The following is a 57,671-nucleotide window of genomic DNA, read 5'->3' on the forward strand; positions in this document are numbered from 1 at the left end:
CTCGGCGTTCGCGCTGTGCCGGTTCAAGTCCGGCCCGGGGCACCATAGCACTCTCATTATCCTATCTATTGTTTACTTCCATTTTTTATTCGCGCTTCTTCAGTGTCTGTTTTAATATTTTGAAACCTTTCAATCCAATTCCCTTGTGCTAAACAGGGTTGAATTATGGCGAATTTGTATAGAGTTTAGGGTAAATGTGCTGATCTTCTGGATACTATCCTTCCTTTTACTCAATGATCTCGCCAAAGCACCATATATTATGTCGTTTGTCATTATCCCGTCATGCTTGTCTAATTTGCTGACTAATATTGATGTGTTGGTTAGTAATGATAATAAAAAGGACGGCGTATGCGTTGGCAAACTCTTTCAATCAGAAAGCGAATTTATATTGTTCTTTCGACTATCTTAGTGCTCAGCACTTTGATTGCGATGGTGCAACAAGCGATGTTGTCGGCAAACAAGCAACTCGATGATCTCAAGAATATTATATTACCCAGTCAGCTGAGGGGGCTGGCGTTTGAAATTAGTAATGAGCTACAACCTGCGATCACCGGCTCTAACTTTCTTGCCCATCACACTGGACTGATCGATTGGGTGGATAATGGCGGTGATCTGACCAATCTCGCGCCAATTCATCAAGCGCTGTCGAATGCCAAGACGCGTTTGGGGGCAGACAACGCATTTGCAACGCTCGATAGCAGCCAAGGGAAGTATATTTTTACTTATGATGGCGAGCATCGCAGCGCCTCAATGACCACTTATCCGTTTAAAGATTTTTACCCGAATTTTCTGAGCAAGAATCAGCCCTATGAGCTGAATATGAACAAAGACCCCAATAGCAATCAATATGTGATTTTCATTAATTATCGCAGCGTGCCAGAAAATCCTGCGACGGGTCAGCCGTACGTTGTAGCGGGGGTAGGGTTTAATGTCAGTAGCTTAGTGAATCTGGTACAGGGATTTCGCATTGGTGAGCAGGGAAGAGCCATGCTTGCCGCGCGTGACGGCAGTGTGCAGGTCGCACCGACCGATTCGGCACTGAATAAGGACAATGCGAGCGCATTTCGCCAAGCGGTAACTAAGGGGACGGATAAACCAGTGATCAGCGAAGTCACCATCGGTGATGAAGCGTTTCTGCTGGGGTCTTATTGGCTCGCAGACTTGGACCGTTTCGTGGTGGTTGAAATCCCCAAAGCTCAAATCACAGAGCCCATTCTGAATCAATTCATTCAGTCTTTATTAGTGACCTTAGTGTTTATTGCTATTGCACTCCTTGTCACCCATTGGGTGATCAGTAGTTTGACGCAACCGATAAAAAAGCTTTCCGCCGAGGTCGATGAAATTGCCAGTCGACTCGACTTGAGCCACCAGATAGCAGTGAACGATCAAGCAGAAGTCGGTCGCCTAGCAAATAAAATCAATGGCTTGCTAGCGCGTATTCGAGATGCATTGCAAGCAGTAAACCAGACGGTGGACGAGTCACAGTCTGCATTTGGTGTCCTCAAGCAGCAAGCTCATGAGGTGAATCAAGCCGGTATGGTGCAGCAACAGTCGCTACAAACGATCTCTGCCGCGAGCCAAGATATCACCGAAATCACCACCGAGGTGACGGATTCGGCTAATCACGCTGGCGAGTTGTCTCAAGCTGGGAATGCGGCGCTTAAAGAAGCGTTAAATGGCATGCATACCAGCCTGCGGCATATTGAGCAACTGGGCGAAAATATGGCCTCGAGTCAGAGCAGTTTGGATGAGCTGAATCACCATATCGAGAATATTCTTCGCGTGCTTGAGGTGATCAGCACCATCTCGGAACAAACCAATTTACTCGCACTAAACGCGGCGATTGAGGCAGCGCGAGCGGGCGAACATGGTCGTGGTTTTGCGGTGGTTGCTGATGAAGTGCGCTCCTTGTCGCAGCGCACCGGTGAGTCGACCAGTGAGATCCAAGAAATTATCAATCAGCTGCGCTCGGCATCAGATAATGTGACTGGGCAAATCAACCAAGTCAGTCAGGATAGCCAGCATAGCCTCGACACTCACCAACAAGCGGTAGAAAATATGCGCACCTTGGATAGCCATTTGCAGCAACTGTTTGAACATAATGGGCGGATTGCCGAGGGGGCCAACACGCAAAGCGGCGCGGTGAATGAAATCAATCAGAGCATTGAAGAGCTCGCTCAGCAGGGCACCCGCACTCAAGAGGTGTTTGAGCAAAGTGAACAGGCGGTGAGTGGGTTTGATTTACGCATGAAAGAGCTCACCAAAAAAGTCAGCGCGTTTAAAGGGTTGAATGCGTAATCGCCGCGCGTCCAAGGGCGCTGATAAGCGGTAATAGCGCTTTGTGTCTTTGCCGCGCTCCGGTAGGATAGCGTGAGGAGGGCGGCATGAATCTAACCCAAATTGATGCGTTTTGTGCAGTCGCAGAGACCGGCTCAGTGTCTGAAGCTGCACGTCAGCTGGATGTGAATCGTTCACGATTGAGTATGGCGATTAAGGCGCTCGAGCAATCACTTAACGCCGAATTGTTCTATCGCACCGGTAACCGTCTGACACTGTCGGAAATCGGCAAAGCCGTTTACAAAGATTTCGAGAGTATATCGGTCACCGCGGCCCGCATTCGTCGCACGTGCGAGCAAGCGAACGCGGGCTTTAATGCCGAAGTGTGGATTGCGCGTGATGATGCGATCCCCGATCAACTTTGGCAGGACTGGGCGCACCAGCTAAACAAGCGCTTTACGGCGACGTCCTTCAACCTGGTGTTAGCGTCGAGCGGTGATCTGGCCAATTTGGTTGAAACACAACAAGTCGATTTTGCCTTTGGAGTAGACTACGAGCGGATTGATGATCCGCGCATCAACTATCAGCCGCTGGGTAAAATTCGCATGATGTCGGTGTGCAACAGTGACCACCCGTTGAGCCGTTTGCGCCGAGTCAGTGATGATCAATTGCGTAATGCCATGCAAGCGGTCATGGTCTATCTCAATGAAAAAGACAATCCCGAGCTTCAACCTTTCTCACGCCGCTACATTGGCTTTTCGAGCTTTGAATATATGCTCAATACCATCTTACAAGAAGAAGCCTGGGGCGTGTTGCCTGAGCCGCTGATCCGGCAATACTTACGAGAACAGCGCTTAGCAGTGATCAAACACACCTATGGCTTAACCCAAGAAGACTATTGTCTATTCACCGCCTCAGGGATGGCCGAGCACCCTGGAATCCAATGGCTGAGTGATAGCATTACCAACTACTTGTTTGATTTCTAAGTACGCGGCTTGATAAGTGGTTTTTCAAGACGTTGCGATATAGGTTAAGCAAACCTTAACCTAGGTTAAAAAGTTTAAGATTTTCTGAACACCTACCGAGCGCTACAATGCCGTCACTGATTTTTACTGAGCATCATTATGACCGCATACACGCGTTATCTTCCTTTTTCATTGGCTGTTTTAGCTTGTTTAACCCCTTGGGTAAGCTCGCCGATCGCTCTGGTGCTAGGCTTTTTGTTGACCTCTTTGGGCTGGGTGCCAAGCGCAATTCCCCTCACCAAAATCACCAAAAAATTGCTGGCCTATTCGATTGTGGGTCTAGGGTTTGGTATCTCACTGCAAGAGGCGCTCGCCGTGACAGGCGATGGGATAGGGCTGATTATTGCCACCATTGCAGGCACGTTGGTTTTTGGCACACTGCTGGCCAAACTGATGGGGCTGGATAAAAAGACCGGTCACCTGATTGCCTCAGGCACTGCGATTTGTGGCGGCAGTGCAATCGCAGCTGTCTCGCCCGCTATCAACGCGGATGATAAACAAATTGGTCTGGCGTTAGGCACGGTGTTTGTGTTGAATTCATTGGCGCTGTTTGTGTTTCCCATGGTAGGACATGCGTTGGGGCTAGATCAGCACACGTTTGGAACCTGGGCGGCAATCGCGATTCATGATACGTCATCGGTGGTGGGCGCGGCGTCTGCTTATGGTGAGCAAGCACTAACCACCGCGACCACCCTCAAACTTGCGCGTGCATTATGGATTGTGCCTGTGGCGTTTGTCAGTGCACTCATGTTTCGCAGCCACGCTAAAAAAATCACGATTCCGTACTTTATCGTTTTCTATTGTCTGGCGATTGGTATCAGTGATGTCTTTGTCCAAGCGCAACCTATCTATGAGGTAATTTTCGCCATCTCAAAGCAAGTATTAGTGGTGTGCTTGTTCTTGATAGGCTGCAGTATTTCTGTCACCCAGCTGCGCACGGCAGGCCCTAAGCCTTTACTGTTTGGTGTTGCGCTGTGGGTGATTATCTCCTGTACATCGCTTGCTTGGCTGCTGCTCGCTGCCTAGTCTCCATCGTTGCCTCAGGTTCATTCATGCGGCGTGTCCTGAGGTAAACGTAATACCGCGACCAACAGAAACGCGCTGAGTGCTGCACCGAACTGCCACCATCCTGTGCTGGTTATCGCGAGGAAAAGCTGCAAGCTAATTGCCGCGAGTAACACGCCTTTTCTCATCTTCTTAGTCCATAAAGAATCTAAATTTAGATTGAGTATGCGTAAAAGTTATATACAAGCAAAATGCGATTTAGCGCTATCTCATAACTAAAATTTGTTTAGAACACTCACTGTCAGAAATATTGACAGTTATTTTTGCTTGTAAGTAATTGAAATGATATGACTTTTATTGAACTCTTTACAGAGTGATGAAAATATCAGCAAGTTCGTGTTTGTAAAGCGGCGCAGTAGCACCAAGAATATGTGCGTGTTTTCTACTTTTGGTGTTTTATGTCTCCTCAAAACGTGATCAATGAAAAGTCAGTATTAGTGTTTTCGGCCCTTCTCGCATTTGGGTTTGCCATCGCCGGCCTTGCCGTTGGATGGATTGCTGGCTCTTTAGTGATTATGTTCGACGGTATCTACTCGTTGATTAGTCTAGTGTTAACTTTGTTGTCACTGGGAGCGTCATGGTATATCCACTCGCGTTACGCACGGCCGATCACACGTGCGCTGCTTACTCCGCTTGTTGTCGCCATCAAAGGCGCTGTGATTATGTTGTTGGTGAGTTATTCTCTGTATGAAGCGGTCTCCTCCTTGGTCGAAGGCGGACGTGCGGTTAACCCGTCATTGGCGGTGCTATTTGGTATTGTCAACGTTGTGGGTTGTGGCTACGGATGGTGGATGATTGCACGTAAAAACCAAGCAGGGCAAAGCCAGTTAGTAGAGGCGGAATCGCGCCAGTGGCAAATGGACACCTTATTAAGTCTGGCGGTCACCTTGGGCTTTCTAGGTGCTTGGTTAGTGGCGCATTCACCTTGGTCGGATTATGCGGTTTATGCAGATCCTATGATGATGGTATTGATGTCGTTCTACTTCATCAAAGTGCCATTTGTCATGGTGCGTAACGCGTTAAAAGAGCTCGCGCCTGTTACAGTAAAGTGGTATCGCACCCGCTCAATGGCGTAATCGGAACATGACGCAATACGGACCTACCCAAACGATCCTATACCCGTGCAGGGGTCGATAGATGCTGAGGCGGCGTTTAGCCGCCTTATTTATTTCATGTTATGCACTATAACTTTTTTGATTGGCTTTCATATCAACCTAGATACTGTGAGCGATTTCAACGTAGTGTGACGGTATACATTTGGTCCTTTATGCTCGTCTGTTGAGGTGTTGACAGCAGAACGTCGCGACGGCGCTTACACTGAAAAGTAACCATGGCGCTGTAGTAGAGAGAGAATGTTGCATATAGTAAAAGCGGAGTTAAATGATCTAGAAGCCCTCATGGTGTTATTTGACCAGTACCAGCGCTGGCTCGCGATTCGTCCGCCGCTCAGCCAAACAAGGGCGTTTACTGAGCAACGGTTGCGCGAGCAAGATACGTGTATATTGACCGCTTCTTACCAATCCTCCATGGTGGGATTTGTCCACCTAACGCCTTTGTATTCATTGGCGAGGGCGCGCCGTGGCTTAATTATTAACGATTTGTACGTGCAGCCGGATTCACGGCGACAAGGTGTCGCGCGGGCGTTAATCTCGCACGCTCACAAGGAGGCTCGTGCCCGCCAAGCCGCTTGCTTATTGCTACAAACCCATCAAAGCAACCATGCCGCTCATCATCTTTTTGAATCTTTTGGTTTTATTTGCGACGTTAGCCAGTATTATTTTCTGGACGTGACCGATTAACGGGTGACGAAAGGCGTAGCGAATGGCGTACGATTTTGTGGTCGTTGGGGGCGGTATCGTCAGCGTTGCCACCGCTTGGCAGTTGCAACAGTGGTATCCAAAAAAATGTCAGACTATCAGTACGCCACACAGCGATTAATCGGCGGAGTATTGTGAGTGTCTCGTCCAGATGATTTAATGGTGAGAGGTAAAATATCAAGGACGACAATATGTTACTGCCACCATCTCTTAAAAAAGGCGAGACGATTGGCTTTTTCTCGCCATCATCTCCTGCCACCGTATTTGCGCCCCAACGATTTGAACGCGCGATGGACTATGTCAAAGCACAAGGCTTTGATCTGAAGGCGGGGGCATTGACAGGGCAATCGGATCACTATCGCTCAGGCTCGATCAAGGCGCGTGCGGAAGAGCTCAACCAGCTGATCCGTGATCCGAATGTGCGCTGCATCATGTCGACGATTGGTGGAATGAACAGCAATGCTTTGCTTCCCTATATCGATTATGCCGCTTTGGCTGATGATCCTAAGATCATTGTGGGTTATTCGGACCTCACTGCCTTATTGCTCGGTATCTATGCCAAAACGGGATTAATCACGTTTTATGGACCAGCCTTAGTGGCGTCTTTAGGGGAGTTCCCGCCATTGGTTGATGAAACTTTTGACGCGTTTCGAGCGCTAACAACTGAGAATGTGACGCTGCCGATGACCTACAAGATGCCTGCTCAATGGACGGATGTCATGATTGATTGGGGCGAACAGAAAGAGGCAAAACCGACCTATGAGAATGCATGGCAATTTATGGGTAAAGGTCAGGTAAATGGCCGAATTATCGGTGGCAATCTCAATACGCTGAATGGGATCTGGGGAACGCCTTATATGCCAGCGATTGAAACAGGCGATATTCTGCTGATTGAGGACTCTTTGTTGGATATTGCCACGATTGAGCGCTCACTCGCACACCTAAAACTGGCCGGAGTATTTGATACGGTAGATGCGGTGTTACTTGGTAAACACGAGCTGTTTGATGACAAAGGAACGGGACGTTCAACCTATGACGTTCTTGAAGAAATACTCGATGGCCAGCCGCTCGCTGTGGTTGATGGTTTTGACAGTTGCCATACGCATCCGATGTTAACCACCCCTTTGGGGGCCCAAGCCTGTATTGACTTTGATGCCCAGACGGTCTCACTCACGCAACCTTGGTTAGCGGGTGAGCACGCTGGGCAATGAGCTTGGATCAGTAAGCCACACCGATACGTTGGCGACGGTGGGTGCCACTTTCCAGTTCGTCGATCATCGCGATAGCATAGTCAGCAACGCTGATTTTGCTGTCACCATGGTCATCGGTAAGCAAGGTATCCGCGCCAACGCGATAGCGGCCTATTTTGTCGCCCGGGAAAATCTCTGCGGCAGGGCTGACGAACGTCCAATCTAGGGTATGGGCGTGTTCACGGAATACCTTCAAAGCGTCGCCTTGAGCGAGCGCTTCTGCTTTATAAGCGTCAGGGAAGTCGGGCAGGCTGACCAGCTCGACTCTCGGTGCAACTTCTAGTGAGCCAGCACCGCCGACCCAGAGTAAACGGTTGACGTTAGCGGCGGGTAACTCGTCAATTAAGCGCTTGGCGCTGTTTGCCACCATCTCATGGTTGCCTGCAGCGCGCCCGCCCACGGCGGCAATGACTGCATCAGCGTCAGCAACGGCCTGTTGTACAGAGTGATGGTTATTCAGCAAGTCGAATTGACGCACCTCGACATCGTCGCGGGTCACTTTTTCTGGCTGACGGACAAGAGCGATAACCTCATGCCCACGATGACGCGCTTCTTCGACGATTTGGCTACCGATCCAACCTGTTGCACCAATAATTGCGATTTTCATATTGTCTTCCTCATGCTGTGATTGCTTGGATGGATGTAGCTTATTGGTTTTCATTTATTGAATAAATAATCATAATAGATACAGCTTGTATCAATTAAAGAGACAATATGGATAGGCTTACGGCAATACGTAGTTTTGTAGAAGTGGCCAATTGCAAAAGCTTTACGCGGGCGGCCGAACAACTTGGGCTAACGCGTTTGCAGGTTTCAAGGCATGTGCAAGAGGTCGAGCAATGGCTTGCACAGCGTCTGTTACATCGGACAACGCGTAAAGTCAGCTTAACGTATGCCGGTGAGCAAGCCTATGGTCATTGCCAGCGTATTTTGGACGAAGCGGCGGCGTTAACGTTGACGACTGGACGATTACACGGCGCCTTAACCGGTCGTATTCGAGTCGCTGCGCCAATCGGGTTAGCGCAAGGGATCCTTGTTGCGCCAGTAACGCAATTTACCGATGCGCATCCAGAGGTCGTGATTGAAGTGATTGCCTCCGACCAATTTACGCCCTTAGTGGATGAGCGGGTCGATATTGCGCTGCGCTTTACACCTCAGCCGGATGAACATTTAATTGCCCGCAAACTCATGGCCATCGATTCTATAGTGTGTGCATCACCGGCATATATAGCCAGCGCGTCGCAGCCTAATCACCCGAGCGATCTCAGTGATCACCCGTGCTTAATTCATGTCAGCGGTGATCATTGGCAGTTTATTAAAGACAATCGCCGAGAAGAGGTAAGAGTGAGTGGGCCGATTCACGCCAACGACTTAGGCACCTTGGTCAATGCGGCGCGAATGGGAAAAGGGATTGTCCGTGTGCCATGTGATTTAGCCAATCCCTATGTGGAGCAGGGGGAGTTAATACCTTTGCTGACCGATTATCGCTTACCGCCCAGTGCACTGTGGGCGGTCTATTTATCGCGTAGTTATCAACAGCCTGTCGTACGCCACTTTATCGATCACTTAGCAAGCTGCTGGCAGCATGATATTCAAGCGCCCATTGATGGGTCAGATACTTGAAAAGCATGACAACTACAACGCGAGTTTAGTGAGGTAGTGATGGCTTAACGTCAGTGAGCGTGCCAGCGGCTTGGGTAGGGTATCGATTTCGAGGCTATCAAGCAGGTTTTTCACATGCAGCCCGAGTTCGGTATCACCACTGATACTGAGTTGGCGCTGGAAAAACAGCGTATCTGGATCGCAATAGTGAGTCGCCATTTTTAAAAACGCTAACCAATCTCCCTCGATACTGGCGTCTTCTTCCCCAGACAAGCGGACCAATAATTGGTTGTCTTCGTTCAGTGACACGAACCAATTGGCGTTGAGATCGCGCAATCCAATGCGAATGGTACGGCCAGCAAGAAAGTCGAACTCGTCCTCTGCTAGAGGCACCACAAAAGCGGTATTCATGACTTTGGTCAGCACCTGAGCTTGCAGCCCATGTGGTAACTGAGTGATGGCTTTTAGGCCTGGTGTAATCAGGTTGGGCTGAGGCAGTGGCAGGGCAGGGGGTTGTTGGGTGATTGGGTTAACGAGCATTTGGCTTTCCTTTGGTGCCAATGGTTGAATGCCACTAGAGTAGCGAGATTGAATGCTCCGCCATTGGATCCGAGTCAAAAATAAGAGGAGTTTTTGTGCCAACAGCGTCATTTATCGCGATTTTTATCCTCACGGAGAAGTGAGCTTGATACACATCAACCCCCCACATTGGCAACGCCCTTATCTTAGCCGGACAATCATAAAATGGAATGCAATGTTATGGAGCTCCTTTGTCCGGCGGGCAATATTCCGGCGGTTAAAAAAGCGATCGAACATGGCGCCGATGCGGTGTATGTTGGCTTAAAAGACGATACCAATGCGCGCCATTTTGCGGGGCTGAACTTCACCGACAGCAAATTGCAGCGTGCCAGTCAGTATGTGCATGACCACGGTAAAGACTTGCACGTTGCCATTAACACCTTTGCTCATCCCGATGGTTGGCGCCGTTGGCAATATGCGATTGATAGCGCCGCCGGAAATGGCGCTGATGCGCTGATCCTCGCTGACATGGCTTGCTTAGACTACGCCGCCAACACCTATCCCGATTTGGATATACACCTTTCTGTTCAAGCATCCGCCACTAACGCTGGGGCGATCCGTTTCTATCAGCAGCAATATGGCGTTAAACGGGTGGTATTGCCGCGAGTGCTATCTACTCATCAAGTTAAACAACTGGCACGCGATACCGATGTCGATTTAGAGGTATTTGCCTTCGGCAGCCTGTGCATTATGGCCGAAGGGCGCTGCTATTTATCGTCTTATCTTACCGGCCAATCTCCCAATACCGTGGGCGCATGCTCACCGGCGGCATTCGTGCGTTGGCAAGATACCGATCAAGGGCTGGAGTCGCGCTTAAACGGCGTCTTGATTGATCGGTACCAAGCCGATGAAAAAGCGGGGTATCCCACCCTCTGCAAAGGTCGTTTCTGTGTTGACGGCAACCGCTATCACGCACTGGAAGAGCCCACCAGTTTGAACACCTTAAGTGTCCTGCCTGAGCTTTATCGCGCCGGGATCAAATCGGTCAAAATCGAAGGTCGTCAGCGCAGCCCTGCGTATGTGGAGCAAGTTGCTCGGGTATGGCGTCAAGCGATTGATCGCTGTGTCGCAAACCCCGAGGCGTTTGATATTGCACCGGATTGGGCGCATTCGCTCGATAGCCTTTCTGAAGGGGTGCAAACCAGTTTGGGTGCTTACCATCGCAAGTGGCAATAAGGAATTATGATGCAATTTTCTCTCGGGCCAATCCTGTATTACTGGCCTAAGGCTGAGGTTGAAGCCTTTTATCAAGCGGCGGCAGACAGCCAAGCCGATGTGATTTATCTCGGTGAAACCGTCTGTGCCAAGCGGCGAGAGCTGAAAACCAAAGACTGGATCGGGCTCGCGCGTGAGCTGGCTGAGTCTGGTAAACAAGTGGTGCTTTCGACCATGGCGCTGATTGAAGCGCCCTCAGAGCTGACCATGCTGAAACGCTACTGTGACAATGATGATATTCGCATTGAAGCGAATGACGTGAGCGCAGTGCAGTTTTTAAGTGAGCGTCGGCAGCCCTTTGTGGTGGGGGCCGCCATCAATTGCTATAACCCGCAAACATTAAAACAATTTGTCGACCTGGGCATGACGCGCTGGGTGATGCCGGTGGAGCTGTCGCGCGACTGGTTGGTGAATATGTTAAACGGCTGCGATGCACTGGGTATTCGCGACCAGTTTGAGGTAGAGGTCACTGGTTATGGCTACTTACCGTTGGCTTACTCGGCACGCTGTTTTACCGCGCGCTCAGAAAACCGTGCCAAAGATGACTGCGAGCTGTGCTGCCTCAACTACCCCAATGGACGGTTAACGGAATCCCAAGAGGGTCAAGCGGTATTTGTGCTGAACGGCATTCAAACCCAGTCCGGGCAATGCTCCAATCTCGTTAACGATTTACCGTCGATGCAAGGGCTGGTGGACGTGGTGCGGTTAAGCCCACTGTCGCTTGACACCTTGCAATGGGTAGACAAATTCCGTGTTAACCAAGCAGGCAATAACCCGCAACCGCTCAACCACGATTGCAACGGCTATTGGCACCACTTGGCAGGCATGACACAAATCATCGAGTAGTTGACGTTTCCTTTCAAGGGTGTGGGTAGAGTCACTGCATCAGTCTGATTTATCGGCCATTATCTAATGTTGTAGTTTGACTAAACAATTGCATCAGGCGGTTGAGAGCCAGAACACCCCAACACTTGAAAAGGAACACAAGGATGCAAGTGAGACGTGCCTCGGTTGAGGACTTGGATGCCATCTTCGCCCTGAATGTACAAATTGGTGACATGCACCATCAACATGCGCCGCATTTGTTTGCAACGCCTGGCCCAAGCGGTCGGGCGTTTTTGCAGCAAGCACTGCAAGAAGAGGATAAGTATTTCTGGGTGGCCGAGCATCAAAACAAAGTGATTGGCTTTTTGTCGGCAAGGCTGGAGTCGTTTGAACATATTCCTCATCTGGTCGACGATCCCATGTGTCATGTGAATACCATCGTGGTTGATCGTGATGCGCGTGGAACCGGGGCGGGCAAAGCGTTAATGGCTGCGTGCACCCAATGGGCGAAAGACAATCATGCCACTGTGATAAAACTAGAAGTGATGACGTTTAATCAGGATGCACAGGCGTTTTATCAAGCGCTGGGGTTTACCCCAGACTCTATCACCATGATGCAAAGATTGAATTGCGAGCCGGAGGAGCCAGCACAATGATTGATAAAAATACCGTGATGCGGGTGGCACGACCCACTGACAATTTAGCCGATATTACCAACATGTATTGTGATGGGCTGGGGTTTGAGCTATTGGCGACGTTTTCTGGCCATAATGATTTTGATGGTGCCATTATTGGTCACCCACACCACAACTATCATCTTGAATTTACCCATCATCGCGGCACGCATGTCGGTCCAGCGCCCTCACAAGAGAATTTACTGGTTTTTTATTTGCCGGATCACGCCGCATGGCAGGCGGCCTGTCAACAAATTGAAGCCGCTGGGTTTAAACCTGTGCCGAGCTACAATAGCTACTGGGATAAAGACGGGCGTACCTTTGAAGATCTCGATGGTTATCGTGTTGTGCTTCAAAATCGCGAATGGGCATGGTGAATGTGAGTTAGCGCGTCGCTCATAAGTTATTGGCTATTAACATTATTGGCATAACAGATTAGCGCTTTGCGTGACTGTCTATTAACTTTACTCATGTTTAGTTAGCAATAACTAATGATAGCGTCAGTGCGGCCTAGTCTGGTGTTTTAGCGTTCGCACTGATGGATAAAACATAAGGAGAAAGCAATGTCTCAGCAACGCTCAACGTCGGGCGGTCAATGCCCCGTGATGCATGGTGGCGCAACATCGGAAGAGATGGCACACAAAACCTGGTGGCCCAATGCACTTAACCTCGACATTCTTCACCAGCACGACACAAAATCAACACCGTTTGATAACGATTTTGATTATCCGTCAGCTCTAAAAACACTCGATATTGACGCACTTAAAAATGACGTTAAGTCGCTACTTACCGACAGTCAGTCATGGTGGCCTGCCGACTGGGGACATTATGGCGGTTTGATGATCCGCATGGCGTGGCACTCCGCGGGGAGCTATCGTATTGCCGACGGCCGCGGTGGCGGTGCGACAGGAAACCAGCGTTTTGCGCCTTTGAACTCATGGCCGGACAACGCCAACCTTGATAAGGCTCGTCGTCTTCTATGGCCGATTAAGAAAAAATACGGCAACAAAATTAGCTGGGCCGATTTAATGTTACTTGCGGGGACGATGGCTTATGAATCGATGGGCTTAAAAACCTATGGGTTCGCATTTGGCCGCGAGGATATTTGGCACCCTGAGAAAGATACCTACTGGGGCGCAGAAAAAGAATGGTTGGCCCCAAGTGATGCTGAGAACAGTCGCTACTCTGGCGAGCGCGATCTGGAAAACCCATTGGCGGCGGTGATGATGGGGCTGATTTATGTCAACCCAGAAGGGGTAGATGGTCATCCCGATCCGCTTAAAACCGCGCAAGATATGCGTGTCACCTTCGAGCGGATGGCGATGAACGATGAAGAAACTGTCGCGCTAACTGCCGGTGGCCATACCGTGGGTAAATGTCACGGTAATGGCGATGCGAGCGTATTAGGACCTGAGCCTGAAGCGGCCGACGTTGATGAGCAAGGCTTAGGCTGGAACAACCACCAAGCGCGCGGCATTGGACGTGATACGGTCACCAGTGGCATTGAAGGGGCTTGGACTACCCATCCCACGCAATGGGATAACGGCTACTTTTATCTCCTGTTTAACTACGAGTGGGAATTGAAGAAAAGCCCTGCGGGTGCCTGGCAGTGGGAGCCTATCGACATCAAAGAAGAAGATAAACCTGTCGATGTGGAAGACCCCACCAGTCGTCGTAATCCGATGATGACGGATGCCGACATGGCACTCAAAATGGATCCGACTTATCGCAAAATTGCGGAGCGTTTCTATCAAAATCCCGAGCAGTTAGCGGATGCCTTTGCTAAAGCTTGGTTTAAACTCACGCACCGCGATATGGGACCCAAATCGCGCTATATCGGCCCAGATGTGCCGAGTGAGGATTTGATTTGGCAAGATCCTGTGCCGGCAGGGCGTGCCGATTATGACGTCGCGGCGGTAAAAGCAGATATTGCCAACAGTGACCTGACGCTGGCAGAGAAAGTGACCACCGCATGGGATAGCGCACGGACTTATCGCCAATCCGATAAGCGGGGTGGGGCGAACGGCGCGCGGATTCGCCTAGCACCGCAAAAAGATTGGCTCGGGAACGAACCGGAGCGTCTAGCGAAGGTGATTAACGTGCTGAGTAATATTGCCCAGAAGCATCAGGTTAGTCTGGCCGATACCATCGTGCTAGCAGGCAACCAAGGCATCGAAGAAGCGGCAAAAGCGGCTGGCGTCCCCGTCGACGTCCCCTTCGCACCTGGCCGCGGTGATGCGACCATGGAGCAAACCGATATTGCTTCGTTTGAGGTGTTAGAACCGGTTGCAGATGGATTCCGCAACTGGCTGAAAAAAGACTACACCGTTCAGCCTGAAGAGTTACTGCTCGATCGTGCCCAATTGATGGGACTCACGGCCCCTGAAATGACGGTGCTACTGGGAGGAATGCGCGTACTGGGTACCAATTATGGCGGTGCGCCGGAAGGTGTGCTGACTGACCGAGTGGGTCAGCTAAGTCATGACTTTTTTGTCAACCTAACAGACATGGCGTATCAATGGAAACCCGTCGGCCGCAACCGCTATGAAATCATTGCACGCGATTCTGGCGCGGTGAAGTGGACGGCAAGTCGCGTCGATCTCGTGTTTGGCTCAAACTCTATATTGCGCGCTTACGCTGAGTTCTACGCGCAAGATGATAACCAAACCAAGTTTGTGCACGATTTTGTTGCAGCGTGGGTGAAGGTGATGAATGCTGACCGCTTTGATCTTCACCACTAGTCGATAACCGAATCAAGATAAACTGTGATCGCCAAGCCGCCTTTTATTGAGAGGCGGCTTTTTATTTGTCTTAAATCAAGCTCGGGCTTGGTTTGTGTCGTGCTACAGGCAGGGGTTTAGTACAGTGAGCTGAGTAAATTCCATCCCATTCTTTTATTTTTACCATCTGGCGGAGTGAATTATGCTAGAGCTGCTCATTGGGCTAGTTGTAACAGTGGCCGTGGGTTACTTCATTGTCAAAGGTTATCGTCCTGCAAGTACCTTGCTAACCGCAGGGATTTTATTACTGATTATCACAGGGCTAATTGGGCACAGTGTCCTGCCGGCTAAATTGACGTCGACGGGCAACCTGTTTACCGACTCGCTTGAATACGTGAAATACATGCTGCAATACCGGGGTGGTGGTCTCGGGATGCAAATTATGTTGTTGTGCGGCTTTGCGGCCTATATGTCGCACATTGGTGCCAACAACGTCGTGGTGAAACAGTTTTCTAAGCCGCTCTCGGTGATCAAGTCACCCTATGTGCTGCTGGTGGCGGCTTACATCGTGGCCTGTTTGATGTCGCTGGCGGTCAGCTCTGCCACTGGATTGGGGGTCCTTCTGATGGCGACCTTGTTCCCGATGATGACCGCGATGGGCATTTCTCGTCCTGCTGCCACCGCGGTTTGTGCATCTCCCGCTGCGATTATCTTGTCACCCACGTCGGGCGATGTGGTGATTGCAGCGGAAAAAGCAGGCCTACCGCTTCACGTGTTTGCGGTCGAAACCGTATTGCCGGTCTCTATTTGCGCGATCATCGTGATGGCCGCCGCGGCTTACTTTTGGAATAAATATCTGGATAACAAAGAAAACACGCCGATGGAGCGTGTGGATGTTTCTGAGATAGAAACGCATGCGCCTGCTTATTATGCGGTGTTGCCGTTTTTACCCATTATTGGGGTGTTTTTGTTTAACGGTGAAACTATTCCAGGTCTCTATCTCGATATCTACACCATTGTGGTGCTGTCAATATTTTTGGGGGCATTGGTGGACTTTGCGACCAAGAAATTTGATGGTAGAAGAACACTAGAAGATCTCGACGCCTGCTACGAAGGTATGGCGGATGCCTTTAAAGGCGTGGTGATGCTGTTGGTGGCTGCCGGGGTGTTTGCCCAAGGCTTGATGTCGATTGGTGCGATTGACAACCTATTGGGCCTGGCGGAAAGTGCGGGCGCAGGCGGTATCGCGCTGATGTTGTTGCTAACCCTGCTCACTGTAGCGGCTGCGATTGCGACTGGATCGGGCAATGCGCCTTTCTATGCGTTTGTCGAACTCGCGCCATCGTTAGCCGCGAAGATGGGACTTAACCCAGCCTTTTTGATTATCCCCATGTTGCAAGCCTCTAACTTAGGCCGCACGGTTTCGCCGGTATCAGGCGTGATTGTAGCGACCTCAGGGATGGCAAAACTCAGCCCGTTTGAGGTGGTTAAACGCACCTCGGTGCCGGTGCTTTGCGGGTTAATTACTGTGATTATTGGCACCCTTGTATTGGTGCCGATGATGGCGTAACGTCGCAAGGCATGTAAAGCCCGCGTGCAGGTGCTCGCGGGCTTTTTAAATCGTATCGCCCCCTTGACCAACACAGTTTGGAAGCAAACAACATGACTGCCCCGACCAAAATCACCTTCTTCTCCACCTTAACGCCCATGGTGGCCGCTGGTGTTAAAACCATCACCATTCGCGATGAGTCCGAAAGTCACTATCAACCTGGTTCGCGTGTCGCGGTGCATCAGCTAGAAACCGATAATTATGTGTGTGACATTGTGATCGACAGCGTTGCTCCACTAGCGTTCGAGGACATTAATGCTCGCCATGCTGAACAAGAGGGGATGTCACTTTCCGAGTTGAAGGCGCTGATTTTGCAAATCTACCCAGAACGCCCGCCGTTGTTTGTGATTGATTTTCACCTTGCGTAACGGTTCGCGCGTGTTCGCAGCGCGTGGACTGGCAGTGCGTCTGATTACATCGCGTCTGATTACATCGCGTCTTATAGCGTTTCACAAAAAAGCGCCCGATAACACGGACGCATTGGGACGCTTGACGGTTTATTAGACGATTTTAGGTTGACCATCCGAGGCGGTGGCACCCCCGTCGACGGGGAGATTAACACCGGAAATAAATGACGCATCGTCACTGACAAGAAATGCTACCGCAGAAGCAACCTCTTCAGGCTCTGCTGGACGACCTAGTGCGATACGTTCATTGAACTTTTCCCGCACCGATTCAGGCCAGCCATTAGTCATATTGGTTTTGACTAAGCTCGGGCAAACGGCATTAATACGCACCCCTTGAAGGCCGTGATCGAGTGCCATGGCACGTGTTAGATTCGCAACCGCGCCTTTTGCAGCACAGTAAAAAGCCGCGCCCCAATCACCGCCCAGGCCTGATACTGACGCCGTATTTACCATCGAGCCTTTGGTTTTTATTAACTCAGGCATGGCGTATTTAGCGCAAAAAACCACACCATCAATATCGACACCTGATACTTTTTCCCAGTCGTCCAATGTGCCGTCAATCACCGAGCCAGGTGTATGCACCCCAGCGTTATTGATCAGCATATCTAACTGACCAAAGTGAGACACCACTTCTTGAATCATGGCTTCTACCGCTTTTGGATCTGACACATCGACAGAGAGCTTCAAGACGCGATCAGCATCGTATTTTGCAGCTGTGTCATTTAATGCCGCTTGGTTCCAGTCCGCAATGGCCACTTTGGCGCCTTCTTGATAAAGGCGGTCGGTAATCGCGGCGCCAATACCGTTGGCGGCACCGGTAATCAATGCGACTTTTTGGTTAATACCTTTCATTGTGTTCTCCTTTATGTCTGTTTGATCAGGCGAATACCGGATCCATGCTGCCGGCCTCGCGTGGGGCCATTAGCTTAAAGTTGTCGCTGTAGTCCACGGGAATGGCGATAACAGCTGGGCCTTGGGTATCCATGGCTTGTTTCAGTTGAGTGACTAAATCTTCTTGTCGTGTCACCGCAAAGCCTTTAGCACCAAAGGACTCGGCGTAGGCTTTAAAGTCAATCGGGCCAAATTTCACACCAGAAAAGCGCTGATATTTTTTGACTTCTTGCATCTCCACCATGTTGTAGGCGTTGTCGACCCAAATGATGTGTAGCAAGTTGCATTTAAGGCGGACTGCGGTTTCAAGCTCCATGCTTGATTGCATAAATCCACCGTCTCCGGACACGGACACCACTTTGCGATCGGGGTTGAGCAAGCTCGCACCAATCCCCCAAGGAAGGGCGACGCCCATGGTTTGTTGACCGTTCGAGACCAACAATTGACGGGAACGGAAACAGTTGAGGTAACGGGCGATCCAGATATGGAAGCTGCCCATGTCTAGGCACAAGGTGGTATCTGGCGTGATCACATCCTGCATTGCCTTGATCAAATGCAGTGGATGCATGGCGAAATCTTGGTGTGAACGACTGTATGCTCGAATGGCTTGGCGCTGGTGGGCGACTTCTTCCAGCAGATCGACCGTCGAGGCGGGCATTAACCACTGATGGTCGAGCTGCTCGGTAAGCGCATTAAGGGTTGGCTCAATTTGGCCAACAAGCTCGACACTGGGGCGGTAATAGTGCTCAATTTCTGCAGGGGCCACATCAATATGGACAATATCGGTATGTTGGGTGTTCCAAAGCTCTGGGTCATACTCAATCGGGCCAAAACCAATGGTGACGATCAGATCAGCGTTCGCTAACAAAAGATCGCCCGGTTGATTATTAAATAATCCGACCCGACCCGCAAAGCGCTGATAGTAGGTGATGTCGACGGTGCCAGCGGCCTGGTAGGTCCCTATGACCGGAAGCTGGGTACGATTGAGTAGGGCGCGAATGGCTGCCGCATTTTCGGGGCGGCTGGCTTGCAAACCGAGTAAAAATACTGGATTACGCGCCCCTTTGATTTTGTTTGCCGCTTCGCGGATAGAGCGTGTATCGGCCACGCCTAGCGGGGCAGGAAATGAGGGGGCGAGTACGCCACTCTCCACGGGTTGGTTGAGAATATCCATCGGTAGACTGACAAAGGCAGCGCCTGGGCGACCGCTTTCTGCCGCACGAAAAGCGTTGGCAAGAATTTCAGAGGTGGCTGAAGCTGCTTGTACTTCAGCACTGTACTTGGTCACCGAATTGAAAATGCTGACGGTATCTAGGCTTTGGTGGGTTTGTTTTTGTTGATCGGCCCGTTTCACCGCCCCTCCTAAAGCAACCACAGGATCGCCTTCAGAATTGGCGGTCGCCACGCCAGTCACTAGGTTCGTGCAGCCCGGACCGGATGTTGCCATGGTAACGCCCGCTTTACCGGTTAAGCGGCCAATAACACCGGCCATAAAGGCGCCATTCGCCTCATGGCGGACCGGGATCATTTTAATATTGGTATCTTCAATCGCATCAAAGAGGCGATCAATTTTTGCCCCGGGAATACCAAAGATATAATCGACGCCTTGGCGTTCTAGGTGATTTGCGACCAGTTGTGCGCCTGTGTCCCACTGTGTTGTTTTTGTCATCTTGGGCTCCTCGTGAGGTTAGCTCCCTATGGGAGGTGATATTATTTTTCTGCTTGTTCGATAGCGGCGTGTATGTTGTCCGGGGTTAAGTTCGCGCCGAGGAAGCTGGCATTCGTTGGTAGATCAATGACCAATTTTGAGACTCGACCAATTTGCAAGGTGCCACAGGCCAATTCGTAGTCTTGAACATGCCCCCCGCCTTGGCGTGTGTCAGTGATAAAATGCTCGTGATAGCCAGCGACGTTGATCCCTTGGGTATACTGTGGGCTGCGAAAGCCCGCAATCACGCCATTGACATGATCAAAGCGAAACTCTGGCTGGGCGGCGATAGCCTCAAGCATGGGTTTGTACGGCGGAGTTTGTTTGGGCACAGTACGGGTGCGCACATGTTCAAAGGCCCCATCGATACGAACCGCACAAAAAATATTGTCGCTTGGCACCCAGCTATCGATGACATCGTGCAGCTCTTGGCGCGACATGGGATGATCAAAAGACTGGCTGATCTCTGACTTGAAGAAGGTCATGACCGCAAAGGGAGTCTTTTGCTCTGGATCGGCATGACGCGCCGAGCCATCACTGCGCAGTTGGAATAGGGTTTTATCAAAGGCGATGAGTTCACCGTCGAGTTGGTTGAATGTGCCGAGGCCGAAGTCGCCATGTTTAAGGAGATCGGCCATGGTGGTTTCTCCTTCGTAAACGCCATCAATCAAGGCACTCATCAAAGAGGTTTGATAGATTTCGCCCTCTCCAGTGTGTTGGTGATGTTCAACATAGGCGGCCGCAATGTGCTCGGCGCAGTGGCAGGTTTGGGTGCTCATAAAGCGTCCTCGTTAACCGTGTTTAACAACCGTTCTGATAACCAAACGGTTGGTTGCGTGATACCTATGGCTATGATGCGAGCTGGCGTGGATAGCATCCAATACAAAAAAGGTTGGCTTTGATATCGAAAAGATATGGCACATAAAAAACGTGTTAAGATACTGAATACCAGAAAGTTCTCAGAGGTAAGGTCATGGAGCTAAGGTATTTACGGTATTTTGTAACGGTGGCAGAGTGCCAGCACTTTACCCGCGCAGCTGAAAAGTTGGGCATTGCGCAACCACCACTGAGTCAACAAATTAAAAAGCTAGAGCAAGAGGTGGGGGTGCCTTTGTTTGAACGCTTATCGCGCGGGGTGGCGTTAACACCCGCCGGTCAGGTGCTTTATGATGATGCGGTGAAAATCTTGGCGCAGTTAGATCATGCGGTGCAGCGGGTCAAACAAGTCGCGCGAGGCGAGCGAAATCAACTGCGACTTGGTTTTGCCAGCTCGACGGTGGTGAGCCAAGCGGTGTTAGAGCTTGTTCGGCGGTTACAGCAATCCCATCCAGACATTGATTTTCAACCGATAGAGTTACCCATGCCTGCGCTGGTGGAAACCTTGCGCCAGCAGGATGTCGATCTCGCCTTTCTTCGCCTGCCTTGTTATGCCAGTGACCACGTGGCGCACACGCCGCTTTTTTCTGATCCGTTTAAGCTGGTGGTGCCTGCTCATCATGCTTTTGCCAAGCAGCAAAGCGTGACGTTGTCACAACTAGGGCATGATCCGATTATTCTGTTTCCGCGTGATATTGGCCCCGGATTACACGATGCCTTAGTGGATGGGTTAAAAGGGGCAGGACTGACGCCATCGAATGCTTCGTTGGCGCCGCAATTGCATTCGGCAACGGCGATGGTTTCCGCGGGGTTTGGGATTGCCCTAGTGCCTGAATCATTGACGACGCAACTGAGCGACCATGTTGCTGTGGTAAGCGTTGAGGACATGCCCTTGGTGAGTCACGTCGTGTTGGCGTGGCAGCGTACCAATACTGCTCGGGTGGTACGCCAGTGCATCCATACCGCACGTGAACAAATCGAACGCTTGGCGTCAGAGCCTGTCGCGGGCGACTAAGATTGTTGCGCTGCGCGTTGCAGAAACTCCAATTGCATCCGCTCTTGCTCGTTCATTTGATAGGGCTCGTCGGATAATTGTCCGGTATCGAAAGTACCGAGTGAATAATAGTCTTGTGGGCTGATGCCAAATTGTGCCCGTTCACCGGGATAACCGGACATACGCTCAATGACCACGTCTTTCAGTTGCCATTCATCACCATAGCCACGCATTGCGGCTTTGAACGCGCGTAGCGCCAGAGTTTGCTCTCCTTCACTGAGGCGTGTCTTACTGGTTAATGCCGCAACGGGTTGATCGTCAGCAGTAAATAGATTGGCACGCACTCGGTAAATACCGCTTTTGTCGATATCCAAAACCAGTGGTATCACCATATCTGGCCCGCGGCCGAAAACCGGCTTCACCCCTTTCACTTCCGCAATAGGTTGATAAAGACGAAAGTCGGCAGTGAGCACGTCGTCGCCCCCGTCAAAATTGAGAGCCGCTTTGAGGCGAAGCTCAATGGGCCAGTCAGCTTCGGGCTCAATGTTCCACTGTGTCTCTGTCACATTGAGGCGGGTCAATTCCCGATTAGTCTCGACATCAATGACCGACACAGTCGCGTGATTAAAAGAGGCCGGGGTGATCAGTGAGGCTTGAATATTTTCCGGATAAAAGTAGCGGTATTGGTTGAGCTTTAATGCTGCTTTTACCGAGCCATCGAGGATCGGCATCGGCGTCGAGACATATCGATTCCAGTGTAGATAAGGGCTTTGCTTCGATGGAATAGGGATCGAATAGGAGGGGTGCTGGATTTGCTCTGCATAGTCGGCCGCAATGTAGCTCAGTGTCGGTGCCATCGAGGTTTGTACGATATCGGGTTCTTCTGGACGATATTGCTCATTTCGAGGGGTAGACGCTGGCGTCGATGGCTCGTATTCGGCAACGTCGGGCGATGGCTGTTGAATGCTCTGTTCAGCCGTCATTTTGGTGGGCGGCGCGCCGGGAGTATCAAGCCATAGGTAGGCAGTAATGCCAATGGATACGACCAAGGTTACTGCGAGTAGCAGTCGAGTCATAGCAATCCCTAATTAATGTGTTACAGGCACGGTAGCACAGGAAAGAAAAGCGAATCAGTCGTCCTACTGCCCTTGTATCGATGAAAGGGCAGCTTTGTTAATGACGTCACAGTGTATCCGAAATTATTGTGGAAGAGCATGGACCAGCTCTGACAAGGTGTCACGGTCTGAATCAAGGACAAAGCGGTATTTCTTGCCGAACCAGCCATCTTCGTCAACGGTCTCGACGGCGATACGAGACTGATCGCCGAGCACAAGCTCTGGATCGGTTGCCGTCACCTTCCCCTTGTGCCAAGGGTTAAAGATAGTGAGGTGGCTGTATTTGTCGCCCATCAACAGTGGATAGTGCGAGGGCATAAAACGTCTAACCCCTTTGTGGACATAATCTAACTGGCCGTCGAACTCAATCGCGGTCGAACAGCTATCAAATGCATGGGCATCGGCAGCGCCACAGGCGGAGTGGGCGGCAACCACACCATCATCACTACCTGGAATAAAGGGAGATGTCGCCCCCAAGAAGTCAGAACCATTTCCGACAAAACGAATACGCGGTACGCGATTATCAGGCCACATCGCGAGTTGTCGCGCGTTGGCCACTTTCAAGTCGTTCAGTACGCCGATATTGCCCTTGCTGGGGAGTTGTCCCATCCATAGTGACACGGCTTTTTTCATGGCATGATTGAGCCAGCCGCCGCCTTCGGTAACATTCACCGCGATATTGGCCAACTCAACGCCGCCACCCGCACCGGCGAAGTCAAAGGTACCGACAATATTAAGAGGTTCGAGCCCTGCGTTGGTCAGCCAGTTTTCTTGATTATCTAACAGGTAGCGTGCTACCAAGTCGCCGGTAGAGTGGGTGACTAAAAGGCAGCCGGACAGACAGGTTTCTTGCTCTGAAAGCCTTTTTAATGCAGGCCATAGATAATCTGAGGCAATCTTTCCTTCGATGCGTTCGTGGGCGGGCCAATCGATACGGGCATCAGCATGCTGTAACCAGTAGTTTTGCCAGTAGTCTGAGCCATCCACGGCAACTTGATCATGGTCTGGACGGCTTTGTAGCTGATCGGGTTGAAAACCATGAATTAACACCACGCTGTAAGGACCGATGGCTGAAAAGCTTGCCGTAGACAGCAATAACGAGACGATACAGAGTGCTTTATAAATATATTTCATATTTGTTGCCAACCTGTTTTGAGTAAACACTCAATATTATATAGCGTATTATGCAATAAATGCCATAGTGATAAATTGGTCAATAAAACAGCATTTAAACGTAAAAAGAAAAAAACACGCTATCCACGTCGTTGTTTTGTATAGTAAACAACCGTATTTTGTGTAAACAGGCATCAGCCGGAACAAGCATTAACCTTATATTGTTAAGGGGTAATGTTTTTATAAATAAACGGATTAATCACATCATTTGTTGAAATGTGATCTTGTTTCTAAATAAAACGATGCTTATCGCACTAAATAATTGATTGTTTTATTATTAAAAGAAAAACACTATGATTTATTTCGACAATGTCGCAAGGAAACTTCACAACGGTCACAAGTCAACACGAATTGGATGTCGCGAGACACTTATACTCGAATGCCTTTTAAAACACTCACCTCAGGCGGTGAGCAAGAAGACACTGATTTGTTATGGTTGGGGCAATGAATACATTGGCCAGACATCGTTGGCAAAATCGATCAGTGCACTACGGCGTGCATTGCTTGCAGTCGGTGCGGATGCCTCATTGGTGATCACTGTTCCTAAGTATGGTTATCGGTTAACTGAAGGTATGATCTCCTATCCTCCTGCTGATCTGGTGTGCAGCGATGATGCGTCAGGGCAACACTCGGCATCTTCTAAAGAAACACAACCCGCCCAAACTCAAGTGGTCAGTCAAGGACGACGCAACGCGCCGCTCTACCGGCAGTGTTTGTTAATTGCGATGACATTACTGCTGTGCGTGGCGACAAGCGTGTTCGTGGTTGGAAAAATCAATGGGTGGCGGTGGAGTGATTTGGTTCAGCGAGGAGGATTAAATCAAAAGCGTATTGGGACGCTTTACGTGTTTTACCCGCCTGGCAGTGAACTTGGTTTTTCCATAGAGCAATTTTTGACCCACAGCCAGTGTAACTGCCTTGTTTATACTGAAAAAAAATATAAGTACGCCACTCTTCTTTTTGTTTCAAAGAAGACACACCGAAGCACGTTTATTCGATACTCTCCGCTCAATATTATTCATGCGACACAAAAAATAGATAAATTTCTCCAACAGGAAAAATAGCGGCCTTATTTGAATTAGCGTTAGCTAAATTAAATGGCATGTTTGGATTTTTGCTCTTTAATGGCTCTGAAAATAGAGCCTATACTCTATTTTTTGTCGCTATAACCTCCTCCGATCATTGAATAAATATCACATTGAATATCCCGTATACTTTTGAATTAAACTCGATAAGATTATGAAATTTAAGGGTAATTAAATTCAATGCTTTTCATTATTTTTTATTGATTCGTTATGAAAGGGTAAGGGCTGCGACCACCATGACAGTCGCACAATAACTCGTATTAATGCTTGATAAGGAATACGTTAAATGGCGAATAAAACACATGTAACCGCGCTCACGCTGTCCAGCTTATCAATACTGGTTTATGCAGGGCTCGCGCAGGCAAACATATACCCTGATCAAATTGTGCTCGATACCTTAGGCGAGGATCAATGCCGGGCCAACTATCGGCCATTAACGGCAGACGAGGCGAGTACCCTCCGCCACTTTTTGATGGATCGCATGGGGAAATGGCAAATCGCTGGACTCGAAGGCGATTGGGCGATCATGGGTAGCGGCTATAACGGTGAAATCAAACACTACGGCCAAACGAAAGATACATGGTGTTATCCCATCAATGATGAGGGCGAGATCCCGGATTACGCCGCGCAAAGCGTACCAGAAGGGACTGAGCTCGATGTCCAATATTCACTGGTCAATAACCGCAGTGAATTTGTCAAGCCGCTGAGTTACCTCGCGCATTACCTGGGTTATGCATGGGTAGGTGGTAACCACAGCGATTACGTTGGTGAAGACATGAACGTTTGGCGTTCCGGCGATCAATGGTTGATCCGCGGCAACAATGATGGTGGATGTGATGGCTACCGCTGTGACGATAAAACCACCATCAAAGTGGATAACTTTGCTTACACCTTAAATGACAGCGATTTTTGGCATGGTGATGTGGTCGAGTCTGATCGCCAGTTAGTTAAAACGGTTTCAGCGGTAGCACGTAATAATACCGATGTTGATCAACAGGTTGTCGTTGATCTTAAAGTCGATGAAGCCACCAATTGGGAGAAAACCAACACCTATGGGTTTGCGCAAAAAGTACAGACAGAAAACGAATTTAAGTGGCCATTGGTCGGCGACACCAAACTCACTATTTCATTTGAGGCGAATCAAAGTTTTGCCAACAGCAACGGTGGCTCGAGCAGTGAGCAAGTGACGCTACAAGCGCGTCCATTTGTTCCGGCGAATTCAGAGATCCCTATTCGCGTTGAACTTTATCGATCGAGCATTTCTTATCCGTATCGCTTTGGCGCCGATATTAGTTATGACGTGACGTTTGACGGCTTCTTGCGTTGGAACGGCAACGCATGGCATTCGCACCCTGAAAATCGTCCTACTTCACGACATACCTTTACGATGGGACGCAGCAGTAAGCCTGAGCACGATATTGCTTACCAGTGGCACCACCGCTATATCCCGGGTGAAGTCAAATGGTGGGACTGGAGCTGGGCCATTGAAAAATACGGACTGCAAAGTATGCAGTGGGCGACAGGAAAGAGCTTGCGTCCTTTCTACTCGTATGTGTCTGGCGACTTCTATGCAGAATCTCAATATGCGGGCACCATTGAAGTTGGACAAGCCAAATCGTTTACCTCTCACCACGCTACGCGTAGCAAGCGGTCTGCGCCCCTGATGGCAAGCCATGATCGCGTAAATGGGGTGGAGCTTATTTCTAATTTTGATTCGGATGAGTTGGCCGCGCTCGGATTTGACAATGCTGAGTTGACGATTAAGCCTGCTCAGTAAGGCGAAACAGCAAGCTGTTAGCAAACGTGCCGCACCCAAGAGGTGCGGCTTTTCTTTTCAGATGGCTGTTGGGGGCGTTCGACCTCAAGAACTTGTGTGATAGTTGCAAAACAGTGCGTTCATAGACTAATTCATTGGCGCAATATGACGCGTTGAATTTGCTCACGCCTCTTGCTTGCTGCTCAGTGCTTTGAGGTGGCGAGCAGGTGTCCCTCCGTACAGACTGTCAGGCGGCACGTCGTGCTTAACCACCGAGTTGGCGGCGATGACGCTGCGTGCCCCGATCGTGACGCCCTGACAGATAACCACATTGCCGCCAATCCACACATCGTCTTCCACCACGATGGGTTTACACCAAGTCTCCCACGCGCGCCGGCTTTGATAATCGAGAGAGTGGGTAGGGGTGTAAAACTGGGTATTGGGGCCAATCAGCACATGGTGACCAATCGTGATCGGAGCGCCATCGAGCATAGTGACATTCATATTGATTAAGGTATTGCTGCCAACCCGAATGGTTTCACCAAACTCACAATGGAACGGCGGTTGGATCACCGAACCTTCGCCGATAGCACTCAGTAACTCGCGCAGCAGTTGCTGCCTTGTCGTCGCCTCTATTGTTTGATTGAATGCCAGTAAGGTTCGTGTGGCATGGTCTCGCCTGATATCAATAGAGCCATCACTGTCATCGAAGACAAGTCCTTGGCACATCTTTTCCCATTCGGTCATGGTTTCTCCTTATTAATCGTGAACAGTGATACAAGGCCAGCCATCGCGGCATTATCTCAGTTTGTGGGAGCGTGAAAACAGAAATCATTCCTTAAGCGTTTTTCCTCTTTCTATTATTTTCCTCCTCCTATGGAAATCGAACAAAAAAGCGCCACTCGGCGGTGGCGCTTGGTAGCATTTTCTTAGCGCTTAGCGCTTAGCGCTTAGCGATCAGCGAAAGTAAACACGCACATCGGTTTGGCTTCGGCTTCCATCACCGGCGAGTAGCAAATGCAGGCGCTGTCGGTCATTTAAATCGACTTCAATGTACTGGTTGCTGCCCGGCACGTCTGAAACGGCTTGATTTTGCGCTTGCGTTGGCCAGTAATCCTCGGCGGCGAATACGCTCAGGTTTCCGGCGTCACCATCCGCCATGACCCACACTTGCGCTTTGGTTGCGCCTTCTGGCACATCGGCATATAGGTAGCGACGTTGATAAACGCTAATACTGTTGGGGCTGGCGACGTTAAGTTGCATCGGGCGCAAGTCATCGGTGCCAGCTGGCGTTTCAGGCTGTGGTTCTGGCGTTGGCTCGGGTTGTACTTGGCCTTCCGCATTCACTTTGAGGGTGACATCGGTAAAGTCACCGCGCCCGGTGACACTTAAGGTATAGCGGCCTGGCTCTACATCGTTAAGGGTCACGGTTTCATTACTTGTCTGGTTCCACTCGGTGGCATCAAAATCGTAATAGTGCGCTTGACGATCTTTCGCCACGTAGAGATCGGCATTGCCCTGTCCTTCAATGCTAAATGTCAGCGCGCTAGCAGGTTGGGTAAGGTCAATTTGATACAGGTGCTCACTGTAGGCTTGTCCACTAATGGTAACGGTTTGACCTAGAGACAGGGTTGTGACGTCTGGATGTTCTGGTTCTGGTTCTGGTTCCGGCTCTGGCTCGGGATCAGGATCTGGATGAGGCGGCTCGCCGCTATCTGAACTATCCAGCGTGGTCAGCCATTGTGAAAATGCGGGACCATACTGTTCACCATAATCCTTTACCAAGCTCGACCATTTTTCAAAGTGTCCAGCTCGGCCGGCTGCGAGCAACGCATTGACAGCTTCTGGGTGCTTTTCAAACAAGAAGCGTACCGCCAAATATCCCCAGCGATAAACGCGGTTCACATCGTGCTGATAGGTGGTGGCAAATACGTCACTGAGTGAATAGCCGCCTTCTTTGCCCAAGCGTATGGCGTCGGCATAGTCATCGCCATGGGCCATGTATTCAGCAAAGCCTTCTAGCCACCATACGGTGTGGCCGTGGCGAAGTACGTCGTTAAAGTCGCCATACATATTAAAGCGCCCATCGAGATAATGAACGTACTCGTGCTCGAGGTTCCAAATTGAAAGCGATTGGCCATTATCATTGCGGTAAGCGATAAAACGGGCTTGGTTGTCTGGATCGGCAGGATTTCCTTCTAGGTATTGGCCGCCATTATCGGTCGAGTTACCAAACAAAAAGGCTGAATAGGTTTTGTAGTCCGATGGGTTATCAAACACCACGACTTCAACGCTGTCGTTCAGATCGTCGGCGACCGCTTGATAACCTGAGTTCACGGTTTGATGAAAGGCCACTTCTTTATCGTGCAGGCTTTCACATGCCTGCTGCGATTGCGCTTGTGTCATGCTTTGTGAACGAATAATGGCCGGGCCGTCACATTGATGGCGATAAGGCACCACTTTGGCTTCCAGTGTTGCTTTGGCATCAGACAAACCTAATTCCGTCACCTTGTCGGGGGCGTAAGCATCCACCATTTCTGCCATGCCCACCCATACGGCGTCGTTTTTGCCGCCTAGCGGGAAACGCGGTAATAGATCACGATAATGGCTAATCACACGATCTCGCACGCTGGCTTGGGGGGCCATCAATAGCCGTCCCATTTCGCGGACAGTGTTTGATACCAATAACGCCCCATGGTCGCTATTGGATAGCTGAGGATGATTGACAACGAACTGATAAAGGCGGTCAATCAAGGAGAGATCGGCGGCGAGCACATCGTAAAAGGCTTGACGAGACTGGTGACCTGCCATGGCACGGAAAAGGTTGTTGAGCGCATCGGCGTAACGGCGGTCGTCTAGGCGGTCTGGGTTGAGGTTTTCCAGCAGTTGAATTTGTAGGTCCAAAGTTTGCGGCAAGCGCTTGATGCTATCGGCCATCAGCGTTAAGCCATGCAAGGCATCAGTTTGGGCGCGACCTTTTGCCGTGGCGTAAGGCGAGCGTAAAAATGCATTGATGGTATCCGCGAGGCGATCGTCTAGCGCATCAGAAAAATCAGCGTTCGCTTTGTCACCGTAGAAGCGTACATAGTAGGCCGCGCGCACGTACTCGGCTAAATTAGCAATTTGGCGAGCTTGGCTGTCATCACCCTGATAATGGGTAATGGTCTGCGATAAACGCTGTGCCACTTTACTCACAAAGGCTTCTTGGTAGAGATTGTTATATCGAATAGACGCGGTGTCATACCAGCTAGTAAAGCAACCGCGTTCCGCATCCATAATCGCTTGGATCGGCGTGTTGTTGGCCGCCAAATCGGCAATATCACATTGAGCGCTAGCCCATGCACTGGTGCTGCTAAAGGCGGCAAGCGCAATGAGTGCCGATAGCGGTTTGGGTCGGGAAGGAAATAGTGTATACATTTCAAGCTCCTAGATGTTTTTAGGCGGAGCCGTTATAACTATTTTCCCGACACTATGGGCTTAATAAGCCTAAAAATTAGGGCTTGGTTCCGTTTTCTCTTAAAAATTTGCCAGTAATGTATCATTGCGAGTCTTTTTCGCGCAGGTGTAATTTGGCGATACGTTTTGTCACTGTATACACACGTTTCAAAGACTCAGTCCACTCCATCTCAATGCTGAATAGCTGTAGACGGTTGGCATCATGCTCGATCAAGCGCTCGGCTTGGTGAGCCAACACTTTATCTAATAGGGCGTTGAGCGCACGTTTGGTGTGCAGTACTTGTTTCGCGCGGTTATTATCGCCACGCCGAATGGCATTCACACTATCTAGCAGTGCGTGAGTGACTTTATCTTGAATCGTATCAAGGGTCTCCCGCATCTCATCGCTGATATCGATCTCGGCATGCAGTGATTTATCCATGATAGGAACCAAAGTGTCCTCAATCAGGTCAGCAATGCTCTCGAGTTTATCAGTAATGCTAATCAGGGTGATCTGTCGGTCACTCTGTGCTTGTGTGAGTGGCTCTTTACGCAATCGACCGAGATAAAAAAGCACATGTCCGTGCAAAATATCGACTTGATGCTCAAGCTCGTCGATTTTTTCTAATGCATGAGTCGCCGCATCTCGCTCTTGCTGGGAGGCTAATTGAGAAGTGAGAGGGGGGAGCGTATTCATCATATTGCAAACCCGGCGTCCGATGCGGCCAATTTCGAGCTGGGCTTGATCCATGGCGATATCGGGTGTCATCAGCAGCTCTTTAGAGAGATATTTGGGTGAAACACTCGGACGTTCACTTGGGACAGGCTTAGGTTTTTTGGGGATGATTTTCTTGGCGAGCCAAACAAACCCGCCGACAAACGGCAACATGACCAATGTATTGACGACGTTGAATAGGGTGTTGGCATTGGCAATTTGGCGAGGCAATTCTGCGCCTAAGCGCTCAACCCCCGTGAGGTCAGGATGACTTGGCGACAGTGCGACGCTCCAATCACTCAACACACTGATCAATGGAAGCCATACCAACACCCCGATAATGTTAAACAGAATATGTACGCTGGCGGTTTGTTTAGCCTCTCGCGATTTCCCAATCGCGGCGAGGAGAGCGGTCACACAGGTGCCGACGTTGGCACCCATCGCTAATGCGATCCCGCCCTCAAGGGAGATAAAGCCTTGCCCCGCGAGGACGATGACAATCCCGGTTGTGGCAGATGAAGACTGCACTAGCGCGGTAAACAGGGCCGCCAGTAGAATGGCAAAAAAAGGATTGTGCATTTTCGCCATGGTATCAATAAACGGCTGATAATCGCGCAGCGGTGACATTGCCTCACTCATCACGTTCATCCCCGTAAAGATCAATCCCAACCCGAATAGCATTTTACCGTATTGCTTGGTTTTATCGGCCTTGGCGGTAAATTGAATAAAAAAGCCGACGGCAACCATCAGATAGGCGGCTTGAGTGATTTTAAAGGCGACAATTTGGGCGGTAATGGTTGTCCCGATGTTGGCACCCATGATCACGCCTGTTGCTTGCGCGAGCGACATTAACCCCGCAGAAATAAACCCGATGAGCAGCACAGTCGTGACAGAGGAAGACTGAATGGTTGCGGTCACCCCGGCCCCTGTGAAGACACCGGCGACTCGGTTAGTGGTGAGTTTGGCTAACAAGGCTTTAAGTCGGCTTCCAGCGGCGTTTTTTAGTGCTTTGGACATTTTATCCATGCCGTATAAAAACAGCGCCAGGCCACCGAGCAGCCCCATTAACATTGTGAGGGTATGGAGCGAAGACGCGTCCGTGTTCGCTGCCCATGTGAGGGAGGGCAGCAAAAATAAGAGGGTGGCCAAAAAGCGCCACTGCCAAGTATGACTCAACGCGGTTAGTCGCATTTATCGCCTCTACGTTGCTAGATTATGACCAATAATCATTAACATAGATGCAATAAAACTGTAATGCGAGTGGCGCAGTGACGTTAGGTGAGGCATTGACGGGAAGAATCGCTAGGGGATCACACTCTTAGAGTAACGTGAGACGGTGTTAACTCAAATAAAGCGGCCGACAAAAGGTCGGCCGCAGAGCACTTAGCTTTGGCAGCTGCCTTGATACTGCCAAACCCATTGGTTAGTGAAAGGGTCTATGCCCCAGTTGTCTTGCGTGGCCTGGAATAGATGCCCTTGATACTGAACGGTGACGCCTGCTGGATAATAGTTGTATCCACCCCAAGTCGGCATATTGGTACAGCGGTTGGTCTCAACCCCGCGATCGTCAAGGCGTGCTAATACGTTGGTCGCATAGTCACGCGCCCCCACCACCGTGACGTGCAGATCCATGCCCTGAATTTGGCTAAAGCCACAGTACTCTTCGTTGCCTGCATTGGTTGAGGCGCAATCGTTGTCATTGACAGTTGCAGGGCGACCTACCGCGGCATATAAGTCTACTTCGCCGTGACCACGATAGGTTTGTAGCCAAACGGTGCCGCGAGGCGCATTTTTTACCACGAACTGGTAACCAGCGCCCGCACGCCCTTGGATTTGCACCGGCTGATCGAGCGTCAGCGGCAAAATCTCTGGTTCAGGTTGTGGCTCTGGGTCTGGCTTAGGGTTTCCTTCCGTCCCTTGGCAGCCCTGAGTTTGAATGCCCACTTCGGCAAAGGCTTGGCTTACTGCTCCGGCTGGGTAGTTAAGGTCTTTAGCGGCTTCGCAAACCCCATTCGCACCTTGTTGGAAACTGGAATTCGGACGCCAATAAAGCTGATTCGCTGTCGCAAATGCTTTAAAGGCCTTTTTGATATTCCATTGGTCGCTGGTGGCGAGATGGTAAAACGCTTTGTTATAAATCCCCGAGCTTAAGTGGACATCGATGCCAGAGTAATAGCGGTCGACATGACCAATGGAGCGTCCATCTTGGCTTGGGTTGATGAAATAACGCATGGCTTCGCTATGTTTCATCACGTCTTCACCCATTTTCCAGTTAAACTCACCAAACACGTACTGTCCCAGAGCCGCTGCGGCGACATCCGAGAATGATTCATTCATCCCACCGGACATACCACGGTACTCAAGTCCTGAGTTTTGCTCGGTAAAACCATGACTCACCTCGTGAGCAATGACATCCCACGTGGTGAGGGGATACATGCTGCGATTACCGTCACCAAAGGTCATTTGCCGGCCATCCCAAAAGGCATTGCCGTAACCTTGACCGTAGTGGACGCGCATGGTGAGTTTCTGTTGAATCGGACGTACACCGAGCCAGTCTTGGTACATATCAAATACTTTCTGACCAAAAAACTGCGCATCATTCATCGGGGCATAGGCGCCGTTGACTTGGCGATAGGTGTTTTGTGGGCAATTAAACTGATGAACCTCTCCGCCCCATTCACGGTTATTCATATTAATGGTTTTCACGTCGGGGCTGTCCATTTGGCAGCGACTATTCACCTGAAATCCACCGAGTTGCGTGCTCGGGCCAAAGTTAAACCGGCCACTTTTTTGGTTCCCTCCTGGGCCACCCGCCTCTAGGTGCGCGATGCCGTCCCAGCTGTCGAGAATATCGCCAGACTTCGCATCAATAATTTTGATCGGACGCGACGGGTGACCATCGTCGCTGGCGAGGTAGTCGACTTTGTAGACCAGGCGGGCTGTTTGTTGTTTATCCAGCCAGACCAAAAGCTCTGTGTTTGCATCCGCTTGGTGAAAATGCTGACTGCCTTGGTGAGTCTGGCCTTGTGCAATCGCGATAGCCTGCTGTTGATTAATCATGGGGAGTGTGCCACCGATATCTTGTTCGATATCAGTAACAACGTCACCTTTAACGCTGGGCGCAAAGCCGCGTGCGGCGGTATTTTCAACCACCGAATAACCGTAAACAGGCACACCATGATGTAGCTGCTGCTTGCGCACCAAGGCTTTATTACCCACTTGTAGGCGTGACTTTTCACGAAAGCTTAATGCTGGCGATGAGCCCACCATCGCGCGAGGTTGATCATCATTTAATGCCGCGCTCAAATCTAAGCTTGAGGCGTCGACCACATTGGCAGCCTGAGCAGGTATCGCTAATGGAAGGGTTAAAGCGAGTAGCGTTTTACGCATAGTGTCCTCCTGATACTACAACGAGTTAAAAATCCTTGGTTACTATCCATCGAGTGCGTCTCAAGTGGGTTTTTGAGCGGTGATAATGAGGATTTGGTTCAAAAAGTGTCTAGAAAAATGGAACTGATGTTAGATTTTCACGTTATGTGCACAAAATAAAAGACAGCGCTGGCGTGTGTTAAAAAATGATTTAAGCGTCGTAATTTCGTGGCTATGCTAGCTAGGGGATTCGATATTGGGAGTAATGCTGTGAGTCACTCATACTCGCGCCTTTTACTGCGGGCAATATTATTAGGCTTTTGCCTAACCGTGACGCCTGTGATGGCAAACCAACAGCCTTGGCAGTCGCCTGATTATATTGTTGAGGCATTTTATCGTATCGCATTTCAGAGCGAGTATGTGCAAGGTGAACAAGGCGTCCGCAAGTGGGATGGACCGATCCGCTATCATGTGGCGCATCCGATCAGTGCGAGCCAGTTACACGACGATCTTGTCACATATCATATTGCACATCTTGAGACGCTAACCGGGATCGACTTTATTCCAACGCCGACTCCGCAGCGTGCCAATCTAACGATTATGTTCACCAATCATGAACGTTTTTTAGATGATGCGCGCAAACAGTTTAACAATGCCGATGTCTCACCATTAAATGATGCCGTGTGTGCGGCTAACTTTCGAATCAATCAAGATGGCGCGATTCATCATGCAGCGGTCGTTATTCCCGTTGATTTGGCGCGTTCTAAAGGGAAGCTCGTGGCCTGCGTGGTGGAAGAGTTGACACAAATTATGGGGCTGCCCAATGACGATGACCGGGTTTTCCCATCGATTTTTAATGACCGCACGCCACAACAGCTTTTGACTGGGCTAGATGGCTTATTGCTCAGGCTGTTATACCTCGACGAAATAGAAGCCGGGCAAGATTGGCAGACGGCACAGACCATCATTCAGCCAGTCGTTGAACAGTGGGCAAGTGACGGCACCATCGACAATGCACACCGCAGTGTCAAAACCGGTGAGCTTTATCGTTTACTGGGCTGGTAGCCGAGCGATTAACGCCATTCGTTTTCCATTGATTTGCTCAATAACACAAATTGTTTAAAGTGATTTAGACATTTCGCCATCTTCGACAACACTTAAAGGACAGGACAGCAAATTGTCATGACGGTCAAGGGAGGCGACATGGAGTCGATCACTGTTAAAGATTATATGAACAAACGTCCGGTAACCTTTTCACCGGATATGCCGCTTTCTAGTGCACTGGAAAAACTGCTTCGTAGTCAGCAAACGGGTGGGCCTGTGATAGATGCCAACAAGCGGTTGGTCGGGTTTATCTCCGAGCAAGATATGCTGCAGCAGCTGCTACGTGACAGCTATCATTGCCAAGATTCACACGCCGTGGCGGATTGTATGACCAGCAACGCGTTGGCGGTTGAATCCGAGGACAGTATTATCAAGCTTGCGGAAATGATGGCGCCCACCAAGCCTAAACTGTACCCGGTGGTCGACGAGGGCAAATTGGTGGGTATTATCACCCGTCGAGATGTCTTAAAAGCGATCAGTATGCAAATGGGTGAATGTCTGACCCATCCTGTTTGAGGTTTTTCATTACGCGCACCTTACTATTTGGGTAAGGGGCGCTTTTTTGCTATCGCCACCAAGATGGCATCGCCTTTCTTGTTTCCCCTCCCAGACTGACGGCTGTCCTTCCGCGCGTTGTGGCTGATTGCGTACAAAGATTGAACGAATTGTGGTTATTTTGCATTCAGTATTGTGTGCTAGTCAATCAATTTTAATCCTGCTTATTTAAGTAGTTAATTGCCATGGGGTAACATATAGTTCGATTATTAGTGCTTGTTTTGCGTTTTTCTGCTATTGTGTCGCCCGTTGGTAGCGGGCAGTTATCGCGAGGTTGAGGCGTACAAAAGCCCAAGCGCGGCAGCAAAACGATAAGCAGGATGCTGGAGTATCGTGACGTGTGGCTAACCCGTATTGACGTCAATGTGAATGTAAATGAGGTAACACAAAGGTCAAATTAAACAATCAGGGAGGATGAGGTGAGAGAAACAAAGAGGTTATATGTATCAACTCAATTCAATTGGTGCGCTAGAATCATTCCTGATTGCCATCGGTGTCCTTTTTTTAGGCCATTTTGTTAATTCAAAAACGCCCGCATTAAGAAAATTTAATATCCCAGAGCCGATTGTGGGCGGGTTAATTATTGCGTGTGTTATTTCTATATTACACTACAACGGTATTGATTTTAAATTTAGCTTACCGTTAAAAGATACGTTTATGCTGATGTTTTTTGCGACCGTTGGTCTGGCAGCAAATTATAAACAGTTAGTAAAAGGCGGCTTAAAGGTATTTTGGTTTCTTGCCATCGCTTCTGTGTACATCATTATACAAAACGCTATTGGTGTCAGTTTTGCGTCGATGCTTGGTTTAGATCCATTGATGGGGCTGGTCGCTGGATCGATTACCCTGTCTGGCGGGCACGGAACCGGCGCGGCTTGGGCCCAGATCTTGACCGATGAGTATGGTATTCAAAGTACCTTGGAAATTGCAATGGCGTCGGCAACACTCGGTCTGGTGATTGGTGGTATTATTGGTAGCCCAGTTGCCCAGCGTTTGATTAATAAACATCAGCTTGAGTCTGAATATGGGCGTGGCACCACAACACACGAAAAATATCCCGAACTTGTCACGTACAATGAAAATGAAGAAGATAAAGTGACAGCGAAGAAAGTCATTGAAGTCTTATTTATTTTATTGCTGTGTATTACGGGGGCTCGCCATTTATCTGAGTGGGTAAGCGGGTTTAATATTGAATGGCTAATGGTGCCTGACTTTGTTTATGCTCTCTTCTTGGGTGTAATAGTCACCAATACGCTTGAGGTTTTTAAACTCAGAAAGCTAGAGTCAGAAACCGTGGATATGGTAGGGACTGTCTCTTTGTCATTATTTCTAGCGATGGCGCTAATGACGTTGAAGCTATGGAACATTCTCGATTTAGCGGTCCCATTTTTAATTATTCTGGCGATTCAATCGGTGGTTATCGGCTTATTTAGTTACTACGTCACGTTCAAGTTGATGGGGAGTAATTATACAGGGGCCGTGATTGCTGGTGGACATTGTGGTTTTGGCCTCGGCGCCACCCCGACCGCGGTGATGAATATGGGCTCAATCGTGAATCGTTTCGGCCCCGCGCCTCAAGCCTTTATGGTGGTGCCGATTGTGGGGGCTTTCTTTATCGATATCGTCAACCTGCTAATTTTACAGGGCTATATTTTTATTATCCAATAGGATCATTGCGCTCAGCTATCATTGCTGGGCGCACCTTTTTCCCTGCTGTTGTGCAGCGTTTGGCAAATTCAATGAGCGTTGTTTTCATAAGCGCTTGACTCTGGAGTGGGCTCCAACCCTTATACTGACCACAAGATAATGACACAACGACCAAAGAAGGAGTCGATTATGTGTAAGCATTGTGGACATCACCACTGTCATCAACCGCATCACCAAACGGTGTCTCCGTCTACGCAAACGGTAACGAATACCTGCCAAGCGTCGAGCTGCTGTTCCAGTCACCAAGAGGGTGAGGGTAGCGCGGGCGATGATGACCCCGACAGGCGACAAACCTCGTGTCACCATACCTGCCAGAGTTCGCCCTCGGCGTCATCTCCTCAGTTATCCTCCATCACCCATGAGTGGGTGGTTACTGGCATGGATTGCCCAAGCTGTGCCGCTAAACTTGAAAAAGCAATTCATGCCACGCCGGGTGTAGAGAGCGCACAAGTATTATTTGCGACCGAAAAACTACGAGTCGCTTTGACTCACGATGCCTCAACGGAGACGCAATCTGCCATTGAGCAAGCGGCTAAAAAAGCCGGTTTTCCGCTCGTCACCTTGGATCAAACCGCCACTGCGCCTTCTGGCTGGCAAAAATGGCGTGATGACGCCCTGCTGTTTGGTTTAATTGGCATTATGCTGGTCGCTTGGGGGCTGCATTATTGGTCGGCTTCTTTATCCGATTGGCTGTTTACTGCGGCGACTGTCATTGGCCTCGCTCCTATTGTGCTTAAAGCGGGTCGATTGGCGCGCCAAGGATCGCCGTTTTCGATAGAAACCTTAATGAGTATTGCGGCCATCGGTGCGTTATATCTTGGAGAGACCACCGAAGCGGCAATGGTATTGGTGTTGTTTCTGATTGGCGAGCGATTAGAAGGGTATGCGTCCACGCGCGCCCGCGATGGCATTCAGTCGCTGATGGCATTGGTGCCAGAAACTGTGACGCGAATTGATAGCGACGGTTCACGTGAGACCGTGGCGGCCAGTGATCTACAGCCAGGTGACCGGATTGAAATTAGTGCTGGTGAGCGACTCCCCGCGGATGGGCAGCTAATGGACGCTGCGGCGAGCTTTGATCAGAGTGCACTGACAGGCGAACCAATCCCCGTCGATATCGAAGCGGGTGATACCGTGATGGCGGGCAGCCTTGCAACCGATAAAACCGTACAGCTGACCGTGACATCCGCACAGGGCGAAAATGCCATTGACCGTATTTTGCGCCTTATTGAGCAGGCCGAGTCGAAAAAAGCGCCGATAGAACGGTTTATCGATAAATTCAGCCGCTGGTACACGCCAGCAATGATTGGGCTCGCCGCGCTAGTTGTGGTGATTCCACCCCTGTTCTTTGCCGCCAGCTGGCAAGAGTGGTTATATCGAGGCTTAGCACTGTTATTGATCGCCTGTCCATGTGCGCTCGTGATTTCGACACCTGCGGCGATTACCTCTGGGCTCGCCACCGCGGCACGTCGCGGGGCATTGATCAAAGGTGGGGCAGCACTGGAAACACTGGCGAGCGTCAATGCCGTCTCTTTAGATAAAACCGGCACGCTCACTGAGGGTAAACCCATGGTGACCGATGTGCGCGCGTGGCAGGGTGAGGAAACGGCGCTACTGCAAGCGGCGACCGCCATCGAGCGTGGTAGCCATCACCCATTGGCAAAATCCTTGGTCTTGTATAGCGCCGAGCGTGGCACCTCGGTGCCGGATGCCTCGCATATCCAGGCGAATGCCGGTCGCGGTGTGCAAGGCGTGGTTGAGGGACAAGCCGTCCGGCTGGTTGCGTTAGACAAGGTGGGTGAGTCGACGTTAAATCATGCGCAATATCAAGAGGCCAAATCGGTGGCCGAGCGCGGGGTGACGGTTGCGGTTGTGCTGATTGACGAGCAACCACAAGGGATGGTCGGCTGGCGAGATACACTGCGACAGGATGCGCGAGAAGCCATCGAGCAATTGCGTGCGATGGGTATTCAGCCTGTGATGCTGACGGGTGATAACCCGACCTCAGCTGCTGAAATTGCCCGCGAACTAGGTATTGATTACCGCGCGGGACTATTGCCGGAGAATAAGGTTGAGGCGGTAGAAACGCTGGCGGAGCAATACCGCATCGCAATGGTTGGCGATGGCATCAATGATGCACCGGCCATGAAAGCATCGCACGTCGGGGTGGCAATGGGAAGTGGTACCGATGTGGCGTTAGAAACGGCCGAGGCGGCATTGAGTCATAACCGGCTGGTCGAGTTACCCAGAGTCCTGCAACTGGCGCGCGCGACCCAAGCGAATGTGCGGCAAAACATCACCATTGCATTAGGGCTTAAAGGGGTGTTTTTAGTGACCAGTGTACTCGGTATCACAGGACTTTGGGTCGCGGTGCTGGCTGACAGCGGTGCTACCGCGCTGGTCACGCTGAATGCGCTACGTTTACTTCGTGACTAGCGCTGAAAAACAGGGCAAAGGCTGTCTGCTTTTGCCTTTATAAAGTGATAACGATCTCTAAATTCTGAAATCTGTAATGTCCAATATAGTAATAGGTCGATGATGGTCACACAAAAGGTGGCAAATTTGGGTATCCTAAACGCATAACCAATAACGAGTTCGGGCCTCATCAGCAAGGCCCACATTAATTCTAATGCGGATAAATGCATCCAGCGAGGAGACGAATGATGTCTGATACCCCTGTATTTCACCTTGGCGTAACAAAAGCGGATCTTCAAGGCGCAACCACAGCGATTATTCCTGGCGACCCGGCGCGCGTTGAAAAAATTGCTAACTTGATGGAAAACCCAACTTTTCTCGCCTCGCAGCGTGAATATACCTTGTATCTTGGTTGGCTCGATGGCAAGTCAGTGGTGGTTTGTTCAACAGGTATCGGTGGCCCATCGACCTCTATCGCGGTTGAAGAGTTGGCACAACTTGGTGTTGGCACCTTCTTGCGTGTAGGCACCACCGGGGCTATTCAGCCGGACATTAATGTCGGCGATATGATTGTCACCACTGGCTCTGTGCGCCTTGACGGCGCAAGCAGCCACTTTGCGCCAATGGAATTCCCAGCGGTGGCCGATTTTGACGTTGCCACGGCCATGAAAGCCGCCGTTGATGACGACGGCGCCACGGTTCACACTGGCGTGACAGCATCCAGTGATACCTTCTATCCAGGTCAAGAGCGTTACGATACCTTTAGCGGCCGTGTAGTGCGTCGCTTCCAGGGTTCAATGCAAGAATGGCAAGACATGGGCGTGCTGAACTTTGAGATGGAATCAGCCACCTTGCTGACCATGTGTGCTAGCTCTGGCTTGCGTGCAGGTTGTGTGGCCGGTGTGATTATCAACCGTACACAAAAAGAGACCCCAGATCACGCGACCTTGAAAGAGACGGAAGCGCGCTCAATTAAAGTGGTGGTTGAGGCAGCACGTAAGCTCCTGTAAACAAGCGAGACATCGTTATCCTACTAAAACGCGGAGCCCGAGGGCACCGCGTTTTTTATTGTCGACCGTTTAGCGAACCTGTCCTATTGCTTCGCACAAGCGATTAACTTGTTCTTACCTCAATCGTACCGCCTGCTGCGATAAACCAGTCATAAAGATGGGTACGCAGGTTGGCGAGTTGGTCGGGGCCAATCAGAGCCAAGCCTAAATCGGTGGCACGGGTAATATCGTGATGTCTTAACGGACGGAAGCTCACCAACATCGCGCGCGCTTGCAATCCTCCGAGTAAATCACGCAAGGACTCTAGCTTGTATAGGGTATCGTCGCCATCACTGGACATGCCTTTGGTTTTGCATTCAATAATATGCAGCTTGTTATTCACCACCATGGCGACATCTAACTCATTGCGCACCTCGCGCTCACCGATTTGGCGATAAACCTGCAAGGAAAGTGCACTGTCTTGGATGGTGGGAAGCTCTTGTTGGATGGAGGTGACAGTATGGTGCACGTAGCTTTCTAACCACTCGCCATTGGCAAAACGTCGCGCTTCTTCACAGCTAAATGTCAGCACCCCTTGCTTGTAACTGGCTAAGCCAGCATCAGAGAGATCGTCGAGTAGAATACCAAGCTCACGATAACCTTGCTGTTTTTCACTGAGCGCGACGTCTAAACGCTGCTCTTTACGACAGGTGGTTGCGAGGTAGTTCAACGTGGCTAGGCCTGGACCTAGCTCATAGGCATTACTGGCCCACTTTTCTCCCAGCCGATAAATGTCATTGGTTAAACACCCTGTGACTTGGTCATCTTGGTGCTCACAGCGCGCACCGAAAATCGTTAGATACTCAGTGAGACTAATATGATCTTCCACTTGTTGCTGGGGTAGGCCGTCAGGGTACAGCCAACAAAGCTCGTCGCTATAGGGCTCAATCACATAGCTGGGCCACTGATAGGTACGAAATACTTCATAGGCGGAGAGTAATTGGTGGCGCAGGCCACAGCTCGCATTAAAAAGGATGTCTTCAGAAGAGTGACTGAGCTGCTCGGCAAGACGTTTTACCTGACTTTTCACCTCGCGGATATTGATATCATCCGAGATTTCAAAAAACTCGGTTTCAATCCCCTTGGGCGCCAGCACACGCGTTAAACGCTCAAATTCCAGATCTTGCTCCAGCGTGCCAATGAGTATCAGCTTACTGACAGGCAATTGCTGATGCAAAACAGGGGTAACGAGACGGACAGGGTCAGAGTCGATGATTCCTACATGAATAGCCATAATTGCTCCAGGCGGGCTATGAGGCGGCATAAGGCCGCTTAATTATCGGTATAGTTGCCAGCCTCAACAGGTGGCGTAACTATTAATATCCGGCCTCGCGGTCAGGCTTTCAACCACTCGCTGAGTAAATAAGTGTAATTTTACACAGCGCTGACGTGATACCCGTTCTATTAACCCAGAAGTAACTCGCCCCTTTTTCGTGACAGTGCCGCGCTAACCTTTGTGTAACCGCTTTGCTTCCCTTCTAGGCGCGACTTTGCTTAAGTGCTTGCTGACGTAAGGTCTCGGTTAAACTATTTAGCTCAGGCAACATGCGTTGAATTAAGTGTAGCTGTTGTAGCACCATGCTGAGTGGGGCGTTATCAACAGGCACGTAAGTAGGAGACTGTGACTCGATGGTGGCATTGGCGTGGTGCTCATCAATGCTCACTGGCTCGCCCGTGGGTGTTTTGGTGCCGGTTGAGGGCACTTGTGCGGGTAACGCTGTAGGCAATGCTTGCCCCAAGCGCTCAGTCAACGTGTTGAGGGATTGATGAATTTCACGATGGAGCTGCGCCATCTTTTGATGATTAACCTCATCATCCATCCGGCTGCGATGCGCACCAAGAGCGGAAATGTAACTGAGCATAGCGTTGTTCAAGCACAAAAACCGGAAGGTCTCTTCAATATTGGTGCGATAGCGTCCAGGCTCCACCAGCATGTTACTGATCGCGGTGGTTAGCTCAGCATCGGCATTATGGGCATGTCGACGCGCGATCCGATAGGCAAGGTTGTCCCGCTTACCCACTCGGTATTGCGCAATCACATGAGCCAAGTAGTCACGGTTAGCTTGTAGCGCTTCAGTCATGATCCCGCGCAAGCGGTGGGCTTGCCAGTCGGGTAGCACATAACGGACGGCGGCGACCGCAATCAAACAGCCAATCACGGTATCGCCAAGGCGAGGAAGAATAACCGCGAAGCCTTGGCCAAATTGGCTAAAGCACATCAGCACCAGCAGGGTAATAAATAAAGTGGCGAGCGTGTATTGCACGGTACGAAACGCGAAAAACAGCACCCCAGTGATCACCATTAACGCCAATTGACTGCTGGGATCAGGGAAAAGGTAGAGTGCGGGCACTCCCAAGAGTAAACCGGCGACCGTCCCTAAAATGCGCTCTTTCAACTTACTGCGTGTCGCAGAGTAGTTGGTCTGACACACAAATTGAATGGTCATCAAAATCCAAAAGCCGTGCTCTAACCCAAGCCCTTGGATCAGGGCATAGCCGGTCAGCAATGATAAGGACAAACGCACCGCATGACGGAAACGCAGTGATTTAACCGTGAGTTGCCGGCGAATGCGGTAAGCCATTTCCCCCAACGAGTGTGCATCCGGGTCGGCCAGTTCACTTTCTTGGAGGTTGTCCGTGCTGGCTAAGTGGCTCAAGCTGGCCAGTTGTTGTTCCACTGTCTCCAAGTTCTTGTAGAGAAAATCGAGTTGTTGCAGCAGCGCGAGGCGAGTGCTGTCTTGCTCCTCTTGTGCCGACAAATAGGCCATCGACTGTTTGATTGCCATCAGGGCTTGGTGGCCTGTTTTCGGGTGATGGTAGTGTGTACCGATCGACATCGCTTGCGCAACATCCCGGCAGGCTTGCGCTTGCGCGTTTAATAAGGCTTCAAAGCGAAAGAGGATATCGGAATGAAAAAAATGCGCCGCCAGATCCTGGTAACGATAATGGGATGAACTCACACGTTCGTGAATATCTTGGGCAATGAAATAGGTTTGTAGCAAGGTTTGATGTCGCTGTGTGAGTCGACCGCGTCGAGCACGGGCCAGTAATGACGCTTTCGCTTGATTGAGCGCGGCCACCACTTGCGCATTTTGGTTGGCGGCGGCAATACGCGTCGGTTGCGGAACCAACTCGGCGACCGGATGGAACAAACTGGATTTGGTTTCCATATAAGTGGCGGTTTGACGAAACACCGCAGCCAATCGGTGTTGAACCGGGCGGTGAGGCCATATCATGATCCAAGCCAGCGACAACAGCCCATACCAGAGCGCCCCAGATAACAGCATCATCGGCTGTAACCACATATCACTGCCTTGCTCCATCCCCAGCATGGTGTAAACCGCCAAAAGTAACGAGGCAAAGGCGATGGTGCCATAGCGCTCACCGATCGCGCCCAGCATGATAAAGCCAAAGCTGGAGGTCGTCAGGCCAATCGCGAATAGCCAAGGGGTGTCGTAAAGTAGCTCGACCGAGAAGGCCGCTACGGTAAAGCAAACAAGGGTGACACCGAGCGCACGCAACCGCCCCCAAAAGTGATCATCCACTTCCGCCAATGCCGAGGCAATGACACCGAGCACCAGTGGCGTCACAATATCTGTGCGTCCGGCGTATCCCGCGTACAACGCCACACCCATCAGGGCAATAAGGACGCGAATACTGTCATTAATACGATGGTTCGCCCAATACTCACGCACGGCGAGCGGCAGGAAAGGTAAACGTGGCAGAGAAAAAGGCATAAATAAGGATGACCGGCCAACAATGTTGGCAAGATAGCAGAAATGAAACCAGAAACTAAGTCTCAATGAGGGATTTTCTCGGGGAATAAGAAAAGGGTTGCGGCAGGTCAATTTCGTGTTGTCAGCGCACTGCGTAGGCAGTGGCATCGCGCTAGTAAATTGATTTATCGAGCATTGAGAAGTAGCATGCCAAGCATCTTTTTAGGGCACAACGCGTGCGCTATTCGCTGAATAACGTTGAGATATGAAACTTACAGCCAATCGCTGGGCACAATGGCTTGTTTACGGCGATCATTACAGCTTGCAGCTTGAAGATGATGGCTTACTGCTCGAATCTCGTCATCACCGACAATACATTCCTTTCTCGGCATGGGATGGACAGCTAACGGTATCGCGTGGGTTGCTGTGGGGGACGATTTCGCTGACCGGTTATACCGATGAGGGTGACCCACTGCCATTCGAGGTCTTTGGCTTGCCATGGGATCACGCCCAACAAGCGGGACAAACGATTTACCGCCACTATCAAGCCTATATCGCCCGTTATCAAAAACGGCTAGCGATGATTCAGCCTAGTTTGTTGGCCGAGTTTGATGCACTGGTGAATGCGCCAGGTTATGCGCGTGTCGCCCAATTACGCAGCGCCCGACAAACGGTATTGAATAAGCTGGAAGGTGAGGGGATCCCTGCCTCGTTCTTGGCCAATTTGGACGAAAGCCTTGCTACCACACTATCGCCTGTGCTGCAGGCCGACTCAAGCTGGCTGAAAGCCCGCAATCAACAGTGGCAAGCGGCGATGCTTAACCAGTGGCAAACCTGGTTTGATACCATTGAATCGTCGCCATTGAATGCCGGGCAGCGCGAGGCCGCGCTTACCGATGAATCCTATACCCTAGTGGTGGCAGGGCCCGGAAGCGGCAAAACCAGCGTATTGGTGGCACGCGCCGCGTATTTAATTGAAAGTGGTCAAGCCAAGCCTGAGCAGCTTTTGTTGCTGGCCTTTGGTCGTGATGCTGCGACAGAGCTTAAAACGCGGATAAAGACCAAAACGGGCCATGAGGTGAATGTCACCACCTTTCATGGCTTTGCCCGTCAGCAACTTGCCGAGCACCAAGGACAGGCCCCGGTTATTTCGCCGCTCGCCAGTGATGAGACGGCCAAAGCGGCGTGGCTGACCCAAACACTCGCCGAACACTGGCAACAGCCCACTACCCGCAAACGCTGGGACAAATTACATCAGCAGCAAACACTGCCGCTTGATGATAACGCTGAACTGACGGCGTGTGCCCATGACAGCCGGTTGCACACCTGGGTTTGGTCGCGTCTTTCACGGGTGATCCAAGCCAATACCACCAAGCGTGCGCTAACCGATAAACTGGCAAGCTTTGAGGCGCAGGCCGCCTTAAAAGATGAACTGGCGGTGATTTGGCCGTTATACCAAGCCTACAAACAGGCGCTAAAAGCCGATAATGCCGTAGACTTTGACAGCTTAATTACCCAAGCCACTAAGCTGTTTCAGCAGCGAAAATTCGTCACGCCCATTCAATTTGTGATGGTCGATGAATACCAAGACATTTCCCCAGCACGATTGGCGATGCTCGAGGCACTGTGTCACGGTAAAGCGGACAGTGAATCGCAAGTACCACGCGCTTCCTTGTATGCGGTGGGGGATGATTGGCAAGCCATTTATCGCTTTGCCGGTGCCGATGTCAACTTAACCACAGAGTTTGCGCAGCGTTTCGGCGACAGTGAAATTTGCTGGCTGACCACCTGCTATCGCTATCCGTCTACCTTGGGTGATGTAGCGCAGCAGTTCATTGAACAAAACCCCAAGCAGCTGAGCAAACAATTGGATTATGCGCGCGATAAGGCATCGGCGAAAACGCCCAAAACGATCAAGGTGATCACGGACGATAAGATAGAAAAGACACTGGCAAGCCTTGCCAAAAAGCACGCTAAAGCCGAGAAAGCAGTGAGTGTGATGCTGATAGGTCGCACGCACGCTATCCGTCCTGACGCGCTAGAAAACTGGCAGAATGCTTATCCGTCATTGGCGCTTCGCTATACCACCGCACACGCCAGCAAGGGCCAAGAAGCCCACTATGTGTTTATCCTCGGCATGGATGAAGGCGTATTTCCCGCCAAGCCTCGCTCGCTTTCACTCGATGAGGCCTTATTAGGGAAAAATGAAGAGCCAATTGAACACGCGGAAGAACGGCGACTGTTTTATGTCGCCCTGACGCGCGCACAAAAACAAGTGTGGCTGGTACACCAAAAAGGCCATGCCTCACCGTTTGTGGAGGAATTGAAAGGGTACCTTTAAGAAACGGGAACCCACACTGTTAGCCATAGACGGCGTTAGTCACAGACCGACAGCGTGGGAAAAAGATTACAAACGTTCGTCTAAGTACGCTTGGTAATCAGGGATTTGAACATCCACTTCTTGGCCAAATAGCGGCGACGTGATCAGAAAGCGTGCGGTTGAGCGATTGGTGGCAACGGGAATATTCCAAACCGTGCTTACGCGGAGTAGCGCTTTGACATCCGGGTCGTGTGGCACGGCATTGAGCGGATCCCAAAAGAAAATCATCGCATCAATTTTTTGTTCAGAAATCATCGCCCCGAGTTGCTGGTCACCCCCCATGGGGCCACTGATTAACGGGGTGATTTTTAATCCGGTTTCTCGCGCAAGAATATGCCCGGTGGTGCCGGTGGCATACAGCTCATGCTGACTCAGTATCTCTTTATTTTCTTGTACCCACTCGCTCAAGGCGCTTTTGTAGTGATCGTGCGCCACTAACGCGACGTGTTTACGCGCAAGCATGGTCCGAGACGTTTGCTTCATACCCATTATCCCTCGTTAACAAGGTGGTTGTTATCAAACTGCCCACCGCAGCATTTACCGAAGCCTAAATCAATCCGGCGATGAAATATAGCGCCTAACTGACAAACTCCGACGGTCACTTGTCAGAATTATCACATTATCAATAAAAAAATAGCCAAGCACATGAAATAAAATCTATTTTTTCACCCACTTGTTAATCAAGCACGCAAAAGTAGCGCGACAACCCATCCAAGTAGCAACAAAAAGGCTACAGTTAGGTAATCAGGCAATGGAAGTGCCTAGTCATACAGGAGTGTTTATGAGCAAGGAGTACGCGTATGTGGGTGACACTGGATTTTGAAGCATCCGGTTTGTCGTTAGTGTCTTACCCGATTGAGGTCGGGTACGTGTTACCAAGTGGTGACAGCCATAGTTTTTTGATTGACCCTTCCACCGCCAGTGGACATTGGCACCACTGGGACAATGAAGCCGAAACCCGAATTCATGGGATCTCGCGTGAACGTCTTTTTAGCGAAGGGATCAGTGTTCTTGAAGTATGCCAGCATCTCAACCAGACCCTCGCGCCTTTTGAACATGTATTGTGCGATAGCCAATGGGATCTGTTCTGGATGGGGCGACTTTATAAAGCCTGCTATATGCGTCCTTCATTCACCTTAATGGAGGTGAATCAATGGCTAAAAAAGCACAGCGATCTGGATCGGCGCGATTTTAGTCGCGAAATGGAGGCACTGGGGCCGACGCCGCATCGAGCAGAGGACGATGCGCGGCAAATTCGTCGCGCCCTTGATAGCTTGTTAAAATAGCTCGCCTTTTAGCTTACTCGTGGGATGTCATGACAACACCTTTTACCCTTAGGTTCGCGCAATTCAACCTCTCTCTAGCCGGGCGTCAGGCTGGTGACATTAAAGCAAAGATGCTAGCGCCTGCCCCCAGCCGACAAATTAAAAATCTCGCCGCGACCTTACAGCGGGTGCGTCCTGATGTGGTGGTGCTTTGCGAATTCGATCATCCAGGCGATGGCGGTGATGATGGGACGCTAGCTGCATTTTGTGAGCGTCACTTGGCCGAATCGCAACACGGTGACACGCCGATTGATTATCCGTATCGCTATTTACCCGCCACCAACACGGGGTTAACACTCACGGTGCCGGTCAGTGAGCATCAACGCTTAACGAATGCCCAGCAATGTCATGGCTTTGGCGACTATCATGGCCAGTTTGGTTATGTGATTTTATCGCGTTACCCCATCGAAGACGATGCGATTCGCACGTGGCAAGACTTCGCGTGGCATCAGCTTCCTCAGCATCAAATTCCCGCGGACTACTACACCGAACAGGCACAAACGGCGCTACGCCTCGCCTCGAAAAACTTGGTGTCAGTGCCGATTTTGGTTGGTGATAAACGAATACAGGTGGTGGCCTGTCATCCCACGCCGCCGGTGTTTGATGGGCCAGAAAAGCGTAACTGGCGGCGCAACAGTGATGAAATTCACCAACTGATTGGCCTTTTGGATAATGCCGATTGGCTGGTGGACGACAAGGGCGCTCACGGCGGGCTTTCTCCTGAGACACCGTTTGTGGTGATTGGCGATTTAAATGCGGATCCGAGCTATGGTGATGGGGACAAGCAAGCCATTGGCGCCTTGCTTCACCATCCGCTTGTGCATCCAGAGGTTGCAGTTGGGGCGCAGGTGCCAAAAAGTGACGCAGCCCAGTCTCACGCGTTTCGCTTTATCGAAGGGAAAGGACGGGCAATTGCTACCCATAACGGTGGGTTGCGCCTCGATTATGTCCTACCTTCGTGTGAGCTTGCGGTGTTAGCCTCCGGCGTATTTTGGCCTGCCCCTGATGATGCCGACTACCCACTGATTTGTGATAAAAACGGCCAAGAGCATGCGCGAGCTCACTCCGATCATCGTCTTGTCTGGGTCGATGTGGCACTGAGTTAGCGAGGCTGCGAGTCCAGCGCCACGCCCTCACGCTGACACGCGACTTCCGCGAGACGTTTAGCTTGTTCGTCCGGCTTTAAAAAGCAGCAGGTTGAGCAATAATTGTGATCATCGACGGTAAAGATCCGGCAGCAGCCGCCGCGCAAACGGAAGCTGTGGGTTTGCAGCACAGTTTGGGTGTCATTCGGATCGTAGACGGTGACATCGTGAAAGCCACTGCGCTTACTATAAAGCGGGGTGCCGCGTTGATGGACGATCGACAGCGCGGCTTCACGCGCGGCCTGCTCACACTCACGATGTTTACCCACCATCAAAAAGGCAATACAGATTGAATCGGCAACCACTTTCCAAAGTGGCCCTTCACGCATACCACTTTGTTCCGCCACCGCATCGACGATCGGCGAAAAGTGACGTAACAACGCGCCGTGCAAAATAGCCTGCCAATCTTCTGCCGCTGGCTGTTTCCAGCCAATCAAGGCATTGAGGTAAAAATGTGGTTTGTGATAAACCAGCTCCTCGCCATTCGGTTTGGTGACGCGGGTAGGCTGGTATTTGACCTGCCAATTATCTAAATCTAGCGAGGGGAGTTGTCCGCCCAGGAGCCAGCTAGCCAGCACGGGCAGCAAAAATTCATAGGCATAAGCGCCGATAAAGAGCGTGCCTTGGGCGCGGTTATCTGCGTCGCCATAGGTGGCGTTGACGGCGGAAAAACACTGCGTCAATCCGTGCTCAGTCGTGAGTTGTTCTTGAAGTGACGTGCCCACTACATCATCAGGGATCACAGACAAGCCTAAAGCAGAAGGGAAAGGGGCGAGTGCAACCGTGGTGGGCAGGCTTAACACATCAACGCTAGGATCGGCCGCGTTCATCAACACTCCTTTATGATAGGCGATCAAAACGCGAAATTTAGCATGTGCAGCAATCAATTGTAAGAGTGATTCGCATTTAGGTGTCGGTGCACTATCGTAACGATTGGGAACAAGGTGTCGCAGAGGAAGTGGTTGAGAAGAGAGACGGGTATCCACCTCTCAAAGGTCGACGCTATTATGCTGTTGAAGGAGGCTGGACTTGATAGCGCCCAGGCTTGTGGTTCAAGGCGAGCACGAGGTTGGTGGTAATCGCCGCGGCGACAGATAAGGCAATCAGCCATGGGTCAACGATCATCAGCGACAACACCACAATCGAGCAATCCAGTGCCATTTGTACTTTGCCGGCGCGGATGCCAAACCGTTGCTGTAAGAACAATGCCAAGGTGTTAAATCCACCCAAACTACACTGATGGCGGAACATCACTAACATGCCCATGCCAATTAACCCACCGCCAAACAGCGCCGCATACACAGGGTGGATGCTATTAATGGTTAATACGGCGCTTAGATGATCCGCACCGAATGAGACGATACTGACCGCAACCAAGGTACTTAAGGTAAAGCGTTTACCCATTTGGGTGTAGGCGAGCCAATAAAAAGGCAGGTTAATTACGAAGAAAAGCTCACCAAAACTGAAGTCAGTGACTCGTTGTAAAAACAGCGCCAACCCAGCAGTGCCGCCGGTCAGTAATCCCACTTGGTTGAAAAAGAAGATGCCGAGTGACACCAAACTGCTACCGATAAGCAGCGCGAGTGCGTTTTCACGCTTGGAATGATTTTTATCCATATTTGCGTTCTATACCTATTAAAACGACCGCTACACCATACGCTGTTGGTTGAATAGGTCGAGTCAAACGCCTGTTTGATAACAAGTGAATAACAATCCAATGCGTACATTATCATTTACGTTGTGGTTTTGATCACGATAAAAGTGCGTCGCTACAGACCAAAGTCTAATCTACATTGTCTACAATCTTATTCTATTCTGGCTTTATTAAAGTTCTTAGGCGGTTTTTATGTCTTTATTGTCGACAAATGACCAGGTTCTCGATCAGCACACGCATTCGGTGCCAGCTGAGTCACGTGAGCCCACCAAGTCAGCCAGCCTGACTGAACAACTTATCGAGGCGATTGTCACCGGCACCTATCCAGCCGGCACCAAAGTATCGGAAGCGGGGTTAGCTGCTGCATTTGGCGTCAGCCGAGGCCCACTGCGCGAGGCGATGATGCGGGTCGAAGCCTTGGGGTTGGTCGAGCGCGTCCCTCATGTCGGTGCGAGAGTCGTGACACTCACGCATCGCCAATTAGCCGAGATCTACGCAGTGCGAGAAGCGTTAGAGGGCATGGCCGCAAGACTGGCGTGCGCGCACATCACCGATGCGGAAATTGAGCAGCTCAGTGCGGTGCTCGACACCCACCATGCCTATATCGAGCGGGTGGAGGGGGCGGCCTACTTTCATCAACAAGGCGACTTTGATTTTCACTATTGCATCATCAAAGCCAGCCATAACCACAAACTGATCAATCTGTTGTGTGGTGAGTTGTACCACCTATTGCGAATGTATCGATTTCAATCGCCCCGAGCGCATTCTCGCCCCCAGCAAGCGCTGCAAGAGCACATGCAAATTTTAGCGGCAATTCGTGAGCGCGATGCCGAGTTGGCCGAAATGCTGATGCGTCGTCATATTCAGCGCAGCCGCCAACTGATTGAACAGCAAATAGCAGATTGAATAGCAACTGACGAATTAAAAATAGTGCGGTGGTGAGCCCCGCTAAGCCACGAATTTATAAGGAGAATACGATGAGTGCAGGTGCACGTTTTCGCCAAGCGGTGCGCAGCAATATTCCGCTGCAAGTCGTCGGCACCATTAACCCCTATTGCGCCATGATGGCAGAGCGAGTAGGGCATCAAGCCATTTACCTGTCAGGAGGCGGGATTGCTAATGCCTCTTATGGCTTACCGGATTTGGGGATCACCACGCTTAACGATGTGTTGGAAGATGTCCGCCGGATCACCGCAGCAACCGATGTGCCCTTGCTGGTGGACATTGATACCGGTTTTGGCGGTGCGCTCAATATTGCTCGCACTATTCGTGAAATGGAACGAGCCGGCGCGGGGGCGGTGCATATGGAAGATCAAGTGGCGCAAAAGCGCTGCGGTCATCGTCCTAACAAAGAAATTGTCAGCCAAGCTGAAATGATCGACCGCATTAAAGCGGCGGTGGACGCGCGCACCGATCCTGAGTTTGTGATCATGGCGCGCACCGATGCGTTGGCGGTAGAAGGCATGGACAGTGCTGTTGCCCGCGCCAGAGCATACGTAAAAGCGGGAGCGGATATGATTTTCCCCGAAGCCATGCAAACGCTCGAACAGTACCAAGCCTTTGTCGAGCAAGTAGAGGTGCCGGTGCTGGCCAATATCACCGAGTTTGGGCAAACCCCACTGTTTACCAGCCAAGAGCTGGCGAGTGTGGGAGTCAGCATGGTGCTGTATCCACTCTCTGCGTTTCGCGCCATGAACCAAGCCGCCCTCAATGTGTATCAACACCTACTGGATGATGGCCACCAAAAAAACGTGGTCGACACCATGCAAACCCGTGATGCGCTCTATGACTTCTTGGGGTATCACGCCTACGAACAGCAATTGGATCGCCTATTTGGAAAAGAGTGATCACGGACGCACACCCACGGTGTGAAAACGTCGGTTACACCACTGGAATTATCATCACGTTCACGGATTCATGCAGCGGTTGAATCTGATGGCATCAAAGGAAAGGAGCCAATCATGACACATGTCGCCGTCGCACCTAACGAGAAACCAACCTCTGGCGCAGGGCTGCGTGGCCAAAGTGCTGGTACCACCGCCTTGTGTACGGTCGGGCAAACCGGCACTGGATTAACCTACCGTGGTTATGACATTACCGATTTAGCCAATCACGCCCAATTTGAGGAAGTGGCTTACCTGCTACTCAAAGGCCAACTCCCCAATCGCCAAGCGCTCGCCGACTACACCGAAACCTTGGTGGGTAAGAGGGGGTTACCTGACGCCTTAAAGGCCGTGCTGGAGCGAATTCCTGCCAATGCGCACCCCATGGATGTGATGCGTACCGGTTGCTCGATGCTGGGGAACTTGGATCAAGAAACCGACTTTACTGAGCAAGCGGATAAAACCGATACGCTGTTGGCGATGTTGCCGGCCATTATCTGTTACTGGTACCGCTATTCGCATGATGGTGTGCGGGTCGATACTTATCAGCCAGAGGTGAAAAGCATTGGCGGTTACTTCCTCAAAATGCTGACTGATGAAACCCCGTCGCCACTGCATGAATCTGTGATGCATTGCTCGCTGGTGCTGTATGCCGAGCATGAGTTCAATGCCTCGACCTTTACTGCCCGTGTGTGCGCCTCCACCTTGTCCGATTTGCACTCTTGCATTACCGCGGCCATCGGCAGTTTGCGCGGCCCATTGCATGGCGGTGCCAATGAAGCGGCAATGGCGATGCTGGAACAGTGGCGGTCGCCTGACGAAGCCGAAGCGGGATTAATGCAAATGCTGGCCAACAAGGACAAAGTGATGGGTTTTGGCCATGCAATTTACCGTGAGTCAGATCCCCGCAATGCCCTTATTAAGCATTGGTCGAAACAGCTGGCGCAGAACGCACCAGACGCTTGGCTTTATGACGTGTCTGAGCGGGTTGAGCAGGTGATGAAGCGCGAAAAAGGCTTGTTCCCCAATGCCGATTTTTATCATGCGTCGGCCTACCACTTTATGGGGATCCCGACCAAATTGTTTACCCCGATTTTTGTGATGAGCCGAGTAACGGGCTGGGCGGCGCATGTCTTTGAGCAGCGCGCTAATAACCGCATTATTCGCCCAAGTGCCGATTACGACGGACCCGAACACCAAGATTGGCTACCTATCGATCAGCGCTCTTAATCAGCGCGCATTCATCCGTTTGAAATCACAGAAGGAATTGACCATGAGCAACAACGTAGAACTGAACCAGCGCCCTGACCCTGATGCCTTATTGGTGCAAATTGCTGACTATGTCGATAGCACGCCGATTGCTTCGGCAGAGGCCTACAACACCGCACGCAACTGTTTGATGGATACCCTTGGCTGTGGCTTGCTGGCGCTACGTTTCCCTGAATGTACCAAACACCTGGGGCCACTGGTGCCGGGGACGACTGTGCGCCATGGGGCGCGTGTGCCGGGCACCTCCCATGAGCTTGATCCGGTCACTGCCGCGTTTAACATCGGTTGTATTATTCGCTGGCTCGATTTCAACGATACTTGGCTTGCCGCCGAATGGGGCCATCCATCTGATAACCTAGGTGGAATTTTGGCCACCGCCGATTACTTAAGCCGCGTGGCCGTGGCCGAAGGCAAACCACCACTCACCATGCGCGATGTATTGACGGCGATGATCAAAGCACATGAAATCCAAGGCGTGCTCGCCCTTGAAAATAGCTTTAATCGCGTCGGGCTCGATCACGTTTTATTGGTGCGCGTGGCGTCGACGGCAGTGGTCACCAAAATGCTGGGCGGTAATCGTGACCAGATCATTGATGCCGTTTCACAAGCTTGGGTGGATGGTTGTGCGCTGCGCACCTACCGCCATGCGCCGAACGCCGGTTCACGCAAATCATGGGCGGCGGGCGATGCCACCTCTCGTGCGGTGCGTCTGGCGATGATCACCATGAAAGGTGAAATGGGCTTGCCGTCGGTGCTCAGCGCACCTAAGTGGGGTTATTACGATGTGCTATTTAACGGCAACGCTTTTAGTGTCAAACAAGACTTTGCCAGCTATGTGATGGAAAACGTGCTGTTCAAGATCTCCTTCCCAGCAGAGTTTCATGCCCAAACTGCGGTAGAAGCGGCGGTGACCTTGCATTCACAGATGAAAGACCGCGTGGATGAGATTGAACGTATTGAAATCACCACCCATGAATCGGCCATTCGCATCATTTCTAAAGAAGGGGAGTTGGCTAATCCGGCTGACCGTGACCACTGCCTGCAATATATGGTGGCAGTACCGCTGCTATACGGCAATCTAGTGGCCGAGCACTACGAAGATGCTTTCCATCACGCCGACCCGCGTATTGATGCGCTACGGCAAAAAATGGTGATCAAAGAAGACCCACGCTATAGCGCGGAATACCTTGAAGCCGACAAGCGCTCGATTGCCAATGCGATCCAAATCTTCTTTACCGATGGCAGCCACACTGAACAAGTCGCAGTGGAATACCCGATTGGTCATCGCCGCCGCCGCGAAGAAGGGATCCCCGTACTGGAGCAAAAATTCCGCTCCAACTTGGCGACCCGTTTCCCGCAAGCACAGAGCGATAAAATTGCCGCTTTGTGTAGTGATCAGGCCGCGCTGGAGAAAACCCCGGTGCACGAATTTATGTCGCTGTTTGTGATTAACTAAGCACGTTCTCAACACGTTGCTTGCTAACTCATCGCTCGCGGATAGCGGGCGATAAGGAGCCGCTTATGCAAGAAGCCAGTTACCAACACCATGCGGATTGGGCCAGCCGCGATCCCGAGGGGTTTTGGCAGGCGCAGGCCAAACAGCTTGATTGGTTTACCTTTCCACAAACCATTCTTAGCAAAGACGATAATGGCATTGAGCGCTGGTTTGCCGATGGCACCATGAACACCGCGTATATGGCGCTTGATGCCCATGTCGAACAAGGTCGGGGCGAACAAACTGCGCTGATTTACGACTCACCGGTTACCGATAAAAAAACCACCTATACCTATGCGGCGCTGCGTGACTACGTGGCGAAAGTGGCGGGGATGCTGGCAGGGCTAGGGATTGAAAAGGGGGATCGGGTGGTGATTTATATGCCTATGATCCCAGAAGCAACCGTAGCGATGCTCGCTTGCGCACGGCTTGGTGCTATTCATTCGGTGGTGTTTGGAGGTTTTGCCCCGAACGAGCTGGCCGTACGGATTGAAGATGCAGAGCCTAAAGTGGTGCTTACCGCCTCATGCGGTATCGAGGGCGCGAAAACCTTGGCTTATAAGCCGATGATCGATCAAGCCATCATGGACAGTCGCTACAAACCCGACCATGTGGTGGTCTATCAGCGGGCGATGTGTCGTGCCCATTTAGACAACCCGCGTGATGCTGATTGGGCGGCGCTATTAGCTGAAGCCACACCTGCAGCACCGGTGCCGGTCAAAGCCACTGATCCCTTGTATATCCTCTACACCTCTGGCACCACGGGCAAACCCAAAGGCGTAGTGCGTGATAATGGCGGCCACGCGGTGGCGATGAAGTACAGCATGAGCGCGATTTATAACGTCAAACCCGGTGAAGTGTTTTGGGCCGCATCGGATGTCGGCTGGGTGGTAGGGCACTCGTATATTGTCTACGCCCCTTTGCTACACGGCTGCACCACGGTGATGTTTGAAGGCAAACCCGTCGGCACACCGGATGCGGGGGCGTTTTGGCGCGTGTGTGATGAGTATAACGTCAGCATTTTATTCTCTGCACCCACCGCCTTTCGAGCGATTAAAAAGCAAGACCCAAACGGTGAGCACCTTGCGCGTTATCCGATGACATCCTTACGCACGGTGTTTATGGCGGGTGAGCGGCTTGACCCGCCCACATTGGAGTGGGTGGAAGAAAAGACCCAGCGACCCGTGGTCGATCACTGGTGGCAAACCGAAACCGGCTGGGCGATTGCGGGCAATCCATTGGGATTAACCTGCTTTGCGACCAAGCCCGGCTCGGCAACCATGCCAAGCCCTGGCTATCAAGTGCAGATCCTTGATGAAATGGGCGAACTGGCGGCGCCAAACCAACAAGGATATATTGCGATAAAACGGCCCCTACCGCCTAGCTGCCTGCCCACGGTGTGGCGTAACCACGATCGCTTTGAAGCCGGCTATCTCAGCCAGTTCCCCGGTTATTATGTCTCCGGTGATGGGGGTTACATGGACGAAGATGGCTACGTGTTTGTGATGGGACGGATTGATGATGTGATTAACGTCGCGGGTCACCGTTTATCGACCGGCGAAATGGAAGAGGTGTTAGGCAGTCATGACGCGGTCGCCGAGTGTGCGGTAGTAGGCATGCACGATGAGCTTAAAGGCCAATTACCGATCGGTTTGGTGGTACTGAAAGACGGTTTTGTCTCTGTGAGTGGCGAGATCGAACAGGCATTGGTGCAGCGTGTGCGGGATCAAATTGGCGCGATTGCTTGCTTTAAACAGGCGGTTATCGTCGATAAGTTACCCAAAACACGCTC

46 protein-coding genes and 1 pseudogene (1 of these 47 running past the window's edge) are annotated in these 57,671 nt (G+C 50.9%); 30 read left to right on the forward strand and 17 right to left on the reverse strand.

The genetic code is table 11. From position 1 onward, the window contains the following. Nucleotides 1-348 precede the first annotated feature (348 nt). The 3 genes from C7A19_RS04130 to C7A19_RS04140 all read left to right on the forward strand — a co-directional run bounded on the left by C7A19_RS04130 (nt 349) and on the right by C7A19_RS04140 (nt 4,328). Nucleotides 349-2,298, forward strand: a complete 1,950-nt coding sequence (locus C7A19_RS04130; RefSeq protein WP_116644249.1) for a methyl-accepting chemotaxis protein — start codon at nt 349-351, stop codon at nt 2,296-2,298. A gap of 86 nt (nt 2,299-2,384) precedes the next feature. Further along, nucleotides 2,385-3,263: a LysR family transcriptional regulator gene (locus tag C7A19_RS04135; RefSeq protein ID WP_069362589.1), complete on the forward strand. Its 879-nt coding sequence runs from the start codon at nt 2,385-2,387 to the stop codon at nt 3,261-3,263. 138 nt (nt 3,264-3,401) lie between these two features. Continuing rightward, nucleotides 3,402-4,328, forward strand: a complete 927-nt coding sequence (locus C7A19_RS04140; protein WP_116644250.1) for a putative sulfate exporter family transporter — start codon at nt 3,402-3,404, stop codon at nt 4,326-4,328. 20 nt (nt 4,329-4,348) lie between these two features. On the opposite strand, the gene C7A19_RS15525 is transcribed toward C7A19_RS04140, so the two are convergent. Further along, nucleotides 4,349-4,495, reverse strand: coding sequence for a hypothetical protein (locus C7A19_RS15525; RefSeq protein WP_155522538.1), 147 nt, complete (start codon nt 4,493-4,495; stop codon nt 4,349-4,351). A gap of 270 nt (nt 4,496-4,765) precedes the next feature. Between C7A19_RS15525 and C7A19_RS04145 the strand changes: the two are divergent. From C7A19_RS04145 to C7A19_RS04155, 3 genes and pseudogenes are all read left to right on the forward strand, one after another. Beyond that, nucleotides 4,766-5,398: pseudogene (locus C7A19_RS04145) on the forward strand (cation transporter); the annotation flags it as partial. Nucleotides 5,399-5,719: 321 nt separating this feature from the next. Then, the gene (locus tag C7A19_RS04150; protein ID WP_116644252.1) at nt 5,720-6,166 is read left to right on the forward strand and encodes a GNAT family N-acetyltransferase; all 447 of its coding nucleotides are present in this window, start codon (nt 5,720-5,722) and stop codon (nt 6,164-6,166) included. Nucleotides 6,167-6,375: 209 nt separating this feature from the next. Next, nucleotides 6,376-7,395, forward strand: coding sequence for a S66 peptidase family protein (locus C7A19_RS04155; protein ID WP_116644253.1), 1,020 nt, complete (start codon nt 6,376-6,378; stop codon nt 7,393-7,395). Between the two features lie 7 nt (nt 7,396-7,402). On the opposite strand, the gene C7A19_RS04160 is transcribed toward C7A19_RS04155, so the two are convergent. After that, nucleotides 7,403-8,041 (reverse strand): NAD(P)-dependent oxidoreductase, encoded by a 639-nt coding sequence (locus C7A19_RS04160; protein ID WP_116644285.1) that lies wholly within the window; start codon nt 8,039-8,041, stop codon nt 7,403-7,405. A 107-nt stretch (nt 8,042-8,148) separates the two neighbouring features. Between C7A19_RS04160 and C7A19_RS04165 the strand changes: the two genes are divergently transcribed. Further along, the gene (locus tag C7A19_RS04165; RefSeq protein WP_116644254.1) at nt 8,149-9,057 is read left to right on the forward strand and encodes a LysR family transcriptional regulator; all 909 of its coding nucleotides are present in this window, start codon (nt 8,149-8,151) and stop codon (nt 9,055-9,057) included. A gap of 12 nt (nt 9,058-9,069) precedes the next feature. Here the strand turns inward: C7A19_RS04165 and C7A19_RS04170 are convergent, their stop codons facing one another. Continuing rightward, nucleotides 9,070-9,576 carry an SCP2 sterol-binding domain-containing protein gene (locus C7A19_RS04170; protein WP_162300238.1) on the reverse strand — a complete coding sequence of 169 codons (507 nt, stop codon included), beginning with the start codon at nt 9,574-9,576 and terminating at the stop codon, nt 9,070-9,072. Nucleotides 9,577-9,795: 219 nt separating this feature from the next. Between C7A19_RS04170 and C7A19_RS04175 the strand changes: the two genes are divergently transcribed. The 7 genes from C7A19_RS04175 to yqfB all read left to right on the forward strand — a co-directional run bounded on the left by C7A19_RS04175 (nt 9,796) and on the right by yqfB (nt 17,026). Further along, entirely contained in the window at nt 9,796-10,791 is a 996-nt protein-coding gene (locus C7A19_RS04175) for a peptidase U32 family protein (RefSeq protein ID WP_116644256.1), read from the forward strand. Between the two features lie 9 nt (nt 10,792-10,800). Continuing rightward, nucleotides 10,801-11,676, forward strand: coding sequence for a U32 family peptidase (locus C7A19_RS04180; protein WP_116644257.1), 876 nt, complete (start codon nt 10,801-10,803; stop codon nt 11,674-11,676). 143 nt (nt 11,677-11,819) lie between these two features. Next, on the forward strand, nt 11,820-12,311 hold the full coding sequence (locus tag C7A19_RS04185) for a GNAT family N-acetyltransferase (RefSeq protein ID WP_077459170.1): 492 nt from the start codon (nt 11,820-11,822) through the stop codon (nt 12,309-12,311). After that, the gene (locus C7A19_RS04190) at nt 12,308-12,706 is read left to right on the forward strand and encodes a VOC family protein (RefSeq protein WP_116644258.1); all 399 of its coding nucleotides are present in this window, start codon (nt 12,308-12,310) and stop codon (nt 12,704-12,706) included. Before C7A19_RS04185 ends, C7A19_RS04190 begins: the two co-directional genes overlap by 4 nt. Nucleotides 12,707-12,892: 186 nt before the next feature. Continuing rightward, a complete protein-coding gene (gene katG, locus C7A19_RS04195) occupies nt 12,893-15,070 on the forward strand; it encodes a catalase/peroxidase HPI (RefSeq protein ID WP_116644259.1) in 2,178 nt (725 codons plus the stop codon). A 181-nt stretch (nt 15,071-15,251) separates the two neighbouring features. Further along, nucleotides 15,252-16,619: an anaerobic C4-dicarboxylate transporter DcuC gene (gene dcuC, locus C7A19_RS04200; protein ID WP_077659512.1), complete on the forward strand. Its 1,368-nt coding sequence runs from the start codon at nt 15,252-15,254 to the stop codon at nt 16,617-16,619. A gap of 92 nt (nt 16,620-16,711) precedes the next feature. Continuing rightward, nucleotides 16,712-17,026 (forward strand): N(4)-acetylcytidine aminohydrolase, encoded by a 315-nt coding sequence (yqfB, locus tag C7A19_RS04205; protein WP_077522513.1) that lies wholly within the window; start codon nt 16,712-16,714, stop codon nt 17,024-17,026. A gap of 132 nt (nt 17,027-17,158) precedes the next feature. Here the strand turns inward: yqfB and C7A19_RS04210 are convergent, their stop codons facing one another. The 3 genes from C7A19_RS04210 to budA are packed head-to-tail and all read right to left on the reverse strand — an operon-like array spanning nt 17,159 to nt 20,443. Further along, nucleotides 17,159-17,917, reverse strand: a complete 759-nt coding sequence (locus C7A19_RS04210; RefSeq protein ID WP_069362573.1) for an SDR family NAD(P)-dependent oxidoreductase — start codon at nt 17,915-17,917, stop codon at nt 17,159-17,161. A gap of 25 nt (nt 17,918-17,942) precedes the next feature. After that, complete coding sequence (gene alsS / locus C7A19_RS04215; RefSeq protein WP_116644260.1) at nt 17,943-19,625, reverse strand: acetolactate synthase AlsS; 1,683 nt, start codon at nt 19,623-19,625, stop codon at nt 17,943-17,945. A 41-nt stretch (nt 19,626-19,666) separates the two neighbouring features. Continuing rightward, on the reverse strand, nt 19,667-20,443 hold the full coding sequence (gene budA / locus C7A19_RS04220) for an acetolactate decarboxylase (protein ID WP_116644261.1): 777 nt from the start codon (nt 20,441-20,443) through the stop codon (nt 19,667-19,669). Between the two features lie 194 nt (nt 20,444-20,637). On the opposite strand from budA, the gene C7A19_RS04225 reads away from it, so the two are divergent. Then, nucleotides 20,638-21,555, forward strand: a complete 918-nt coding sequence (locus tag C7A19_RS04225; protein ID WP_116644262.1) for a LysR family transcriptional regulator — start codon at nt 20,638-20,640, stop codon at nt 21,553-21,555. Here C7A19_RS04225 and C7A19_RS04230 read toward each other — a convergent pair. Then, entirely contained in the window at nt 21,552-22,610 is a 1,059-nt protein-coding gene (locus C7A19_RS04230; protein ID WP_116644263.1) for a hypothetical protein, read from the reverse strand. The genes C7A19_RS04225 and C7A19_RS04230 overlap by 4 nt on opposite strands. A 123-nt stretch (nt 22,611-22,733) precedes the next feature. Then, nucleotides 22,734-23,783 (reverse strand): hypothetical protein, encoded by a 1,050-nt coding sequence (locus C7A19_RS04235; RefSeq protein WP_116644264.1) that lies wholly within the window; start codon nt 23,781-23,783, stop codon nt 22,734-22,736. A gap of 332 nt (nt 23,784-24,115) precedes the next feature. Between C7A19_RS04235 and C7A19_RS04240 the strand changes: the two genes are divergently transcribed. Together C7A19_RS04240 and C7A19_RS04245 are read left to right on the forward strand one after the other, a co-directional pair. Next, complete coding sequence (locus tag C7A19_RS04240) at nt 24,116-24,886, forward strand: winged helix-turn-helix domain-containing protein (RefSeq protein ID WP_116644265.1); 771 nt, start codon at nt 24,116-24,118, stop codon at nt 24,884-24,886. Nucleotides 24,887-25,193: 307 nt separating this feature from the next. After that, complete coding sequence (locus tag C7A19_RS04245) at nt 25,194-26,684, forward strand: aerolysin family beta-barrel pore-forming toxin (protein WP_116644266.1); 1,491 nt, start codon at nt 25,194-25,196, stop codon at nt 26,682-26,684. A gap of 162 nt (nt 26,685-26,846) precedes the next feature. Here C7A19_RS04245 and C7A19_RS04250 read toward each other — a convergent pair whose 3' ends face one another. The 4 genes from C7A19_RS04250 to C7A19_RS04265 all read right to left on the reverse strand — a co-directional run bounded on the left by C7A19_RS04250 (nt 26,847) and on the right by C7A19_RS04265 (nt 34,203). Beyond that, the gene (locus tag C7A19_RS04250; protein ID WP_077522525.1) at nt 26,847-27,410 is read right to left on the reverse strand and encodes a sugar O-acetyltransferase; all 564 of its coding nucleotides are present in this window, start codon (nt 27,408-27,410) and stop codon (nt 26,847-26,849) included. A 210-nt stretch (nt 27,411-27,620) separates the two neighbouring features. Next, nucleotides 27,621-30,080, reverse strand: a complete 2,460-nt coding sequence (locus tag C7A19_RS04255; RefSeq protein WP_116644267.1) for a M9 family metallopeptidase — start codon at nt 30,078-30,080, stop codon at nt 27,621-27,623. A 121-nt stretch (nt 30,081-30,201) separates the two neighbouring features. Next, nucleotides 30,202-32,004, reverse strand: a complete 1,803-nt coding sequence (locus C7A19_RS04260) for a Na/Pi cotransporter family protein (RefSeq protein WP_069362809.1) — start codon at nt 32,002-32,004, stop codon at nt 30,202-30,204. Nucleotides 32,005-32,196: 192 nt separating this feature from the next. Continuing rightward, nucleotides 32,197-34,203, reverse strand: a complete 2,007-nt coding sequence (locus C7A19_RS04265; protein WP_116644268.1) for a M4 family metallopeptidase — start codon at nt 34,201-34,203, stop codon at nt 32,197-32,199. Between the two features lie 249 nt (nt 34,204-34,452). On the opposite strand from C7A19_RS04265, the gene C7A19_RS04270 reads away from it, so the two are divergent. From C7A19_RS04270 to udp, 5 genes are all read left to right on the forward strand, one after another. Beyond that, entirely contained in the window at nt 34,453-35,247 is a 795-nt protein-coding gene (locus C7A19_RS04270; RefSeq protein ID WP_162300239.1) for a DUF2927 domain-containing protein, read from the forward strand. Between the two features lie 138 nt (nt 35,248-35,385). Next, a complete protein-coding gene (locus tag C7A19_RS04275) occupies nt 35,386-35,802 on the forward strand; it encodes a CBS domain-containing protein (protein ID WP_102505862.1) in 417 nt (138 codons plus the stop codon). A gap of 480 nt (nt 35,803-36,282) precedes the next feature. Then, nucleotides 36,283-37,509, forward strand: a complete 1,227-nt coding sequence (gene gltS / locus C7A19_RS04280; protein ID WP_069362811.1) for a sodium/glutamate symporter — start codon at nt 36,283-36,285, stop codon at nt 37,507-37,509. A 168-nt stretch (nt 37,510-37,677) separates the two neighbouring features. Beyond that, the gene (locus C7A19_RS04285) at nt 37,678-39,984 is read left to right on the forward strand and encodes a zinc/cadmium/mercury/lead-transporting ATPase (RefSeq protein ID WP_116644270.1); all 2,307 of its coding nucleotides are present in this window, start codon (nt 37,678-37,680) and stop codon (nt 39,982-39,984) included. 227 nt (nt 39,985-40,211) lie between these two features. Then, nucleotides 40,212-40,973: a uridine phosphorylase gene (gene udp / locus C7A19_RS04290; RefSeq protein WP_077607919.1), complete on the forward strand. Its 762-nt coding sequence runs from the start codon at nt 40,212-40,214 to the stop codon at nt 40,971-40,973. A 103-nt stretch (nt 40,974-41,076) separates the two neighbouring features. On the opposite strand, the gene C7A19_RS04295 is transcribed toward udp, so the two are convergent. Next, complete coding sequence (locus C7A19_RS04295; protein ID WP_069362814.1) at nt 41,077-42,246, reverse strand: DUF1887 family CARF protein; 1,170 nt, start codon at nt 42,244-42,246, stop codon at nt 41,077-41,079. 244 nt (nt 42,247-42,490) lie between these two features. Further along, nucleotides 42,491-44,749, reverse strand: coding sequence for a YccS family putative transporter (gene yccS / locus C7A19_RS04300; RefSeq protein ID WP_116644271.1), 2,259 nt, complete (start codon nt 44,747-44,749; stop codon nt 42,491-42,493). Nucleotides 44,750-44,993: 244 nt separating this feature from the next. Between yccS and helD the strand changes: the two genes are divergently transcribed. Next, complete coding sequence (gene helD, locus C7A19_RS04305; RefSeq protein ID WP_116644272.1) at nt 44,994-47,069, forward strand: DNA helicase IV; 2,076 nt, start codon at nt 44,994-44,996, stop codon at nt 47,067-47,069. Between the two features lie 66 nt (nt 47,070-47,135). Here the strand turns inward: helD and C7A19_RS04310 are convergent, their stop codons facing one another. Beyond that, nucleotides 47,136-47,591 (reverse strand): methylglyoxal synthase, encoded by a 456-nt coding sequence (locus C7A19_RS04310; RefSeq protein ID WP_077608963.1) that lies wholly within the window; start codon nt 47,589-47,591, stop codon nt 47,136-47,138. 317 nt (nt 47,592-47,908) lie between these two features. Here C7A19_RS04310 and C7A19_RS04315 point away from each other — a divergent pair, with 317 nt between their 5' ends. Beyond that, nucleotides 47,909-48,394 carry a hypothetical protein gene (locus C7A19_RS04315; protein ID WP_069362819.1) on the forward strand — a complete coding sequence of 162 codons (486 nt, stop codon included), beginning with the start codon at nt 47,909-47,911 and terminating at the stop codon, nt 48,392-48,394. A 29-nt stretch (nt 48,395-48,423) separates the two neighbouring features. Then, entirely contained in the window at nt 48,424-49,539 is a 1,116-nt protein-coding gene (locus tag C7A19_RS04320) for an endonuclease/exonuclease/phosphatase family protein (RefSeq protein ID WP_116644273.1), read from the forward strand. Here the strand turns inward: C7A19_RS04320 and C7A19_RS04325 are convergent. Beyond that, nucleotides 49,536-50,408 carry a (2Fe-2S)-binding protein gene (locus C7A19_RS04325; RefSeq protein ID WP_116644274.1) on the reverse strand — a complete coding sequence of 291 codons (873 nt, stop codon included), beginning with the start codon at nt 50,406-50,408 and terminating at the stop codon, nt 49,536-49,538. The two genes, C7A19_RS04320 and C7A19_RS04325, sit on opposite strands and share 4 nt — an antisense overlap. Nucleotides 50,409-50,583: 175 nt before the next feature. Further along, nucleotides 50,584-51,195, reverse strand: coding sequence for a YitT family protein (locus C7A19_RS04330; RefSeq protein ID WP_116644275.1), 612 nt, complete (start codon nt 51,193-51,195; stop codon nt 50,584-50,586). Between the two features lie 229 nt (nt 51,196-51,424). On the opposite strand from C7A19_RS04330, the gene C7A19_RS04335 reads away from it, so the two are divergent. The 5 genes from C7A19_RS04335 to C7A19_RS04355 form a co-directional block, all read left to right on the forward strand. After that, the gene (locus C7A19_RS04335; protein WP_077459446.1) at nt 51,425-52,138 is read left to right on the forward strand and encodes a GntR family transcriptional regulator; all 714 of its coding nucleotides are present in this window, start codon (nt 51,425-51,427) and stop codon (nt 52,136-52,138) included. Between the two features lie 71 nt (nt 52,139-52,209). After that, nucleotides 52,210-53,079, forward strand: a complete 870-nt coding sequence (prpB, locus tag C7A19_RS04340) for a methylisocitrate lyase (protein WP_116644276.1) — start codon at nt 52,210-52,212, stop codon at nt 53,077-53,079. 114 nt (nt 53,080-53,193) lie between these two features. Further along, complete coding sequence (gene prpC / locus C7A19_RS04345) at nt 53,194-54,345, forward strand: 2-methylcitrate synthase (RefSeq protein ID WP_116644277.1); 1,152 nt, start codon at nt 53,194-53,196, stop codon at nt 54,343-54,345. Nucleotides 54,346-54,388: 43 nt separating this feature from the next. Continuing rightward, on the forward strand, nt 54,389-55,840 hold the full coding sequence (locus tag C7A19_RS04350; RefSeq protein ID WP_116644278.1) for a bifunctional 2-methylcitrate dehydratase/aconitate hydratase: 1,452 nt from the start codon (nt 54,389-54,391) through the stop codon (nt 55,838-55,840). Nucleotides 55,841-55,905: 65 nt separating this feature from the next. After that, nucleotides 55,906-57,671, forward strand: partial view of a propionyl-CoA synthetase gene (locus tag C7A19_RS04355; RefSeq protein ID WP_116644279.1) — the 5' portion only. 121 nt of this gene lie beyond the right edge of the window; 1,766 of the gene's 1,887 nt are visible here — the first part of the coding sequence; it begins with the start codon at nt 55,906-55,908; its stop codon lies beyond the right edge, outside the window.

It is taken from the genome of Salinivibrio sp. HTSP (genome assembly GCF_003390965.1).
Classification (GTDB): Bacteria; Pseudomonadota; Gammaproteobacteria; order Enterobacterales; family Vibrionaceae; genus Salinivibrio; species Salinivibrio kushneri.

Bases quoted from the DNA above. Each gene is read 5' to 3' on its own strand.
- C7A19_RS04130 (WP_116644249.1), top strand. From the start codon at position 349: ATGCGTTGGCAAACTCTTTCAATCAGAAAGCGAATTTATATTGTTCTT.
- C7A19_RS04135 (WP_069362589.1), top strand. From the start codon at position 2,385: ATGAATCTAACCCAAATTGATGCGTTTTGTGCAGTCGCAGAGACCGGC.
- C7A19_RS04140 (WP_116644250.1), top strand. From the start codon at position 3,402: ATGACCGCATACACGCGTTATCTTCCTTTTTCATTGGCTGTTTTAGCT.
- C7A19_RS15525 (WP_155522538.1), bottom strand. From the start codon at position 4,495: ATGAGAAAAGGCGTGTTACTCGCGGCAATTAGCTTGCAGCTTTTCCTC.
- C7A19_RS04150 (WP_116644252.1), top strand. From the start codon at position 5,720: ATGTTGCATATAGTAAAAGCGGAGTTAAATGATCTAGAAGCCCTCATG.
- C7A19_RS04155 (WP_116644253.1), top strand. From the start codon at position 6,376: ATGTTACTGCCACCATCTCTTAAAAAAGGCGAGACGATTGGCTTTTTC.
- C7A19_RS04160 (WP_116644285.1), bottom strand. From the start codon at position 8,041: ATGAAAATCGCAATTATTGGTGCAACAGGTTGGATCGGTAGCCAAATC.
- C7A19_RS04165 (WP_116644254.1), top strand. From the start codon at position 8,149: ATGGATAGGCTTACGGCAATACGTAGTTTTGTAGAAGTGGCCAATTGC.
- C7A19_RS04170 (WP_162300238.1), bottom strand. From the start codon at position 9,576: ATGCTCGTTAACCCAATCACCCAACAACCCCCTGCCCTGCCACTGCCT.
- C7A19_RS04175 (WP_116644256.1), top strand. From the start codon at position 9,796: ATGGAGCTCCTTTGTCCGGCGGGCAATATTCCGGCGGTTAAAAAAGCG.
- C7A19_RS04180 (WP_116644257.1), top strand. From the start codon at position 10,801: ATGCAATTTTCTCTCGGGCCAATCCTGTATTACTGGCCTAAGGCTGAG.
- C7A19_RS04185 (WP_077459170.1), top strand. From the start codon at position 11,820: ATGCAAGTGAGACGTGCCTCGGTTGAGGACTTGGATGCCATCTTCGCC.
- C7A19_RS04190 (WP_116644258.1), top strand. From the start codon at position 12,308: ATGATTGATAAAAATACCGTGATGCGGGTGGCACGACCCACTGACAAT.
- katG (WP_116644259.1), top strand. From the start codon at position 12,893: ATGTCTCAGCAACGCTCAACGTCGGGCGGTCAATGCCCCGTGATGCAT.
- dcuC (WP_077659512.1), top strand. From the start codon at position 15,252: ATGCTAGAGCTGCTCATTGGGCTAGTTGTAACAGTGGCCGTGGGTTAC.
- yqfB (WP_077522513.1), top strand. From the start codon at position 16,712: ATGACTGCCCCGACCAAAATCACCTTCTTCTCCACCTTAACGCCCATG.
- C7A19_RS04210 (WP_069362573.1), bottom strand. From the start codon at position 17,917: ATGAAAGGTATTAACCAAAAAGTCGCATTGATTACCGGTGCCGCCAAC.
- alsS (WP_116644260.1), bottom strand. From the start codon at position 19,625: ATGACAAAAACAACACAGTGGGACACAGGCGCACAACTGGTCGCAAAT.
- budA (WP_116644261.1), bottom strand. From the start codon at position 20,443: ATGAGCACCCAAACCTGCCACTGCGCCGAGCACATTGCGGCCGCCTAT.
- C7A19_RS04225 (WP_116644262.1), top strand. From the start codon at position 20,638: ATGGAGCTAAGGTATTTACGGTATTTTGTAACGGTGGCAGAGTGCCAG.
- C7A19_RS04230 (WP_116644263.1), bottom strand. From the start codon at position 22,610: ATGACTCGACTGCTACTCGCAGTAACCTTGGTCGTATCCATTGGCATT.
- C7A19_RS04235 (WP_116644264.1), bottom strand. From the start codon at position 23,783: ATGAAATATATTTATAAAGCACTCTGTATCGTCTCGTTATTGCTGTCT.
- C7A19_RS04240 (WP_116644265.1), top strand. From the start codon at position 24,116: ATGATTTATTTCGACAATGTCGCAAGGAAACTTCACAACGGTCACAAG.
- C7A19_RS04245 (WP_116644266.1), top strand. From the start codon at position 25,194: ATGGCGAATAAAACACATGTAACCGCGCTCACGCTGTCCAGCTTATCA.
- C7A19_RS04250 (WP_077522525.1), bottom strand. From the start codon at position 27,410: ATGACCGAATGGGAAAAGATGTGCCAAGGACTTGTCTTCGATGACAGT.
- C7A19_RS04255 (WP_116644267.1), bottom strand. From the start codon at position 30,080: ATGTATACACTATTTCCTTCCCGACCCAAACCGCTATCGGCACTCATT.
- C7A19_RS04260 (WP_069362809.1), bottom strand. From the start codon at position 32,004: ATGCGACTAACCGCGTTGAGTCATACTTGGCAGTGGCGCTTTTTGGCC.
- C7A19_RS04265 (WP_116644268.1), bottom strand. From the start codon at position 34,203: ATGCGTAAAACGCTACTCGCTTTAACCCTTCCATTAGCGATACCTGCT.
- C7A19_RS04275 (WP_102505862.1), top strand. From the start codon at position 35,386: ATGGAGTCGATCACTGTTAAAGATTATATGAACAAACGTCCGGTAACC.
- gltS (WP_069362811.1), top strand. From the start codon at position 36,283: ATGTATCAACTCAATTCAATTGGTGCGCTAGAATCATTCCTGATTGCC.
- C7A19_RS04285 (WP_116644270.1), top strand. From the start codon at position 37,678: ATGTGTAAGCATTGTGGACATCACCACTGTCATCAACCGCATCACCAA.
- udp (WP_077607919.1), top strand. From the start codon at position 40,212: ATGTCTGATACCCCTGTATTTCACCTTGGCGTAACAAAAGCGGATCTT.
- C7A19_RS04295 (WP_069362814.1), bottom strand. From the start codon at position 42,246: ATGGCTATTCATGTAGGAATCATCGACTCTGACCCTGTCCGTCTCGTT.
- yccS (WP_116644271.1), bottom strand. From the start codon at position 44,749: ATGCCTTTTTCTCTGCCACGTTTACCTTTCCTGCCGCTCGCCGTGCGT.
- helD (WP_116644272.1), top strand. From the start codon at position 44,994: ATGAAACTTACAGCCAATCGCTGGGCACAATGGCTTGTTTACGGCGAT.
- C7A19_RS04310 (WP_077608963.1), bottom strand. From the start codon at position 47,591: ATGAAGCAAACGTCTCGGACCATGCTTGCGCGTAAACACGTCGCGTTA.
- C7A19_RS04315 (WP_069362819.1), top strand. From the start codon at position 47,909: ATGTGGGTGACACTGGATTTTGAAGCATCCGGTTTGTCGTTAGTGTCT.
- C7A19_RS04320 (WP_116644273.1), top strand. From the start codon at position 48,424: ATGACAACACCTTTTACCCTTAGGTTCGCGCAATTCAACCTCTCTCTA.
- C7A19_RS04325 (WP_116644274.1), bottom strand. From the start codon at position 50,408: ATGAACGCGGCCGATCCTAGCGTTGATGTGTTAAGCCTGCCCACCACG.
- C7A19_RS04330 (WP_116644275.1), bottom strand. From the start codon at position 51,195: ATGGATAAAAATCATTCCAAGCGTGAAAACGCACTCGCGCTGCTTATC.
- C7A19_RS04335 (WP_077459446.1), top strand. From the start codon at position 51,425: ATGTCTTTATTGTCGACAAATGACCAGGTTCTCGATCAGCACACGCAT.
- prpB (WP_116644276.1), top strand. From the start codon at position 52,210: ATGAGTGCAGGTGCACGTTTTCGCCAAGCGGTGCGCAGCAATATTCCG.
- prpC (WP_116644277.1), top strand. From the start codon at position 53,194: ATGACACATGTCGCCGTCGCACCTAACGAGAAACCAACCTCTGGCGCA.
- C7A19_RS04350 (WP_116644278.1), top strand. From the start codon at position 54,389: ATGAGCAACAACGTAGAACTGAACCAGCGCCCTGACCCTGATGCCTTA.